The organism is Streptomyces amakusaensis (assembly GCF_039532665.1).
Taxonomy (GTDB): Bacteria; Actinomycetota; Actinomycetes; order Streptomycetales; family Streptomycetaceae; genus Streptomyces; species Streptomyces amakusaensis.
Genome location: NZ_BAAASB010000011.1, coordinates 224,758 through 278,614, shown reverse-complemented (window position 1 = coordinate 278,614; position 53,857 = coordinate 224,758). Strand labels below are relative to the sequence as shown.

The window sequence follows — 53,857 nt, the reverse complement described above, 5'->3', positions numbered from 1 at the left end:
GCCACTCCCTCAGGCCCTACACCGGAGCAACCCTCGTACCCCACCATCTTTCCTGGGGCATTCCACGCACTCGCGACCGGCCCCACGGGCCGTCCGGATTTCCTTTGACGTGTGCCTATCACTAGCATCTGCGCATCCGGTCAACTCAAGGACGCCTCAAGGGAGATCGTGTCCGTGTCCGTCGCACGCCGACCGCTTCTGACCGCCATCGCTGCGGGAACCCTCCTCTGCGCGCTGTGGTTCGTACCCTCAGCGAACGCCTCGGCCGAGCCGGGTGTTGTGGAGAGACAGCAGACCAGCACGGAGACCGTGCCGCAAGATCTGAGGCTGGCCGATACCGGCAGCTTCGACACCGTCCCGTATCTCGTCGGCGGCACCGCTTTCCTCGGTGTCGGCATCGGGTTCGTCACCTACGCGGTGCGTCAGCGAGGCACTCTGCCGATGTGACGCCCCGCTCCCACCGCACGCGCCGAGGGGCCGGGCCCGGCGAAACGGGCCCGGCCCCTCGGCCGCGTACGGGCGGTGTACGGGCAGGTGCTCAGCCCAGGGGGCCGGTGACCCGCTCCACCGCGTCGATCAGCCGTCCTTCGCGGACGAACACGGCTGCGGCCTCCAGGTCGGGGGCGAGGAAATGGTCCGGCCCGGGGCCCTGGACACCGGCCGCGCGCAGCGCGTCGACGGCGGCGCGGGAGGCGGGCGCGGGGGTCAGCCCGCGGCGCAGTTCGACGGCCCGGGTGGCGGCGTACAGCTCGACGGCGATGATCCGGCCGAGCGCGTCGACGGCGGTGCGCAGTTTGCGGGCGGCCGACCAGCCCATCGACACATGGTCCTCCTGCATCGCGGAGGAGGGGATGGAGTCGACGGAGGCCGGGACGGCGAGCCGCTTCATCTCGCTGACCAGGGCGGCCTGGGTGTACTGAGCGATCATCAGGCCCGAGTCGACGCCGGGGTCGTCGGCGAGGAAGGGCGGCAGCCCGTGGCTGCGGTTCTTGTCGAGGAGCCGGTCGGTGCGGCGCTCGGCGATGGAGCCGAGGTCGGCGGCGACGATGGCGAGGAAGTCGAGGGCGTACGCGACGGGCGCGCCGTGGAAGTTGCCGTTGGACTCGACCCGGCCCTCGGCGGGGAGTACGACGGGGTTGTCGACGGCGGCGGCCAGTTCGCGCTCCGCGACCAGCCGGGCGTGGGCGAGGGTGTCCCGGCCCGCTCCGGCGACCTGGGGGGCGCAGCGCACCGAGTAGGCGTCCTGGACGCGGGGGGCCTCGTCCTGCTGGAAGTGGCCGACGAGCCCGGAGCCCTTGAGCACCGCGGCCATGTTGGCGGCGGAGACGCTCTGGCCGGGGTGGGGGCGGATGGCGTGCAGTTCGGGGGCGAGGACCTTGTCGGTGCCGAGGAGGGCTTCGAGGGAGAGCGCGGCGGTGATGTCGGCGCTGACGTAGAGCCGCTGGAGGTCGTCGAGGGCCAGCAGCAGCATGCCGAGCATGCCGTCGGTGCCGTTGAGGAGGGCCAGACCCTCCTTCTCGCGCAGTTCGACCGGTGCGATGCCGTGCTCCGCGAGCAGTTCGCCCGCGGGGCGCACCTGCCCGTCGGGGCCCTCGGCGTCGCCCTCGCCCATGAGGGTCAGGGCGCAGTGGGAGAGCGGTGCGAGATCGCCGGAACAGCCGAGGGAGCCGTACTCGTGGACGACGGGGGTGATCCCGGCGTTGAGCACGTCGGCCATGGTCCGGGCGACCTCGGGGCGTACGCCGGTGTGTCCGGAGCAGACGGTCTTGAGCCGGAGGAACATCAGCGCGCGGACGACTTCGCGTTCGACGCGCGGTCCCATGCCGGCCGCGTGGGAGCGCACGATATTGCGCTGGAGCCTGCCGCGCAGCTCGTGGCCGATGTGCCGGCTGGCGAGCGCCCCGAAGCCGGTGGAGACGCCGTAGACGGGCTCGGGCCTGGCGGCGAGCGCGTCCACGATGGAGCGGGCGGCGGCGAGGGCGGTGCGGGCGTCGTCGGAGAGTTCGACGCGGGCGTGCTCGCGGGCCACGGCGATGACATCGGCTGCGGTGACGCCGGAGGTCCCCACCACGACGGTATGCATATCCATATTCAGCAGCGTACGGATTGAATTGCCGCATGTCATCAGGGCGGTGGGGTGCGCTTCCCCGTGTCTCGAACCCGCCTCGAACCCGCCTCGAACCTGTCCCGGCCCAGGGCTGGGCCCCAGGCCCTAGGGCTCGCTCCAGGGCTCGGGCGGGTCCTCGTCGGGGGGTACGCCGCGGAAGGCGCGGCGCTCCTGCTGGGGGTGGCGGGGCGGGGTGTCGGCGAGACGGAGGACGGTTCCGTCGCGGCCCGCGACGACGGGGCTCGGGGAGCGGGCGGCCTTGGCCCGGTACTGGGCGGCGTCCGCGAGGCGGAAGAGGCGGCGGGCGGTGCGGACCTGGCCGATCGGGTCGCCGGTGGAGGCGACTCCGCAGGCCACGCCCTCGCCGAGCTCCAATTCCGCCGCCCGCAGACAGAGTTCGGCGGCGACCTCGACCACCTCGTCCGCACCGGGTCCGACGGAGAGCAGACAGAACTCGTCGCCGCCGAGCCGGGCGGCGAGCGCGCCGGGCAGCATCGCGCCGCAGAGCGAGAGGACCGAGCCGAAGCGTTCCAGCAGCCGGTCGCCGACGGCGTGGCCGTGGGTGTCGTTGACCTGTTTGAGGCCGTTGAGGTCGCAGACGACGAGGCTGACGACGGAGCCGTCGGCGCGGTGGCGCTCCAGGGCCTCGTCCAGCCGCATGTCGACGGCGCGGCGGTTGGCGAGGCCGGTGAGGGGGTCGGTGAAGGCGAGCCTGCGGACCTCTTCGAGGCGTTCGGTCTGGGCGATCCCGGAGGCGACCACGGAGGCGAGGACGGTGGCGAAGTCGGCGTCCCCGCGGTCGAAGACGGGCGCGCCGAGGGGGCGGGCGACATACAGCTCCCCCCAGGCCCTGCCGTGCAGCACGATCGGGGCCACCACACAGCATCCGCGCCGCCGCCGGAGGAGTCCGGCGATCCGCCCGCCGGGCGGCGCGGAGGGATGCCGGTACGCGGGCGGCCCCGCGGCCTCCCCGCCGGCGCCCGGGTCCGGCGGGTCGGGCGGGGGCGGGACGGACTCGACCCAGGCGTCGGGCTCGCCGCCGCCCGCCCACTGCTCGTGGAGGAACTCCGTGATCTCGGGGAAGCGATTGACGGGGTAGGTCTCCGACTCGGGGAACTCCTCCTCGCCCGGAGCCCGTTCGCCCGCGTTCACCAGCACCTTCAGACGCCCCAGCTCCCGTTCCCACACGGAGAGCGCGGCGAAGGACCCGGAGAGCGCGGAGCACGCCCCGAGCGCCGCGGCCCGCCAGAACTCGCGCGGGTTCTGCGCCGCCGCCATCGCCTGCGACAGTGCCACCACGGCCCGCAGCCGCCGATCCTCACCCATCCCCCCACCTTAGGGAGGTTTGGGAGGTTTTGATCAGTCGGGGTAGTGGTGGATCACTCTCCGGGCCACTGCGGCTTCCGCTTCTCGTTGAAGGCGGCCACCCCTTCCACCCGGTCCCCGGAGAAGGCGACCACGCGCCAGGCCGCGTCCTCCACCTCCAGACCGGCGCGCAGATCGAGCCCCTGCCCCAGCCGGAGGGCCTTCTTGGCGGCGCGCAGCCCCACGGGCGAGTTCCCGGCGATCCGGGCGGCGAGGGCCAGCGCCTCGGCCCGGGCACCGCCGCCGTCGGCGAGCAGGTCGACCAGTCCCAACTCCCGCGCCTCGGCCGCCGCCACCCGCCGCGCCGTGAAGACCAGCTCGGCCGCCCGCGCCGCGCCGACCCTGCGCGGCAGCAGCTGGGTGCCGCCGCCCGCGGGGATCACCCCGACCGAGACCTCGGGCAGCCCGACCACGGCGGTCTCGTCGGCGACGATCAGATCGCAGGAGAGCGCCAGCTCGTACCCGCCGCCGAGCGCGTAGCCGTGCACGGCGGCGACGGTCGGCATCGGCAGCTCCAGCACCCCCGTGTAGGCGGCGCGGGCGGTGGGCCGCTGGCGCGCCAGCTCGGCGTCGGTGAGGGAGTTGCGCTCCTTGAGGTCGGCCCCGACGCAGAAGGCACGGTCGTTCGAGGAGGTGAGCACCGTGACCCGGACCCCCGGATCGGCCGCCAGCGCGGCACAGGCCCCGGCGAGCGAGCGGGCCAGCGCGGTGGAGACGGCGTTCATCGCGCCCGGCCGGTCGAGCACCAGCTCGGCGACGCGGCCGTCGAAACGGACGAGCACATGCTCGCCGAACCGCCGCTCGGAACCGGGGGCGAACCGGTCCTCGGAGCCGTACGAGCGCTGTTCGGACTCGGACATGAGCACACCCTCCCGGTTAACGACGGTTCACCGGATCATAGGCCCGCGCGATCAGGGGCCCAAGAGGGCCAGGGGGTTCATGAGGGAGGTGCGTCAGTGCCTGCGCGAGAGCAGCCAGGGCTCCACCACGCCGAGCCCCCGCACGGGCCGCTGCCACATCGGCTGGAGCGCGAAGCGGTACGAGGGGGCGGGCTCGCCCTCCTTCTCGGCGGCGGCGGCCTCCTCGGCCGCCTCCGCCTCGGAGGTGGGGGCGTCCCCGGTGCGGATCAGCTCCTCGGCGAAGGCCCCGTCCACCAGCACGGCGTCCTTGGGGGCTATCGAGGTGAGCCGGCTGGCCAGATTGACCGTGGTGCCGAAGACATCGCCCATGCGCGTGGTGACGGTGCCGAAGGCGATGCCCACCCGCAGCGCGGGCATGGTCTCGTCCTGGGTCATCGCGTCGATCAGCCGGAGCGCGATCTCGGAGGCGGTGGCCGCGTCGTCCGCCGCGTACAGCACCTCGTCCCCGAGGGTCTTGATCAGCCGCCCGCCGTGCGCGGCCACGAGGTCGGCGGAGGTGGTCTCGAAGGCCTCGACCAGCTCGCCCAACTCCTCCTCCTCCAGCCGGCGCGTCAGCCGGGTGAAGCCGACCAGGTCGGCGAAGCCCACCGCGAGCCTGCGGTCGACCATCTCCTCGTCGTCGGCCGCCTGCACCACCCGGCCGGTGGCCGCCGCGAGCTGTCTGCGCCAGACGTAGCGCAGAAACTCCTCCAGCTCGGGCAGGAGCAGCTCGATCAGCGGGTACGTGACCTCCGTACGCGTCATCCCCGGCTCGGGCGGCTCGGTCAGCCCCTCCAGGAACGAGTCGATCTGCCACTCGGCCAGCCGGGCGGTGGTCTGGCCGGTGGAGCGGGCCACCTGGATCGCCATGGGCTCGCTCAGCAGCCCCGCCTCCACCAGACCGGCGAGCCGCCGCAGGGCGAGGACGTCGGCCTCGGTGAGCGCCTTGGCCTGGCCGATGTCGGCGAAGCCCATCGCCCGCCAGAAGCGGGAGGCCAGCTCCATGGAGACACCGGCGGTACGGGCGGCCTGGAAGGGGGTGTAGCGGCGGTCGGCCCCGAGGATCAGCGCCTCCAGCCGGATGGCGAGGGGGTCGTCGGTCGGCTCGGCGGTGTGGTCGACGGCGTGGTGCGGCGTCGGATGCACCGAGCCCGACTGCGCCGGGCCGGACTGCGCCGGACCCGGTGGGCCGGACGGCCCCGGGGAGGCGGCGGCCCGCCGGGGCCCGGCCGCCGGGCCGGACGCGCCGGAAGTGGTGTCGTCGCCGGTCACCAGCCGCCTCCTGCCCGTTCCGTGCGCACTGTCCTGCCGTTCTGGATCTATCTCTCGACCGCCTCAACGATACGACAGGTGTGCCCTGGCTCACGTCCCCGTGACGGTCCGGGTTCATCCGCCGGCCGGCATCCCGGCGGGCGGCTCAGCCGGCGGGCCGCAGATGAACGATGTCCCCTGCACCGACCGACTCCCGTCCCCCGTCCGCCAGGGCCAGCACCAGCCGCCCGTCGCCGTCCAGCGCGACCGCCTCGCCGGTCACCGAGCGCCCGCCGGGCAGCTCCGCCCGCACCCGGCGGCCCAGCGTCGCGCAGCCCGCCGCGTAGGCGGGCTGGATCTGGGAGAGCACCGGGTCGCCGGCCGCCTCCCGCCACTGTCCGTACCACTGCTCCAGGGAGCGCAGCACCGCCCTCAGCAGCGGGTCGCGGTCGGTGGAGACCGCACCGGCCAGGGCGATCGAGCCCGCCGCGGGCACCGGCAGCTCATCGGCGCGGAGGGTGACATTGACGCCGATGCCCACCACCACCGAGCCGTCGTCCGCCCGCTCGGCGAGGATGCCGCCCGCCTTGCGCTCCTCGCCGTCAACCTTCACCAGCAGGTCGTTGGGCCATTTGAGGGATGTGTCGACGCCCGCGGAGCGGCTCAGCCCGGTGGCGGCGGCGACCCCGGCGAGCAGCGGCAGCCAGCCCCAGCGCTCGACGGGCACCTCGGGGCCGGGCCGCAGCACCACGGAGAGGAAGATCCCCGAGCGCGGCGGGGCGGTCCAGCTCCGGTCGAGCCGGCCCCGGCCGGCGGTCTGCTCCTCGGCGACGAGGACCGTGCCCTCGGCGAGCGGGCTCCGGCGCACCAGGTCGGAGTTGGTGGACCCGGTCGCGGTCACCACGTCGAAGGAGGTCCACAGACCCCCGGGGCGGATCAGGGCCCGGCGGAGCATCGCGGTGTTCAGGGGCGGCCGGTCCAGGTCGGACCAGCGGCCGGGGGGCGCATTCTCTGGCGTCATGCAAGCCAGGTTAGGTGTGGCCAACGCCGCACTGCCGAACCGTATCCACGCCGATACGCTACGAGTCGGTAGCCCACCGGCCGGCTCCCGCCGGGCGGACGGGAAGCCCCGCTCCGGCGAGCCGTGCCCGGCACACGCCGTGTCACGCCACGCCATGCCATGTCACGCCACACCACGCCACCGAGCCGGCCGCGCAGCCGCTCAGCCGTCTCGGGCGGACGACCAGCCAGGGGAGCCGCATCCCGATGACCGAGCCGGAACAGACCGACCTCCACACCACCGCCGGAAAGATCGCGGATCTCCGGCGGCGCACCCATGAGGCCACCCACGCCGGCTCCGCCCGCGCGGTGGAGAAGCAGCATGCCAAGGGCAAGCTGACGGCCCGTGAGCGGGTGGATCTGCTGCTGGACGAGGGCTCGTTCGTCGAGTTCGACGAGCTGGCCCGGCACCGCTCCACCGATTTCGGCCTGGAGCGGACCCGTCCGTACGGGGACGGCGTCGTCACCGGCTACGGCACGGTCGACGGGCGGCCGGTCGCCGTCTTCTCGCAGGACTTCACCGTCTTCGGCGGCGCGCTCGGCGAGGTCTACGGCCAGAAGATCATCAAGGTGATGGACTTCGCGCTGAAGACCGGCTGTCCGATGATCGGCATCAACGACTCCGGCGGCGCGCGCATCCAGGAGGGGGTGAGCGCGCTGGGCATGTACGGCGAGATCTTCCGCCGCAACACCCACGCCTCCGGGGTCATCCCGCAGATCTCGCTGGTCGTGGGCCCCTGCGCGGGCGGCGCGGTCTACTCCCCGGCGATCACCGACTTCACGGTGATGGTGGACCGGACCTCGCACATGTTCATCACCGGGCCGGACGTCATCAAGACCGTCACCGGCGAGGACGTCGGCTTTGAAGCGCTGGGCGGGGCCCGCACCCACAACACGACGTCGGGGGTGGCGCACCATCTGGCGGCCGAGGAGAAGGACGCCGTCGAGTATGTGAAGTCCCTGCTCTCCTATCTGCCGTCGAACAACCTCTCCGAGCCGCCCGCCTTCCCCGAGGAGGCCGACCTCGGCCCCACCGCCGGGGATCTGGAGCTGGACGCCCTCATCCCGGACAGCGCGAACCAGCCGTACGACATCCGCACGGTCGTCGAGCACGTCCTGGACGACGGCGAGTTCCTGGAGACCCAGTCGCTGTTCGCGCCGAACATCGTCACCGGCTTCGGGCGGGTGGAGGGTTTCCCGGTCGGCGTCGTGGCGAATCAGCCGATGCAGTTCGCGGGCTGTCTCGACATCAACGCCTCGGAGAAGGCCGCGCGGTTCGTTCGCACCTGCGACGCCTTCAATGTCCCGGTGCTCACCTTCGTGGACGTCCCGGGCTTCCTCCCGGGGGTGGACCAGGAGTACGGCGGGATCATCCGCCGGGGCGCGAAGCTGATCTACGCCTACGCGGAGGCGACGGTTCCGATGATCACGGTGATCACCCGGAAGGCCTTCGGCGGCGCGTACGACGTGATGGGCTCCAAGCACCTGGGCGCGGATCTCAATCTCGCCTGGCCGACCGCGCAGATCGCGGTCATGGGCGCGCAGGGCGCGGTGAACATCCTGCACCGCCGGACGATCGCGGACGCCGAGGACCCCGAGGCGGCACGGGCCGAGCTGATCCAGGCGTACGAGGACACCCTGCTCAATCCGTACACGGCGGCCGAGCGCGGCTATGTCGACGCGGTGATCCTGCCCTCGGACACCCGGGCGCAGATCGTGCGGGGGCTGCGGCAGCTGCGGACGAAGCGGGAGAGCCTGCCGCCGAAGAAGCACGGCAACATCCCCCTGTGACCCCGGGAGTGGAAATGATCAAGGTGGTACGGGGCAATCCCACCCCGGAGGAGCTGGCCGCCGCCCTGGCGGTGGTCCGGGCGCGCGCCACGGCCGCCGCGGGGTCCGCGGCGGCCACGGGCGCGGCGGTCCCGCCCGGACAGTGGTCGGACCCGGCGCGGATCGCCCGCGCCCGCCGCCCGCTGCCGGGCCCGGGGGCCTGGGCGCGCACCTACTGGCCCGGCTGAACCTGGCCGGTACAGCGGTTCCCGTCCGGAATCGAGCGGTGCGATCGCGGCCATCACGCGATCGCACCGCCCGGGCGCGCGCCGGGAGCGGCTGTCCCATGTGAGTACCCGTACTCAGGCGCGGCCCCGCCCCCGGCCCTCACCATGGAAGACATGCTGTGGTCCGACCCGGAGAACGAGCCGCCCGAGGAATTGCGGGAGACGCAGGCGATGATGCGCCGCGCGGGCCTGCTGCTGGCGCTCGCCATGGTGCTGGGGATGTTCGTGGTCGGTCTGCGCTGAGCGCCGCCTACGATGGCGGCATGACCGCCCGAACCCCCCGCCTGGTACTCGCCTCCGCCTCCCCCGCCCGTCTGCGCCTGCTGCGCGAGGCCGGATTCGCGCCCGAGGTGATCGTCAGCGGTGTCGACGAGGACGCCCTGAGCGCCCCGACACCGGCCGAGCTGGCCCTGGTCCTCGCCGAGGCGAAGGCCGCGGTGGTGGCCGCCCGCCCGGAGGCCGCGGGCTCCCTGGTCATCGGCTGCGACTCGGTGCTCGAACTGGACGGCGAGGCGCTCGGCAAGCCCGCCGACGCCGAGGAGGCCACCGCCCGCTGGAAGGCGATGCGCGGCCGGGCCGGGGTCCTCCAGACCGGTCACTGCGTCACCGACACCGCCACCGGCCGGATCGCCTCCGCGACCGCGTCCACGACGGTCCGCTTCGGCGAGCCCACCGACGCGGAGATCGCCGCCTATGTCGCGAGCGGCGAACCGCTGCACGTGGCGGGCGCGTTCACCCTGGACGGCCGCTCGGCCCCCTTCATCGACGGGATCGACGGCGACCACGGCAATGTCATCGGGCTGTCGCTGCCGCTGCTGCGCGCGCTGCTGGCCGAGCTGGGGTACTCGGTCACCGATCTGTGGGCCTGAAGCCCGCCCCTCCCCCTCTTACCGCGGGTACGCGACGACGACCCGCGCGCTACTCACTGGTAAACCCGGCCACAGGGGTCACGGCCCCGCCGTCCCCCGCCCGCGCCACGGCGGGCCACACCGCAAAGAATCATCCACGCGTTCGTAGGGACCCCACAAAGAAACACGTCCGGCCGGGGGGCTCTCGAACAGAGACCTGCGCGGCGCAACACGGCTAGTCTGCGAGGTAGAAGCCCGTCGTACGTGGTACGACAAGGGATTTCGCGACTTGCGCGAGCCTCGAATCACGCTCCGTGTGGGCAAGCTCACCAATGGGGACGGGTCGTAAGGCCGTGTCGGTAGTCCCTAAACTCAGCTTGTTCCAAGGAGGGAGCCATCGTGCGCAAGGTGCTCATCGCCAACCGTGGCGAAATCGCTGTCCGCGTTGCCCGTGCCTGCAGGGATGCCGGGATCGCGAGCGTAGCCGTCTACGCCGATCCCGACCGGGACGCGCTGCATGTCCGCGCGGCGGACGAGGCGTTCGCCCTGGGCGGTGACACTCCGGCCGCCAGCTATCTCGACATGGCCAAGGTCCTCCAGGCCGCCAAGGACTCCGGCGCGGACGCCATCCACCCCGGTTACGGCTTCCTCTCCGAGAACGCGGAGTTCGCCCAGGCCGTCATCGACGCCGGGCTGACCTGGATCGGCCCGCCGCCGTCCGCGATCCGCGATCTCGGTGACAAGGTCGCCGCCCGTCATATCGCCCAGCGCGCCGGCGCTCCGCTGGTCGCGGGCACCCCCGACCCGGTCTCCGGGGCGGACGAGGTCGTCGCCTTCGCCAAGGAGCACGGGCTGCCGATCGCGATCAAGGCCGCCTTCGGCGGTGGCGGGCGCGGTCTCAAGGTCGCCCGCACCCTGGAGGAGGTCCCGGAGCTGTACGACTCCGCCGTCCGCGAGGCCGTCGCCGCCTTCGGCCGGGGCGAGTGCTTCGTCGAGCGCTATCTCGACAAGCCCCGCCATGTGGAGACGCAGTGCCTGGCCGACCAGCACGGCAATGTCGTGGTCGTCTCCACCCGTGACTGCTCGCTCCAGCGCCGCCACCAGAAGCTCGTGGAGGAGGCCCCCGCGCCGTTCCTCTCCGACGCGCAGAACGCCGAGCTGTACGCGGCCTCCAAGGCCATCCTCAAGGAGGCCGGTTACGCCGGCGCGGGCACCGTCGAGTTCCTCGTCGGCACCGACGGCACCATCTCCTTCCTGGAGGTCAACACCCGTCTCCAGGTGGAGCACCCGGTCACCGAAGAGGTCACCGGCATCGACCTGGTCCGCGAGATGTTCCGTATCGCCGACGGCGAGGAGCTGGGCTACGACGACCCGCCGGTGCGCGGACACTCCTTCGAGTTCCGCATCAACGGCGAGGACCCGGGCCGGGGCTTCCTGCCCGCCCCGGGCACGGTGACCCTGTTCAACCCGCCCACCGGCCCCGGCGTCCGGCTCGACGCGGGCGTCGAGTCCGGCAGTGTGATCGGCCCGGCGTGGGACTCCCTGCTCGCCAAGCTGATCGTCACCGGTGCCACCCGTGAGCAGGCCCTTCAGCGCGCCGCCCGCGCGCTGGACGAGTTCACGGTCGAGGGCATGGCCACGGCTGTCCCCTTCCACCGCGCCGTCGTCGTCGACCCGGCGTTCACCGCCGACCCGTTCACGATCCACACCCGCTGGATCGAGACCGAGTTCGTCAACGAGATCCCCGCCTTCGCCACGCCGGCCGACACCGACTCCGACGAGGAGCCGGGCCGTGAGACGGTCGTCGTCGAGGTCGGCGGCAAGCGCCTGGAGGTCTCGCTGCCCTCCTCGCTCGGCATGACGCTGGCCCGCACCGGGCTGGCGGCGGGTGCCAGGCCCAAGCGCCGGGCCGCGAAGAAGTCCGCCTCCGCCGCCTCCGGCGACACGCTCGCCTCCCCCATGCAGGGGACGATCGTGAAGATCGCCGTGGAGGAGGGCCAGGAGGTCCAGGAGGGCGATCTCATCGTCGTCCTGGAGGCCATGAAGATGGAGCAGCCCCTCAACGCGCACCGCGCGGGCACCGTCAAGGGCCTGAGCGCCGAGGTGGGTTCGTCCATCTCGTCCGGCGCGACGATCTGCGAGATCAAGGACTGAGCCCCGCGCTCACCCCTCGTACGGACCGCGTACGGAAGGGGCCCGTGGAACCGGTACGCCGGCTCCGCGGGCCCCTTCCGCCGTTCTCTGGGCTCATCGGGCCCGCGATGGCATTCTGTTCACCCCGGCCGGGACCGGACGGCCGCAGGGGCATGGGGAGGATGGGGACGATGACGACCAGTGCGGCGGCGGGGACGACCCGCGCCATGCGGGCCGATGCCCGCCGTAATTACGAACGGCTGCTGGCCGAGGCCCGTACCGTCTTCGCCGAGGAGGGCACCGATGCCTCGCTGGAGGAGATCGCCCGCCGCTCGGGTCTCGGCATCGGCACGCTCTACCGCCACTTCCCCAACCGCCAGGCGATGGTTAACGCGGTCTTCCGCGAGGCCGTGGACGCCCTGCTGGACCAGGCGCGGGAACTGTCCCGCTCCCCCAGGCCGCACGAGGCCCTCATCGAGTGGCTCGGCGCGCTCATCGCCCACGCGGGCGCGTACCGGGGGCTGCCGGGGGCGCTGATGACCGCCTCGCTGGACGGGAGTTCGGCGCTCTCACCGTGTTCGGTGCCGCTGTACGAGGCCGGGGAGCGGCTGCTGGAGCGCGCCAGGGCGGCGGGCGCGGTCCGCGAGGACGTCCCGGTGGGCGATCTGATGCGGCTCACCAGCGCGATCGCCTTCGCCGCCGAACAGACCCCGAACGACCCGGCCCTGGCGGGCCGACTGCTCACTCTCGCCCTGCGGGGGCTGGGGCGTGTCTGATGGATCTTGCTGGGCTCGCGGGCCCTGGCACCGCACTCCCCCTGGGCCTTCGGCCCGGGTGGTACCCCCACGCCGCGTTGTCGTCCATCACCAATGGCCCCCTGTGCCCTGCGGGCACGGGGGTGCCCCCACCGCAGTGGCTCAATCCTCCGCCTGGGGGCACCGCCCGCGCCGGAGGCTGCGGGGGAGATGCACGGCACCAGACCCCGCTCACTGATCCAGCCTGATCCATCAGACACGCCCTGGCCCGGACCAGCCGAACTGACCCGGGCTTTCGCTCAGCGGCGGCGCAGGTCGGCCATCCGGGTGCTGCGTTCCACCGCGCCCGCTCCGGCTCCCGCGCCCGGTTCGAGGCCGCCCGCCGGGTTGAGCCGCTGGGGGCCGGGCCCGGCTCCGCCGCGGGTGCGGCGCTGCCCCGGGAGGGGGACGTCGCGGCGGGCGGGCCGGCCGGGGGAGGTGTCGGTGTCGCCGGGCGGCGCGGGGGGCGGCGGCGGGGAGCCGGCCGAGGACGCTCCCGTACTCGCGACCGCGATCTGCACCCCCTGGTCCGCCAGGGCCTGAAGCTCGGTGATCGCCCGGTCGTCGTGGACGGGCGGCTCGTCCGTCACCAGACGGGTGATGACATCGGTGGGCACGGTCTGGAACATCGTGTCGGCACCGAGCTTGGTGTGGTCCGCGAGCACCACCACCTCCGCCGCCGCCTGCACCAGCGCCCGGTCGACGCTGGCGGAGAGCATGTTGGAGGTGGAGAGCCCGCGCTCGGCGGTCAGCCCACTGCCGGAGAGGAAGGCCCGGGAGACCCGCAGCCCCTGGAGCGACTGCTCGGCCCCGCTGCCCACCAGCGCGTAGTTGGAGCCGCGCAGCGTCCCCCCGGTCATGACGACCTCGACCCGGTTGGCGTGGGCCAGGGCCTGGGCGACGAGCAGCGAGTTGGTGACGACGGTCAGCCCCGGCACCCGGGCGAGCCTGCGGGCCAGCTCCTGAGTGGTGGTGCCCGCGCCGACGACGATCGCCTCGCCCTCTTCGACGAGGCTCGCGGCGAGATCGGCGATCGCCGTCTTCTCCGCGGTGGCGGACAGGGACTTCTGCGGAAAGCCGGACTCCCGGGTGAATCCGCCCGGCAGTACCGCACCGCCGTGGCGGCGGTCGAGGAGTCCTTCGGCCTCCAGCGCCCGCACGTCCCGCCGTACGGTCACTTCGGAGGTCTGGACGACGCGGGCGAGCTCACGGAGCGACACGGCCCCGTTGGCACGCACCATTTCAAGGATCAATTGGCGACGTTCTGCAGCGAACACGAAACTGACAGTAACCTGAGCGGCGGATAGTTTTCAGCAGTATGCGCCGAATAACAAGTAATGCGCTCACCCCGACCCGTCAAGTGGTATGAGCATGTGTCCGGGCCGCCGGTCGAATGATCTTCGGATGACGCGCCGGGCCCGGTGCCCGGCGGGCTCTCCCCGCCCGCCACCGGGCCCTCGCGATCCGTCTTCCGATCAGCCTTCGCCGGTCGCCTTCCGGGTGTGCAACTGCCGCGCCACCTCGGCGATCGATCCCGAGAGGGAGGGGTAGACGGTGAAGGCGTTGGCGATCTGCTCCACCGTCAGATTGTTGTCGACGGCGATCGAGATCGGGTGGATCAGCTCGCTCGCCCGGGGGGCGACGACACAGCCACCGACCACGATCCCGGTGCCCGGCCGGCAGAAGATCTTCACGAAACCGTCCCGAATGCCCTGCATCTTCGCACGGGGGTTGCGCAGCAGCGGCAGCTTGACGACCCGTGCATCGATCGTGCCCGCGTCGACGTCCGCCTGGGTGTAGCCGACGGTCGCGATCTCCGGGTCGGTGAAGACATTGGACGAGACGGTCTTCAGGTTCAGCGGGGTGACCGCGTCGCCCAGGAAGTGGTACATCGCGATCCGGCCCTGCATGGCGGCGACCGAGGCGAGCGCGAAGACGCCGGTGACGTCGCCGGCCGCGTACACGCCGGGGGCGCTGGTGCGGGAGACCCGGTCGGTCCGGATGTGGCCGGAGTCCTTGAGGCGTACGCCCGCCTCCTCCAGGCCCATGTCGGCGGTGTTCGGGATCGCGCCGACCGCCATCAGGCAGTGCGTGCCGGAGATGACCCGGCCGTCGGAGAGGGTGACCTCGACCCGGTCGCCGACGCGCTTGGCGGACTCGGCCCGGGAGCGGGCCATGACGTTCATCCCGCGACGGCGGAAGACGTCCTCCAGGACGGCGGCGGCGTCCGGGTCCTCGCCGGGCAGCACCCGGTCCCGGGAGGAGACCAGGGTGACCCGGGAGCCGAGGGCCTGGTAGGCCCCGGCGAACTCGGCGCCGGTGACGCCGGAGCCGACGACGATCAGCTCTTCGGGCAGCTCGTCCAGGTCGTAGACCTGGGTCCAGTTCAGGATCCGCTCGCCGTCGGGCAGCGCGTCGGGGATCTCGCGCGGGTGGCCGCCGGTCGCGATCAGCACCGCGTCCGCGACGAGGGTCTCCTCGCTGCCGTCCGCCGCGCGGACGATCACCTTGCGGGAGCCGTCGGTAGCCTGCCGGCCGTCGAGCCGGCCCCGGCCGCGCACCACCCGGGCGCCGGCCCGGGTGACGGAGGCGGTGATGTCGTGCGACTGCGCCAGCGCGAGCCGCTTCACCCGGCGGTTCACCTTGCCGAGGTCCACGCCCACCACCCGGGCGGTGTGCTCCATCGGCGGGGTGTCGTCGGCGACGATGATGCCGAGCTCTTCGTAGGACGAGTCGAAGGTGGTCATCACCTCGGCCGTGGCGATGAGGGTCTTGGAGGGCACGCAGTCGGTCAGCACGGACGCGCCGCCGAGGCCGTCGCAGTCGACGACGGTCACCTCCGCGCCGAGTTGGGCGCCCACCAGGGCCGCCTCGTATCCGCCGGGTCCGCCGCCGATGATCACGATCCGGGTCACAGGGGTTACGCCTCGCGCTCTCGTTGCTGCCGGGTGGGCCGGGCGGGGTGTCTCCCCCGATGGGCGCTCCCGCTGGGGGCCGTCCCACTGGGGGCTGGAGTACGTACCCCATTGTCCCGCACGCTTCAACTTGCTCGCTCCCGGGGCCTCCATTCGGGGTTGGGACACCTCCGGGGCCGCCCCGGAGGACCACGCCGCGCAAGGCGACCACCCGGGCCCCTCCCGTACCCTCAATCCCATGTCGCTCTACGCCGCGTACGCCGGCAACCTCGACGCGCGGCTGATGACCCGCCGCGCACCGCACTCCCCGCTGCGCGGCACGGGCTGGCTCAACGGCTGGCGGCTGACCTTCGGCGGCGAGCAGATGGGCTGGGAGGGGGCGCTGGCCACGATCGTGGAGGCCCCGCGCTCCCAGGTCTTCGTCGCGCTGTACGACATCGCCCCGATGGACGAGGACTCCATGGACCGCTGGGAGGGCGTCGGGCTCGACATCTACCGGCGGATGCGGGTACGGGTGCACACCCTGGACGGCGAGGAGCCCGCCTGGGTGTACGTACTGAACGGGTACGAGGGCGGGCTGCCCTCCGCGCGCTACCTCGGCGAGATCGCCGACGCGGCCGACTCGGCGGGCGCGCCGCACGACTACTCGATGGAGCTGCGCAAGCGCCCCTGCTGAGGGGCGTCCGGGCCCGTTCGTCGGAAACGACAAGACAACGATCCGAGGACCGTACGCCGCTGCATCTACGCGCGTAGGGAATCAGCGGTTACCCTCATTCGCGTGAACGCACATGTGAATCCGGACCTCGACGGCGCTACCGCCGACCCCCACCAGACGGCCGGTGCCGCCGCCGCGCGACTGCGCGAGCTGACCGGTGCCGAGACCCATGACGTAGCCCTGGTGATGGGCTCCGGCTGGGCGCCCGCAGCGGACGCGCTCGGCGCGCCCGAAGCCGAGTTCCCGGTCACGGAACTGCCCGGCTTCCCGCCGCCCGCCGTCCAGGGCCACGGCGGCACGGTCCGCTCGTACCGCATCGGCGACAAGCGCGCCCTGCTCTTCCTGGGCCGTACCCACTTCTACGAGGGCCGCGGCGTCGCCGCCGTCTCCCACGGAGTGCGCACCGCCGTCGCCGCGGGCTGCAAGACCATCGTCCTGACCAACGGCTGCGGCGGTCTGCGCGAGGGCATGCGCCCCGGCCAGCCGGTGCTGATCAGCGACCACATCAACCTCACCGCGACCTCGCCGATCGTGGGCGCGAACTTCGTCGACCTCACCGACCTGTACTCGCCGCGGCTGCGCGCGCTGTGCAAGGAGGTCGACCCCTCCCTCGAAGAGGGCGTGTACGTCCAGTTCCCCGGCCCGCACTACGAGACCCCTGCCGAGATCAACATGGTGCGGGTCCTCGGCGGCGACCTCGTCGGCATGTCCACCGTGCTGGAGGCCATCGCGGCACGCGAGGCGGGCGCGGAGGTGCTCGGCATCTCCCTCGTCACCAATCTGGCCGCCGGCATGTCGGGCGAGCCGCTCAACCACGAGGAAGTCCTCCAGGCCGGCCGCGACTCGGCCTCCCGGATGGGCGAGCTGCTGACCAGGGTCCTGGCGCGGCTCTGAGCCACCGAGACCGCGCCGGGCGGACCGCACAGGCCCGCCCGGCGCGGTCTTCCCCCCTGCCCGGACGACCTCGGGGCATCTTGGAACACATGGACACGAGAGGCGGAGCGATCGTGCAGCAGGACCTCATCACGCGGGCCCGGGCGTGGCTGGCGGAGGACCCCGACCCGGAGACGCGGGACGAACTCGGCGAGCTGATCGAGGCCGGGGACCACGCCGAGCTGACCGCCCGGTTCAGCGGAACGCTCCAGTTCGGCACCGCCGGGCTCCGGGGCGAGCTGGGCGCGGGCCCCATGCGGATGAACCGCGCCGTGGTGATCCGCGCCGCCGCCGGTCTCGCCGCGTACCTCAAGGCCCAGGGGCAGGGCGACGGCCTCGTCGTCGTGGGCTACGACGCCCGCCACAAGTCGGCCGACTTCGCCCTCGACACCGCCGCGGTCATGGTCGGCGCGGGGCTGCGCGCCGCCGTCCTGCCGCGCCCGCTGCCCACCCCCGTCCTGGCCTTCGCCATAAGGCGGCTCGGGGCCGTGGCCGGGGTCGAGGTCACCGCCAGCCACAATCCGCCGCGCGACAACGGCTACAAGGTCTACCTCGGCGACGGCTCGCAGATCGTGCCGCCCGCCGACGCGGAGATCGCCGCCGAGATCGCCGCGATCGCCGCGCTGGCCGACGTACCCCGCGCCGGCTCCGGCTGGGAGACCCTCGACGAGACCGTCCTGGACGCCTACCTCGCCCGTACGGACGCCGTGCTGACCCCCGGCTCCCCGCGCACGGCCGAGGTCGTCTACACCGCCATGCACGGCGTCGGCAAGGACGTCCTCCTGGCCACCTTCGCCCGCGCCGGCTTCCCCGCCCCCACCCTGGTGGCCGAGCAGGCCGAGCCCGACCCCGAATTCCCCACGGTCGCCTTCCCCAACCCGGAGGAGCCGGGCGCGATGGACCTCGCGTTCGCCACCGCCCGCCGCGCCCGCCCCGACATCGTCATCGCCAACGACCCCGACGCGGACCGCTGCGCCGTCGCCGTCCCGGACGGAGACGGCGGCGACTGGCGCATGCTCCGCGGCGACGAGGTCGGCGCGCTGCTCGCCGCCCATCTGGTCCGCACCGGCGCGCGCGGCACCTTCGCCGAGTCGATCGTCTCCTCCTCCCTCCTCGGCCGGATCGCCGAGTCGGCGGGCCTGCGGTACGAGGAGACCCTCACCGGCTTCAAGTGGATCGCCCGCGTCGAGGGCCTGCGGTACGGCTACGAGGAGGCGCTCGGCTACTGCGTCGACCCCGAGGGCGTCCGCGACAAGGACGGCATCACGGCGGCGCTCCTCGTCGCCGAGCTGGCGTCCGTCCTCAAGGAGGAGGGCCGCACCCTCACCGACCTCCTCGACGATCTCGCCGTCGAGCACGGTCTGCACGCCACCGACCAGCTCTCGGTCCGCGTCGAGGACCTCGGCGTGATCGCCGACGCGATGAGGGCGCTGCGCACCCGCCCGCCCGAGTCCCTCGCCGGGCTCACCGTCACCGGCTCGGAGGACCTCAGCCTCGGCAGCGAGGCGCTCCCGCCCACCGACGGGCTGCGCTACCACCTGGACGGCTCCTACCAGGCCCGGGTGATCGTCCGCCCGAGCGGCACCGAGCCCAAGCTCAAGTGCTACCTGGAGGTCGTCGTCCCGGTCTCCGACGCGAGCGGGCTCCCCGCCGCCCGCGAGCGCGCGGCCGAGACCCTGGCGGCGCTCAAGCGCGATCTGGCGGCGGCCGCCGGCATCTGACCCGCCCGGGGTTCCCCGTACGACGGGAAATCGCTCACCGGCCCCCGTACGGGTGAATCTCGTACGGGGGCCGGTCTGCGCGCTCCGCCGCCCGGCACGGCCGGGCAAAGGTGGCCGGGTAGTCCCTGCCGACCACCAGGAGCACCAGCCGTTGTCCCCCGCCGCGACCGCCCACGCCTTCGTCCCCGCCTCCCGCCGCCCCCCGGCCCCGGGAGGCGGCGGCGCTCCCGGGCCCCCCGGCCTCCTCCTGGCCGCCCTGCGACGCGCCTGGCCCGCCCTGACGGCCTATCTCGCCGTACGGCTCTGCGGGCTGCTGGCCGTCGCCGCGCTGGCCCGCGCCAAGGGCCACGGCGTGTGGCCGACCCTCGCGGCCTCCTGGGATTCGAACTGGTACCTGGGCATCGCCGCCGACGGCTACACCGACTCCCTCGGCACCCGCGTCAACGACAACAACCTCGCCTTCTTCCCCCTCTACCCCCTGCTCGTACGCGCCCTCTCCCCCCTCGCCCCCGGCTCCCCCGCCTCTGCGGGCCTGCTGCTCGCCATCTGCTGCTCGTTCGTCGCCGCCTGGGGCGTCTTCGCGGTCGGCGACCGGCTCCACGGCCGCCGGGTCGGCACCCTGCTCGCCGTGGTGTGGGGCGCGCTGCCCGTCGCCGTCGTGCAGTGGATGGGCTACACCGAGTCCCTCTTCACCGCGCTCTGCGCCTGGTCGCTGTACGCGGTCCTCACCGGCCACTGGTTGTGGGCCGGGGCCCTGGCCTCCCTGGCCGGACTCACCCGCCCCACCGGCATCGCGATCGCGGCGGCTGTGACCTGCGCCGCCCTCCTCGCCTGCCGTCGCCTGCCGCGCGGACCCCTCCGGGCGGCGGCCGTGACGAGTGCGGTGATCGCCCCGCTGGGGTGGCTGGGGTTCGTCGCGTGGGTGGGGCTGCGGCTCGGCCGGATCGACGGCTACTTCGCCGTCCAGCGCCTCTGGAAGAACGAGTGGGACGGCGGCCTCGCCACCCTCCTTGAACTGCGCCAGCAGTTCCTCTACACCAGCCGCCCGCCGCTCTTCGTCCTGCTCGTCTCAGCGGTACTCATCGTCTCGGCCGTGCTCTTCCTGCTCTGCCTGGCCGACCGCCAGCCGCTGCCCCTGCTCATCTTCACCGGGGTGCTGCTGCTCGTCGTCCTGGGCAGCGCGGGCGTCTACTTCCCCCGCGCCCGCTTCCTGCTCCCCGGCTTCCCCCTGCTGCTGCCCATCGCCCGGGGCCTGGCCCGGGCCCGCCGCCCTGCGACGGTCGCGGTGCTGCTGGGCGCGGGTGTCCTGCTGTCCGCCTGGGCGGGGGCCCACATGCTGCTGGTGTGGGACGGGCCGCCGTAGCCGTCCGCTATCCGATGGCGAGCAGCACCACAAGCAGCACCAGCCCGACGGCCGCGGGCGCGGCCAGCTCGTACGCCCAGCGCGTCCGCACCTCCCCCTGCGCCCCAGGACTGTCGGCATTCACCTCTGCGAGCAGCCGCATATCCCGAATCGCCTGATCCGCCTGCGGCGTCTTCACCTGAATGTCCGACCCGTCCCCCCGCCTCGGCCGTTCCTTCCTCGCCTGCTGCCGCGCCGCCCGCTTGCGCTGCCTCAGCGACACCGGCACGGCCCACAGCTGATACTTCTCGCCGTCCTTCGTGAAGATCTCACTGGAGTACCCGGCCCGGACGTCCTCCACCACCGCCCACGGCAGCACAACCGTCCTCAGCGGATTCCGCACCCGCACCCGGTCGTCGTTCACGAACACCGCCGGCCTCAGCGTGAACGCGACAATCAACGGCACCGCCAGCAGCAGCACCGCCACCGCGAACCACGGCGTCCGTCCGTCCCCCCGTACAGCGGCGTCGATCCCCAGCCACACCGTCAGGCCGAGCAGCAGTACGCCACCCGCCATCCCAGCGGGCGAACGGAACACCCGATCGGCGTACACGGGCTTCGCGGGCGGCTTCGAGCTGGTCATACCCCCGATTCTGCCCCACCCGGCAAACCCCCCGCTCCCCGGGCACGGCACTCCCGCCGCATGGGCGCGTCCCGGCCCGGGAAGACAGAGACCAGCGTGATCTGTCCGTCCCCACTCCTAGACTGGCCGGGCCGCCACGAGAGGAAAAGACCACCCATGCGCCCGCAGAGATTCCAGGCATTCGTCATCGACCTGGCCAAGAACAACCCCACCGCGACCAAGGTGCAGACGCTCGCCGAGGCGGGGGACACCAAGACTCCCGGTGGCGTCGCCATCACCACTGCGGCAGGTGTCTCGCGATGGGGCATCGTGGGCCAGCTTCCCGACGGCGCGAAGCACGACGGTTTCGAGGACGCTCCTGTCAACGGGGATCCAGTCGCTCCCGGGGATGCACCCCAGGCGACGGATGCCCCGGAGGCATGGCTGGCGGCACTCCTCGCCCAGTCCCAGTCGCCCGAGATCGCGAGCATCGAGCGCTGGTCGACCCGAGAGGAAGCCCGACCGGACTACTTCGGGCTGACCGTCCGGTTCCACAACACCGCGAGAGTCTTCGTCCGGCTCCTCTGACCCACCCCACCCTGGCGGAAGCAGTCGCACCACCCAGTTGGCATCACCTCACGAAGGAGAGTCCTGGAATGGAATGCACCTGCACGAATCCCGGCAGCCGATTCGACCCGGGCCTGTGCCCCGGGTCCTGTCCTGCCTGCGGTGCCATCGTCGGCTCCCCGCCAGGCTCGCCCACGACGATCCACCAGGGCCCGGACGGCTCGACCTGCTCCGGCTCGAACCAGCCCGCGACCTGATCAGAAGCCATCCGCCCTGTCCGGACGGGGCTCAGCTGTAGCAGACCGAGCCCCGCCGACCCGGGAAACGGGGCCGGCGGGGCTCGGGGCGTGAGCTTCCAGGGTCAGTCCAGCGCTGCCAGGGCGTCGAACAGCGCTCGGCCCTCGGAGGCCCTGCGGCGCATCAGCATCCCCGCCACTCTGTGCAGCTCTTCCCACGCGTGAGGGCGGCCGATCTCGGAGGCATCGGTGATCACACCCAGGGAAGTGGACAGCGCGGCCTCCGCCTCCCCGGCACCTGCGTACGCGTGGGCCAGGCACGCCCCGTACCAGGCCCGGTCCCTGCGGAAGGAAGGAGCGAAGCCCGCCAGCCCTGTCACCAGGTTTTCGGCCGCGCTCGACCATTCCTTCAAGTGCAGGTCGGCCATACCGCGCTGCGCGGCGAACCACGACTCACCGTAGAAGTAGAGCCACGGTGGCACGTCCGACGCCGCTGCGATGATCTGCTGTGCCTCGTCCAACCTGCGGTACGCGTCACCGGCATCGCCTTCGAGAGCATGCCCACGTCCGGCCATCTGGACAGCCATGGCCCTCGTGGCCTCGCTCGCTCCCGTCGTTGACGCCGCGGCCTCACCCAGCCGAACGCACCGCCGCCCCTGGCCCCGCGACCACGCCAGATGCGCCTTCATGCTCATGGTGGTGGCCGCCATGTCGCCATACCCGGATTCCAGCGCCCAGTCGTAGGACCGGTCGAACCATCCCAGCGCCACAGGGGCGTTGTCCTGGTCCTGCGCCATCCAAGCGAGGAACTGTGCGTACTCGGCGAGTAGCTTGACCACGCGGTCCGCCAGAGGACCCCGGGCCTGGTCGTAGAGGGTGGCGACTTCCTCGAACTGAGCGGTTACGAGCGGCGCGATCGTGCGTGAGCCCATGGTGTCCTCCGCCCGGCGATGCGCGGCCAGTAAGGCGTCCATCGCGTCCAAGGAGGCGATGTCCAGGCGCAGACCGCCCTTCTTCACGGCAATCAGCCTCTCCGCGTCCGTCTCCGACACCACACCGGGCAGCACGAGCGAGGGCAGGGGAAGTTCCTCGTGCCGGATGCCCAGCAATTCGAGGGGGATGCCAAGGCCGTGAACGATCCGCTGGCGCACCTCGATCGACGTCACCTTACGCCGCCGGTTCTCGATCGCGGAGATGTCCGGCTGCGCCAGGCCCACGAGGGAACCAAGCTTGCTCTGGCTGCTACGAGTCAGCCTGCGCCACGTCTTCAACAGCGCCGACCAGTCCTCCGTCGCCACAGCGGCGCGCAGTTCAGGGTGTGCCCACACGTTCGGCTCCGGCTCCATCCTCGAAATATAGGACGGCCCTATAGGACGCCGCAGTGGCCTCAGAATTCCGGGGCCGCCAAGGTGGTCACCGCACCACTTCGGAGCAAAAACGACTTCGGTCAGTGGCTCCCGCTCGCAGCGGGCCGTAGGCCCGTCCCCCGGCACACCTGCGCCCTGCCGCGCCCTCAGTCGGAGAGGAGCACGATGCATACTCAGCTCGCCCGCACCCCCGGTTCAGTGATCATGCAGCCGACCACGCAGTGCCTGCCTATGGACTGCACGTACTGCTACCTGCCGTTCCGCAAGATGAAGCACCTCATGCCGGTGGCGGTCGCCAAAGCCGTTGCCGACCCCGTCAACGAGTGGGCCATGGCGAACCCGGGTTTCGAGGTCGTGTGGCACGGCGGGGAACCGCTCGCAGCCGGGCGAGAGCATCTAGCCACCCTCATGGCGCCTTTTGGGGACGTAAAGCACTCCATACAGACCAACGCGGCCCTGATTGATGACGCGTGGTGCGAGTTCCTGCTGAAGCGCCAAGTCCGCGTGGGTGTCAGCATCGACGGGCCCGAGGACATGAACACCCACCGCCTCACCCTCGCCGGCCGTCCGGGGTTCCGCGTCATCATGCGCGGTGTAGAGCGCTTACGACGCCACGGGATACCGTTCTCCGCCATCGCGGTCGTCTCCGACTCGGACCTGACCCCGGACAGGGCAGGTCGCTTCTACGACTTCTTCGCCAACCTGGGTGTGACCACCCTCGGCGTCAATGTCGAAGAGGAGGAAGGGGTCAACCTGGGTGTCAAGCACGCCGACCCCGCACGGGCAGCGGAATTCTGGACCACCCTCGTGGATGCTTGGCGGGCGAATCCAGTCATCCGGCTGCGCGAGGTGGACCGCGTACTCAACTTCGCCGGCGCTGTCCTGGGCAGCCACATCACAGCCCCGACGCCGGCCTCGGCTCCCTGGGACCCCATGCCCACCGTTGCCCACGACGGCGGTGTGGTCATGCTGTCCCCGGAGTTGGCCGGGTTTACCGACAGCCGCTTCGGCGACTTCACCACCGGCAATGTGCTCCACACCGGCCTGGATGTCCTTGTGGCCGAGGCTGAGGACCGCACTCCCTGGATCACCGAGTTCTGGAACGGCGTGGAAGCCTGCCGCTCCTCCTGCCCCACCTTCGCGTTCTGTGGAGGCGCGCATGCGGCCAATCGGTACTTCGAGCACGACGGCCGGTTCGACGGCACCCGGACCCGGTACTGCACAACCGCCAAGATCGCCCTATTCGAAGGAGTTACGCGACATGTCCGTGAACATCGCCCCTGACGCCGTCGCACTCGTGATGGAGTCGGCTCCGGGATTCGCGTCCCTTCTGGAGGCCGCACCGGCCCAGCACATTGCTGGCACGTTCGACAACCAGCCGACATGGGACAACCCCACGCCCGTGTTCGACAACCGTCCCACCTGGGACAACTGGAAGAAGAAGTAGCCCGGACGGGGTGGCCCGGCAGCGACAGCGGGCCACCCCGGCACCATGTTGAAGGAGCACCATGGCCAGCCGTACCTTCGGCCGCGTCACCGTGACCACCCCTGCCCTTGATGAGCCCGGCCTGTACCTGTCGGTGGTCGATTCGCTGGACAGCCCTCGCGGCGTCGTCCAGGACTTCACGTACGGAGACGTGGACCTACGCTCGCTCAGCCTCACCGGCATCCAGCTCATTACCGGCAGAGTCAGCGACGTCCGTGCCAAGCAAGTCGAGTTCGACACGTTGAATCTTCACGGCGTCGAGATCACCAGCAGTGATCTGGGTTCGGTCCGCTGGAGCCGGAGCAAGCTCACCCGGGTCCACTTCCGCGACTGCAAGCTCATGGGCACCGCGCTGGACGACGTGGTCCTGGACGACGTGCTGTTCGAGAAGTGTCGTTTCGACTACGGCAGTTTCGAGAAGGTACGTGCCACCGGCTCCGTCGTCTTTGTCGGCTGCGTCTTCACCGAGGCCGCGTTCACCGACTGCGACCTGTCCGACGCTGTGTTCTCGGACTGCGGGCTCAGGCTGACCGATTTCGGCGGCGGCCGCTATCGGGACACCGATCTCCGAGGCAACGATCTCTCGCAGATCCGGGGCGTCGCCAACCTGGTCAAGGTCCGCATCGACCCCAGTCAGCAGACGGACCTTGCCCAGGCTCTTGTGGACGAGCTGAGCATCTCCATCGGAGACGCCTGACAAGGAGGACCACGTGCCCCTGCACCTCGCGTTCAACGACCTTGACGCCCTGCGTGAGCGGTGCGAGACGGCCACGGTCCGCACAGCAAAGCAGGACCCTGCATACGAGGAGGGGTCCGTAGTCCCGTCCGGTCTGTGGCAGCCACTCACTGAAGCGGACGGCCTCTCGCTGGCTGTCCGGTCCGGGACATCGGCCGCCATGCTTGTGGAGATCGTTCGTCCACCCGCTCCGAGCAAGGGGGACCTGGAGCATCTGGCAAGGCCACTGGGCGACGACGAGGCGCAGTACCTCGGGCAGGCCCTCTCCAAGCCTCACAGCGTCACGACGACGGAGAACTACCAGGACGGCCGCCTGATCGGCCTGCACCTCGACAACTGGGACAAGCTGATCTACAAGCAGAAGCCCCGAGGCCGACGCCGTCTTGCCCTGAACCTGGGACCGGGTACCCGATACATGCTCGTCGGCACACTCGACGCACAGGCCGTGTGCCGAGCCGTACACCCCGAGGACTACACGCACCGATACCCCTCCACCGACGACTACCGAAAGCACGTAGCCGCCGGACAGCCGGTCCGCGTCCATCGCATCCGCCTCGCGCCCGGAGAGGGGTACATCGCCCCCACCGAGTACCTCCTGCACGACGGCTCCACCGAAGGACAGGACCACCCCTCAGCCGCCGCATTCTGGCTCGGCCGCTGGGCGGCAGGGACCTTGCCGTCCTTGGTCTAGGCCCGGTGGGGTGCACTCCCACTCCTCGCGGATGATGCCGTGGACGACCGAGCCCCGCCGACCCGGGAAACGGGGCCGGCGGGGCTCGGGGCTGTGTGGTCCTACAGCTCGGCGGACCGGGCGAGGGCGATCAGCCCGGTCCAGGCGGAAGGGCTGACCATCAGGGACGGGCCGGTCGGACGCTTGCTGTCCCGGACCGGGACGACACCGGAAGCGGACGCGTGCTCGGGGGCCCACTCGACGCACGCCCCGCCGTTGTTGCTGTATGAAGACTTGATCCAGTTGAGGGGTTCGATCGTGGTCATCACGGGGTGCCCTTTCGTACCTCATTGATCATGGCCACAGAATCCGCCTGCGGAAGCGCATGCTTCTGGAGCTGATAGTAGGCCGAAAGTATGGGCCCCACGAAGCGGTTGTCCCGCTCAAGGTGCCCCCGGTGGGCGCTCTCTGCGTAGGAAACAATCGAGCGGTCCGGCAGCGTCAGAACGTAGAGCGGCAGGTCGAACGGACGGCGCTCTCCCATGCTGAACGGAGCGATCTGCAACATCGCGTTCGGCTGTTCCGCGAACTCAAGCAACCGGTCCAACTGTGCGCCCATCACCGCAGGTCCCCCGACGGACCGACGGATACAGCCTTCGTCCAGCACCACAAAGATCAGCGGCGTCGGAGTCCGAGCAAGCGCCGCTTGCCGCTTCGCGGTCACATCGGTTCGTTCCTTCGCCTGGCCCTCCGTGATCGCTCCTCGCCCGACATACGCGTCTGCCAGCACTGCCGCGTACTCCGGCGTCTGAAGAAGCCCCGGTATGACACCGACCTCGTACAACCGGATCTCCACGGCCCGGCTCTCGTACCCAACGAACCCCGGAAACCCTTCCAGCAGCGCGCCGTACTTCATCCCCAACCACTCGCGCTCGAAAGACTCTTCGGTTCCCGCGAGCCCTAAAACCACATCAACGGCGCGACAAAACGGCAAAGTCGCAACCTTCAGAGCAGTTTCCACGTGTGAAACCTGCGTCGGCGAATACCCCATCCGCTCACCCAGCTCACGCTGCTTCCAGTCGCGCTGTTCCCGCTCACGACGGAGACGTGCCCCTAACGCCGCCTGCAGACTGGCGTCGGGGTTCAATTCCTTCCGGTTTGCCATGGGCGTTTCCCCCAACTTTGTTTGCCAATTTGCCGAGTTGAACCACTCTCGACTCTAAGCCACGCTAATGGCCCTCGGCAGGGGATTCGCTACGGAAAGGATTCACCGGTGTCTGGCACGAATGTTCCCCCGAACAAACAGACAGCTCCGGACCTCAAGGCCGCGCACGGGGGCCGCCTCACCGTCGGAGACATCGCGTACGACACCGAGCGCAGGACCCTCGGCGTCCTCATGGCCGAGTACGGAACCCTCTACTTCCCCCGCCCCCTCACCGGCGGCCGGGAATGGGACGTCGCCAAGGAGAAAGTCCACCCCGCCACCACCACCGACCAGCCCTCCCCGGCCGCCGCCGAGACCAACGCCAACAGCCTCCGCCCCTGATCCCCTCAAGCCTCTCTGGCCGCACACCAGGGAAGGGGAGGGTGCCCCCGCACCCTCCGGCCCCGGCCGTCCATTCCCCCGCCACGGCCGGGGCCATCCACCCCAGAAACAGGAGCCCCAGTGCCAAGCCGTACTCCAGCGGAGAAAGCGGCGGCGCGGAATCGCGTCATCGCCGAGCGGAACACTGTCATTGCCCGCTACACCCGGGGCGACTCTCTGAAAGTCATCGCCCGTGCCTACGACGTCCACACCCCTTGGCTCGCGGCCCGCCTGACCCGCTGGGGTGTCCAGGTCCGTACGCACGCGCACGCGACCTCCCACACCCACGTACACAGGGACGGCAGCACCGGAGCCGTAACGGCGATCCGCTGCCCGGACGCCCGCTGCGGACGAATCGCCGGTCCCACTTCACTGTGAGGCGGTAGTGGGAGGGGGGTCGTTCTTCCGCAAGTGGGCGTCCGGGGCCCGCACCCAGCTACCCCCGCACACGCGGGGCCGATCCACGATGACCGTCCCGCGCAATGCCGAAGAGCGGGCTACCCCCGCACACGCGGGGCCGATGTCCGCGTACCCGGAGATCGCGTGGGCGAGCGCGGGCTACCCCCGCACACGCGGGGCCGATAAGGTCTTGGCGATGTCGAGGCGCTCGCCCGGCGGGCTACCCCCGCACACGCGGGGCCGATACTTCCCGACCTGCGGCGTTGCCGCGCGATCATGCCGCTTTTCTTCACCTGCCCCAGAGGGCGACCGCAGGCACCCCCCACCGCCACAGGGCACCCCTGGAGCACCGTACCCGTCGGCACGGGTGGATACGCCGCCGAGTAGAGACCTACAACATAGGGGCGAAAGGTGCGTAAGAGGAGATGAACGGAGAGAGCAGCACCATCCGGATGATCTCGCTCCGAACCCATCGCCGGAGTGCGTGAAGCCTCACAGAAGCGACAGAGCAGAAAGCCCCATTCCATCCCATTTATCGCGACCAAAGTGGTCAACTATCGCAATCCTGATGATGCATGATTTGTCGTAGGCAGACACGACACCTCCGTGCGAGCAGCGTCCGGAGCGGGTGAGGGGAACCTCCTGCCGACCATGACCATCGGCCCGGAAATGACCGTTCCGGGCCGTATTTCTCAAGAGATTGACTCAGCATCATGCGCACTTTGCTCGTCGCCGTCACGGCGTCGTCCGCGATAGCCCTGTCCGCCTCCACCTCCACGGCGGCCCCCGTGGAGAACACGGAGCGGATCACGGCCGCCTCGGCGGCCGACCCGGCTGTCCCGGGCACGACCGACCCGACCGACCCGGCAGTCCCTGAGGGGGAGACTGACGAGGTCGAGGGCGGCGTCGAAGGGGGCCCGGTCGCGGGCGGGGCCGGTGAGGAGCCCGACGATCCCACGGATGGGCCGGCGGCACGGAACAAGAAGAAGAACCCCTCGGCCGGCCTGTTCTACAGCAACGGGGATTACGTCCACATCTCCAAGACCACTCCGCGCGCCGCGTCGGGGCACGGCTGGTGGTTCAAGGTGAACGGACCGGGCGAGAAGGCCAAGGTCACCGTCCAGCTTCAGGCGTACGACACCACGGCCAAGAAGTGGAAGACGGTCGCGACCGGCCATGAGACGGTCAAGCCGAGCAAGAATATGCGGAGCGCCCCCAGCTCGCACCGAGCCAGCGCCCGCAAGGCGTGCAAGGGCATGAAGAAGGTGCAGTGGCGCAGCGTGGTCGACGTGGACATCATCAGTGTCAACGACAGCCCGGAGAAGGCCACCACCCCGGCGCGCACCCTGGAGTGCGGGGCCTTCTGAGCGGCGCTCCGGCGGCCGGTTGAGTCCGTTCCGGCCGCCGGACCCCTGTCCGCCCACTGAGTCGCCGCACCGCCCCGAAGGAGACCGTCACGATGGAAGCCTCACTGGCCACCCCCATGATCATGGGGATCCACGGGGTGCTCACCCTGCACCCCTGGATCCGCCGGCAGTACGCGGAGGGCACCCTCGACGAGGATGTGTTCAGCCTGGTCGCCACCCGGGCCACCGCCTACGGCTGGCTCGGCTCCACTGAACCGGTCCCCGTCGGCGTCCGCTGGGGCCACAACGACGCGGACGGCGACTGGGAGCAGGACGGGCGGATCCGCGAACTGGGCTGGATGCAGATCGACGTCGGCGACACCCCCTCCGGCCAGCGGCTGCCCGTGCTCCCCGCCGCCACCGTCCTCGGCGAGGGCCTGGCCCGGGTGGGACGGCTCGACTTCACCGGGCTGCACACCGTGGCCCCGCTGCGGCTCGCGGGCGACAGCCGCCTCGACCTCCTGGAAGCGGCAGGCTGGTTCGGCCTCGGCGACCCCGAGGCCGAGTCCGCCTTCACCATGACCGTGGCCGGGACCGAGCCTGCGGGGATCCCGGGCCTGGCGTCCGCGCTCCTCGACGGCGTACGGGAACGGGCCCGGGACCTGCTCACCATCGAGCCCCTGGAGCCGCCGGCCCCGGACGCCCCGGCCCTGACCCCTGCCACCCAGCCCGGCCTGGCCCACCCGCCCTCCGGGGGCCCCGACGCCGGACTGGCACAGATGACCTCGGGCCGGACCTTCCGCTGCACCGCCCGGGAATGGTCCCTGGACCTGGCCTCCTGGGTGACCGAGATGGCCATCGACGCCCTGCGGGAGACCGGCCTCACCCAGCCCGTCGCCATCGCGGTGTCACGTACTGGCCCGGCCGGGCCCCGCTAGACCGGGAGCTGCCAGTTCGGCCCCTCGGGCGAGCCGATCCATACGGTCTGCTCGAAGGGGGTGGCCGTCATTCCGAACCCTGTCAGGTCGGGTGCTCCCTCGTTCCTCCAGAGGCGGAGAGCGTCTTCGACCTGATCCCACAGACGGAGCGGTCCGTGCTGGTGCACGGTCCACTCTCTGCCGTCGGGCTCGGTCCACGCCTGTGAACCGGTCGCCACGTCACGGAGAACGATGCCCGAGCCGGTGGCCATCAGTTCGGCGGAGGGCGCGGCGAGCTGGGCGACGAACCGCCCTGCCCACTCCTCCAGAAGCGCGGGGTCCAGGTGTGTGTGGCGGGTGGTGCCCTGCTGCGGGAAGAAGACCGGGGACGGGGGCCGCTCGTGCGGACGGGCGAGCATGTAGGTGACGGCATCGCCGGTGAACCGGCCGTTGGCCACCCCCTCGTCGTCCAGGGCGAGGCGGCACTCGCCGCGAGGCCGGAGTCGTACTCGACGCTGACGACGTTCGCGGCCCCGAGCCTGTGGCACAGGATCGCGGTGGAGTAGCCGGTGCCGGTGCCCACTTCGAGGACCCTCTGCCCGGGACGGAGTTCCGCCACCTGCGCGGTGCGCACCACCAGAGAGGGGAGCGTGGCCGACGAGGTGGGGCTGCCGGAAACCGGGCTCGTGACGTCGGCGGCGTTCCGCCCCTCCACCTGGGTGACCCACGTCGTGTCGGCGTAGACCATCCGCAGCCACTCTTCCTCTCCGGCCGCACCTACGACGTACACGCACCGTGGCTCGCCGCCCGCCTCACCCGCTGGGGCATCCCCGTCCGCACCCACGCGCACACCACCTCCCACACCCACGTACACAGGGACAGCAGGACCGGAGCCGTAACGTCCATCCGCTGCCCGGACTCCCGCTGCGGGCGAGCCGCTGTCACAGGCACCCGAATCCTCGGGTGATCCGGTTCCGGCGCGGCGGCGGAGTGGCCGGATCGGATGACCGGATCGGCGTTCTGTACACCGCGATCGCGGGATCCCTACGGTGAAGGCGGATCGGACCGTGCTGGACATCCTGAGACTGGTGAAGGGGAGAGCGGTATGCCGAGGATCCGCGACCGTGAAGCGACGTTCGACATCCCGGACGGGGATGTGTTCATCCACCTGGCCGGACAGCCCAACCTGGTGTGGGATCTGGCCGGTGCCTCCCAGCAGGCGGGTGGGAGGGCGCTGTTGTGGCCGCGCCACGGTGGTGCCAACCAGCGGTGGCGGGTGACCGTTTTCGATGACGAGAACCAGTTCTACACCTGGTTCCGGATCACCAATGTGCACAGCGGCATGGCCCTGGTCCACCAGGAGGCGAGCAATACCTTCGTCCAGCAGCCCCTGGCCCAGGACGGCTGGTCACAAATCTGGGCCGCGGGCTACCCCGGCTTCACCGGTTCGAGTTTCGACCCCGCCAGGCCCGCCCAGCCCCATCCCACCGGCTCCGACGGCATCCGCCTGCGCTACAAGGGAAGCTCCAGCCTCGGTGGCGTCATCACCGTCGCCGCCCCCGAGGCATCGGGCACCAACCTGTCCTCCACCGACCGCTGGGACAACTTCGAAACCGGCTGGAAGTTCGTCGCCGCCTCCTGACCCTGTGCGCACCCTGGGGTGCGGGCCTTCCGGGCAGCGCCCGGGCCACCCTCGTGCACCCCAACGCCGCCGGCCATGGGCGCATGGCCGTTGTCCGGCGGCGAGCTGGCCAGGCACCGACTGTGCCGCAGACGTGGGGTTTTGAAGCGGCTGGCATACTCAGGCCGTGATGGACGTCGAGCAGTTCTGGGCCCTGATGGACGAGGCATGCGCCGAGGTTGACGCGCTGGAACTGGACTTCGACGACCGGCGCGACGCGATCGAGCGCGCGTGCGAGGAGCGGCTTGTGAGCCGCACGCCTGCCGAGATCGTCCAGTACTCCCTGCGTCAGTGGCAGCTGCGCGACCATGCTTACCGGTACGACCTGTGGGCAGCGGCGTTCCTCATCGAAGGCTGGTGGTCCGACGACGGGTTCATGGACTTCCGTGAGGGTCTCATCTCGCTCGGCCGGCACTGGTACGAGCGCGCGCTCGCCGATCCGGACTCTCTCGCCGACCATCCGGCTGTGCGGGACGGCGGGGACGTGCTCATCGGGAACGAGGACTTCAACCAGGTGGCCCACCGGGCCTACCAACGTCTCACCGGTGAGGCGGACGGGCTCAACGAGGCGCTGGAGGCTTCCCCGGAAGCCGGCCCCCTCAGCGCCATTACCGAGCCGTCCGGAGTTCGGTGGGACGTCGCCGACGGCGATGAGATGCGTCGCCGCCTGCCACGCCTCGCCGGAATCTTTCTGGACTGAATACTCCGGCGAGGCCGGTGCGGACAAGGGTGCGGCGACGCAGGCGCGCCGTCCCGTATCAGGAGGACATGTGCGACGTGGCGAAGTCTGGTGGGCGGATTTCAACGAGCAGCGGGCGGTCGTACTGCTGTCGGGAGAAGAGGCGTCCGGCTTCTTGGCGATGCAGGTCGTCGCTCCCGCGGGCACCGATCTCAGCGGGGTGGCCGTCGAGGTGGCGATAGGTGCCCCCGAAGGGCTGCCTCTCGAAGGCGTCCTGAGGGTCGCGCTTCCACGTCCCGACCTCATCCCTTGCACGTGGCTGGTCACCCTGGCCAGGGAAGACCTGATCGGGCGGGTGGGCGTCCTGCCGTCCGCGAAGCTCGGCGAGATCGAGGACGCCCTTCGTCTCGGTGGACTCGACTAGGGCCTGTCGTGCGAGGACGGCGCACGTACCGCCGTCGCGACGAGCCCTCGCGCGGCATCGGGCCATCCCCCGAATCCCGGCGGGCGGGAAGCCGTCGCCCTCGCACCGCCGGAACGAGCCGACCGTACGGCCACGGCCACGGCCGCCGTGTTCACCCTGCACCCCTGGATCCGCCGGGAGTACGCGGAGGGCACCCACGAAGAGGATGTGTTCGGCGACTGGCCCGGATGACCTCGGGCCGGACCTTCCGCCGCACCGCCCGGGAGTGGTCGCTGGACCTGGCGTCCTGGGTGACCGAGATGGTCATCGACACGCTGTGGGAGACAGGGCTGAAGCAGCCCGTCGCCATCGCGGTGTCACGGCCTCCACAGGGCTGACCCGCCGTGGGCGGGATCCCGGCTCTGCGCGACGGCCGGTCAGTCGAGCGCGCGGCGCAGCGCCTGGATGACGTTCACCTCCGGGTGGACGCGGGGGATCTCCCGGACGGCCTGCTCGATGAGGAGTTCCAGGATTCCGGGTGCCGCGCCGTGCATGACCTGCCGCAGATAGGTGTCGAGGTCGGCCGGGGAGACGGGCAGCTCCAGCTCGGCCGTGAAAGGGATGCCGTCGGACTTGTACCGGGCCGGGGGGAGTCCGACCTTCTCGGGGTGTACGCACACGGGCACGCCGTCGGCCGTGTAGCGGTGGCCGTCGGCCGGGTCGAACGGGCAGTCGGCGGAGGGCCGCTCGAACACGTCGAACTCGCCGAGGGGGAGGCGGCGCGAGGGGCGGCTGCCGCACGATCGGTGGTTGCCGCCGGTGACGAGAGCGTCAGCCATGGGTGGCACGGCAGTGGCCGCTCGCAGGTGCGGTGACCGCGTCGACCGGGGGTTCGGACCGGCCCCGAACAGGGTGGAGAGCGTGCCCGGGGCCCGGTGGCCGCAGGCCGGCCGGTCCCCGGAGCACGCGTCCCCGCCGCCCCGGTCCGCTCATCCGTTGTGGGCCTTGCGGCCCGCCTCCCACTCCTCGTGGAGGATTCCGTAGACGATGGAGTCGCGCCATTCGCCGCGTACCTGGACATGGCCCCGGATGCGGCCCTCCTCGGTCATCCCGGCCGCGAGGAGGATGCGTTCCGAGTCGGTGTTCAGGGGGGCGCGGGCGGCCCATACGCGGTGGAGGCCGAGGTCGTCGAAGGCGAGGGAAAGCATCAGGCGGACGGTTTCCCGGCCGTATCCGACGCCCCAGGAACCCGGGTTGACGGCGAAGCCGATGGTCGCGGCGAGGGGTTGGTGGGGGTCGAGGGCGAGGCGGGCGAAGCCGATCAGTTCGGTGCTGGTGCGTTCGACGACGGCGAGGGCGTATTCGTCGCGTGGGGTGTGGGTGGCCGAGACGATGGAGCGGGAGACGATGCCTTCGACCTCTTCCCGGGAGCGGGGGGTGAAGCTGAGATGGCGGGTGGCCTCGGCGCTGCCGTAGATGGCGAGGACGGCGTCTATGTCGTCGGCGGCCAGTTCACGGAGGCTGAGGCGTGCGTCGTCACGCGTGACCGGATACATGTTCGGGACCCTATCCCCGGCCCTAACTCGGCATGGCGAGAGTCGGACGACTGCTGAACGCGGCGATCTCCTCCCGGAGTTCCCGTGCGGTGAGCGCCTCGCGCACCGAGCCCTGGGAGAGCGAGGCCCGCACCCGCTGGACCGAGCCGATGATGCCGGCGTTGCGCTGCCCGGGGGGCAGGTCCAGGACGGGCTGTACGGCTTCCACCGCGCCGTCGAGGTCGCCGGTGTAGAGGCGGGCGAGCGCGAGGTCGGACTGTACGCCGGCCTGGTCGCCGAAGGCCCAGTGCGGGTGGTCGGGGTCACTGAAGCCGAGGGCCGCCTCCTCGGCGCGGCGCACCAGGCCGGCGTCGCCGTGGCCCAGCAGGACGGAGGCCTCGACGCTGTAGTAGGCCTGCCTGATCTGGGGGAAGAGGAAGTTTCCGCCCAGGGCGTCGAGATCGTCGGGGCGGCAGCGTTCCCTGAGGACCTCCGCGCGCCGGTTCGCGGAGAGGACGGTCTCGGCGTCGCCGAGGAGGGCCGCGGCCCGGGCCTCCAGGCCCGCGAGCCAGACGGTGACGCTGCCCCGGAGCCCGGCGGCGGCGGACACGCCCTTGCGGGCGTAGTGGACCGCGTCCTCGGGGCGGTCGGCCCAGTAGGAGATCAGGGACTGGAGCCCGCGGATCCAGGCGCTCATCCCCACGTGCTCGGCCTGGGCGGAGCAGACCGCGGCGGTGCGGGCCTGCATCATCGCCGACTGGGGGTCGCCGAGATCATGGCTGGCCTTGGCGAGCATTCCGGACTCAAGGGCGGCCAGAAAGTACAGATCCCGGGTCTGGGACGGCCTGGCCTGACCGCTCTCCAGCATGCGAAAGGTTTCGTCTTGAATATTTGTCAGATCATCCAAAATCGTGCCCAGCGGAACGCGGATATAAATTCCGGCGATACGACGAACCTCGTCCTGAAGGTGCTCCAGGGTCTCCTGCCCCACCTCGTTCCGTTCCGCCCCCATGGCGAATCGGATCGCGCGTCGTGCGGCCATAGCTGTATGCCTTCCCATCCAGTCCAAATCCGCGCCAGGATCGGCGAGGGGTTCGCTGACCGGCGCAACCGCCCCCGGCTCCCGGATCGGCAGTACAGATGCCCCCGGCATCTGCGCCTGCGCCTCGGCCAGAAGCTGAGTGATCGGCCGCCCGAACAGCTGCGCAAGAACTCGCCGGGCGTCGTTCTGCGGGGTGACCTTTCCGAAGTACCAGCGCTCGAAAGTGCTTTCCGAGAGGGTGAGCGTCGCCAGCGAGGAATCCCCGGTTTCCCTGGCCAGCCCCTGGGCGGCGACCCGGTACTGATGAGCGAAGGTCTTGTATTCGTTCCAGCCCTGCTGGTCGATCAGAACACGCAGAAGTGTGACCATCATTCTCCCCTCTGCGGTGCGTCCGGCGCGTCGGCAAGACACTACGACCGCGTCCGCTCAATTTTGCTTGCGCAGAGATGAATCATTCGATCTGACCCAACTCTGACGACACTCTGACCAGATCGCATCCCCCCAACCATCCGCATATGAGCGGCATCTGACGGTGGATCTGGACCTGACTTGTTTGCGACGATCCCTGAGCACGCGACTCGACACCGGCCGGGCCGCCACACGTGCACACGATGACTCAACTGCACCCCTTTATAAGACAGTTGAGCGAGCGGAGGACCCATGTCGCCCGTCTCAGAAACCCACTTGGCACACAGGTTGAATCTACGCCTGAACGTGGAGCCCTCGGAGATCGGCGGTATTCGTCACACCGTCATACAGCACATCGGAAGCTGGGAATGCGCGGCCATTGCCGACGATGTCATCCTGGTCGTGAGTGAGTTGCTGGCCAATGTCCACGAACACGCCGAGGGCGTCTGCGAACTGGAAATCGAGCACCAGGACGAAGGGTTGGTCGTCAAAGTCAGCGACACCTTCATGACCCCGCCCACCCTCGGACACCGCCACGGCTCCGCCGAGACCGGCCGGGGCCTCCTCCTGGTCGACGCGCTCACCGACCACTGGGAGACCACCATCACCGGCACCGGGAAGGTGATCACCTGCACCTTCGGCACCCCCGGCCGCGGGATCTCCCCATGACCAACAACGGCCACGCCTGGACCCCGGGCATGTGCTGGCTCTACTGCCGCCGCACCGGCATCCCCGTGATCTGGCTCGGCCCCGCCACCACCGAGGGCATCCACGCCCCCATGTACGGCTGCGCCCACTGCGTCGCCGAACTGGAGCACATGATCCGCCAGCACTTCGCCGCCCGCGGTGGCCCCCGGGCCTCGCCGGGCCGGCCGGAGTAGACACCCGCGAGCGGGCGGGGTCCGGTCGCCCAGGGTGAGGGTCCGCACACACGGAACCGGGGAATCCCGGGCCCCGGCGGGGGCCGGGGTGCCGAGCCCCACCCACCCCCTGTACAGGTCGCTACGCGCGTAGATATGCTCCAGTGGTGAGCATGCCCATCGCACCCGCATCCGCCCTCTCGGAGGTCACCGCCTCCGACCAGGCTCTCCGTCGCTTTCTGCACGGGCTCCCCGGGGTCGACCCCGTCGGGCTCGAAGCCCGGGCCGCGTCGCTCGGGACGCGGTCGATCAAGGCCGAGGCGAAGGCTTACGCCATCGATCTCGCGATCTCGATGATCGACCTCACCACGCTCGAAGGCGCGGACACCCCGGGCAAGGTCCGGGCGCTCGCCGCCAAGGCCGTGCGCCCCGACCCGACCGACCGGACCTCTCCCGCCACCGCCGCCGTCTGTGTCTATCCGGACATGGTCGAGACGGCGAAGGCGGCCCTGAACGGAGCCGACGTCAAGGTCGCCTCCGTCGCCACGGCCTTCCCGGCCGGCCGGGCCTCGCTGGAGGTGAAGCTCGCCGACACCCGGGACGCCGTCGCCGCCGGGGCCGACGAGATCGACATGGTGATCGACCGGGGCGCGTTCCTGGCCGGCCGGTATCTGAAGGTGTACGAGGAGATCCTCGCCGTGAAGGAGGCCTCCGGCGCGGCCCGTCTGAAGGTCATCTTCGAGACCGGCGAGCTGTCCACGTACGACAACATCCGCCGTGCCTCCTGGCTCGGCATGCTCGCGGGCGCGGACTTCATCAAGACCTCGACGGGCAAGGTCGCGGTCAACGCCACCCCGGCGAACACACTCCTGATGCTGGAGGCCGTCCGCGACTTCCGGGCGCAGACCGGGACGCAGATCGGCGTGAAGCCCGCCGGCGGCATCCGCACCAGCAAGGACGCCATCAAGTTCCTCGTCCTCGTCAATGAGACGGCGGGCGCGGACTGGCTGGATAACCACTGGTTCCGCTTCGGCGCGTCCAGCCTGCTCAACGATCTGCTGATGCAGCGCCAGAAGCTGGCCACCGGCCGCTACTCCGGCCCCGACTATGTGACTGTGGACTGAGCGGACATGACAACAGAGACCACACCGGCCGGCCCGTTCGCCTACGCCCCGGCTCCGGAATCCCGCGCGGTCGTCGACATCGCGCCCTCGTACGGCCTCTTCATCGACGGAGAGTTCACCGAGTCGAGCGGCCAGGACCGCGCCAAGACCCTCTCCCCCGCCACCGAGGAAGTCCTCGCCGAGTACACCCAGGCCAACGCCGAGGATGTGGACCGGGCCGTGCGGGCCGCCCGCAAGGCGTTCGAGAAGTGGTCGGCGCTGCCCGGCGCGGAGCGGGCGAAGTACCTGTTCCGGATCGCCCGGATCATCCAGGAGCGCAGCCGTGAGCTGGCGGTCCTGGAGACCCTCGACAACGGCAAGCCGATCAGGGAGACCCGCGACGCGGACCTCCCGCTGGTCGCGGCGCACTTCTTCTACTACGCGGGCTGGGCCGACAAGCTCGACCACGCGGGGTACGGCCCCAACCCTCGCCCGCTGGGCGTCGCGGGCCAGGTCATCCCGTGGAACTTCCCGCTGCTGATGCTCGCGTGGAAGATCGCCCCGGCGCTCGCCACCGGCAACACGGTCGTGCTGAAGCCCGCCGAGACCACCCCGCTCTCCGCGCTCTTCTTCGCGGACATCTGCCGTCAGGCGGGGCTCCCCAAGGGCGTCGTCAACATCGTGACCGGCGACGGCCGCACCGGCGAGGCCCTGGTCTCGCACCCGGGCGTCGACAAGGTCGCGTTCACCGGCTCCACAGCGGTCGGCAAGGCCATCGCCCGCCAGATCGCGGGCACCGACAAGCGGGTCACCCTGGAGCTGGGCGGCAAGGGCGCGAACATCGTCTTCGACGACGCCCCCGTCGACCAGGCCGTCGAGGGCATCGTCAACGGCATCTTCTTCAACCAGGGCCAGGTCTGCTGCGCGGGCTCCCGGCTGCTGGTCCAGGAGTCGATCCAGGACGAGCTGCTGGACTCCCTCAAGCGCAGGCTGGCCACGCTGCGCCTGGGCGACCCGCTGGACAAGAACACGGACATCGGCGCGATCAACTCCGCCGAGCAGCTCGCGCGGATCACCGCGCTCGCCGACACCGGCGAGGCGGAGGGCGCGGAGCGCTGGTCCGCGCCGTGCGAGCTGCCGTCCGCCGGCTACTGGTTCGCCCCGACGCTCTTCACGAATGTCACCCAGGCCCACACCGTGGCCCGTGACGAGATCTTCGGCCCGGTCCTCTCGGTGCTCTCCTTCCGCACCCCGGACGAGGCCGTCGCCAAGGCGAACAACAGCCAGTACGGGCTGTCCGCCGGCATCTGGACGGAGAAGGGCTCCCGCATGCTCGCCGTCGCGAGCAAGCTGCGGGCCGGCGTCGTCTGGGCCAACACCTTCAATAAATTCGACCCGACCTCGCCGTTCGGCGGCTACAAGGAATCGGGCTTCGGCCGTGAGGGCGGCCGCCACGGCCTGGAGGCCTACCTCGCCCCGGCGACCCCGAAGGGCGAGCGCTGATCATGAGCACTGTCGAACAGAACCGTCTGAGCGTCTTCAAGACCTACAAGCTGTACGTGGGCGGGAAGTTCCCGCGTTCCGAGAGCGGCCGGGTGTACGAGGTGACCGACTCCAAGGGCAAGTGGCTGGCGAACGCGCCGCTCTCGTCCCGCAAGGACGCCCGGGACGCGGTGGTCGCGGCCCGCAAGGCGTTCGGCGGCTGGTCGGGCGCGACCGCGTACAACCGGGGGCAGATCCTCTACCGCGTCGCCGAGATGCTTCAGGGCCGCCGGGAGCAGTTCGTCCGGGAGGTCGCCGAGGCGGAGGGCCTCTCCAAGTCCAAGGCCTCGGCCCAGGTGGACGCGGCGATCGACCGCTGGGTCTGGTACGCGGGCTGGACCGACAAGATCGCCCAGGTGATGGGCGGGGCGAACCCGGTCGCGGGTCCGTTCTTCAATCTCTCGACGCCCGAGCCGACCGGTGTCGTCGCCGTGCTCGCGCCGCAGGAGTCCTCCTTCCTCGGTCTGGTCTCGGTGATCGCCCCGGTGATCGCCACCGGCAACACCGCCGTGGTGATCGCCGGCGAGAAGAACCCGCTGCCCGCACTGTCGCTGGGCGAGGTGCTGGCCACCTCCGACCTGCCCGGCGGCGTGGTCAACATCCTCTCGGGCCGTACGGGCGAGATCGCCGCCCCGCTCGCCGCGCACCAGGACGTCAACGGCATCGACCTCACGGGCGCCGGCGAGGAGCTGGCGAAGGAGCTGGAGATCGCGGCGGCGGACAACCTGAAGCGGGTGCTGCGACCGGGGACCACCGAGTACACGGCCGACCCGGGCACCCACCGGATGACCGCCTTCCTGGAGACCAAGACCGTCTGGCACCCCACGGGCGCGCTGGGCGCGTCCGGCTCCTCCTACTAGGGAAGGCCCGCAGAACAGAACAAGGAGCCCCCTGCCGTCCCCGTCCGGCGGCAGGGGGCTCGGTCGTACCCCCTAGCCCTTCGGCACCAGCGGCAGCTGCTGCACCAGCGGGCCCACCAGCGGGAGGTCCTTGATCGCCCCGCCCTGGGAGAGCGGGCCGGTGACCAGCTCGGTGGAGATCGGCTTGAAGTCGGCGACCTGGGTGCCGACCGCGTTGGCCAGCGGGTCCACACCGGTGTTGGCCAGCGGGTTCAGCTGGAGGCTGGTGAGGTGACCGACGCCCGAGACCGAGTTGGTGACCGCCGTGAGAGCGCCCCCGCCCGGGCCGTTGAGCGCCGTGCCGACAGCGTCGAGACCGCCGACCGGCGGGGGCTCCGCCGCGTGCGCGGCACCGCCCGCGCCGAGGGCGGCGGCCATCGCCGCGAGGGTCAGTCCCGCGCGCAGGGCGGTGCGCCGGGGTTGGTGAGCTGCGTGACGTGCCATGGGATTTCCCGCCTGGGTCAGTAATCGGACGAGCACCCAGCGTAGTTGAGCGGTGATTCTCATTCCACCGTCATCCCCGATGGCTCCCCTTACGGGTCAATGCCTCACACTGGTGTCCCGTGACCTCTTCCGCCATACCGACGCGCGTCGTACTGCTCGCGGGCCCCTCCGGCTCCGGCAAGTCGTCCCTGGCCGCCCGCACGGGACTGCCCGTGCTGCGCCTGGACGACTTCTACAAGGACGGCGACGACCCGACGCTTCCGCTGGTCGCGGGAAGCACGGACATCGACTGGGACTCCCCGCTGTCCTGGGACGCCGAGGCCGCGGTCGCGGCGATCAACGAGCTGTGCGACACCGGGCGCACCAGCGTCCCGGTGTACGACATCGCCACCAGCGCACGGGTGGGCCGGGAGGCGTTCGCCATCGACCGCACGCCCCTGTTCGTGGCGGAGGGGATCTTCGCGGCGGACATCGTGGCGCGCTGCGAGGAGCTGGGCGTCCTCGCGGACGCGCTCTGTCTGCGGGGCCGTCCGACGACGACCTTCCGCCGACGGCTGGCGCGGGATCTGCGCGAGGGCCGGAAGTCGGTGGGCGTTCTGCTGCGGCGCGGCTGGCGGCTGATGCGGGCCGAGCGGGCGATCGTGGCACGTCAGGCGAGTCTGGGCGCGCACCCGTGCGACAAGGACGAGGCACTCGGCCGGGTGGCGGCGGCAGCGGCGGGACGGCATCGCGGCTGCCCCGCGGGCGTCGCGCCCCCGGTCGGCTCTCCCTGAGCCGGCCGGCCCCTGGGACGACATGAGTCGCGGGACCGGACACGACCCCCCGGCCCGTCCGGTCCCGCTGTTTTCCCCCGTTGACCCCGCAGGTCCCCCGACCTTTGTGGCCCCCGTGATCCCGCCGTCTCCCCGGTGACGGCGGCCCCCCGTGATTCCCCCGTGCTTTCCCCCGTGTCCCCCCGTTGCCTCAGGCCACCAGCTCGCCGAAGGACTCTTCCTCGTCACGGCCGAAGCTGAGGACCTGGTCCTCGCGCAGCCGGCGGAGCGACCGCCAGATGCTCGACTTCACCGTGCCGACGCTGATGTTCAGGATGTCGGCGATCTCCGGGTCGGTGCGGCCCTCGTAGTAACGGAGGACCAGCATCGTGCGCTGGAGTTCCGGCAGCCTGGCCAGCGCCTGCCAGAGCACGGCGCGCAGCTCGGTCCCCCGCATCGCGTCGGTGTCGCCCGCCGTCTCCGGCAGCTCCTCCGTGGGGTACTCGTTGAGCTTGCGCCGTCGCCAGGCGCTGATGTGCAGATTGGTCATGGTGCGGCGGAGATATCCCCCGACCGCCGCCTTGTCGCTGATCCGGTCCCACGCCCGGTAGGTCGAGAACAGCGCGCTCTGGAGCAGGTCCTCGGCCTCGTAGCGGTCGCCGGTGAGGTGGTAGGCGGTCGCGTACAGGGAGGAACGGCGCTCTTGTACGTAGGCGGTGAACTCCGCCTCGGACAGCCCCCCGGCCTCCGGCGCGGGAATCCCGAGCCGTGCGCCGTTCTCCCTGTTCTCCCTGACCGGAGCGGCCTTGGCGGCCGGCCCCGGGGTGACGTCAACGACCGTCATGTACGACGGCTTGTGCTGACGCCCGGTGCCGCGAACGCACCCCCGCCCGTTCACGGCACCGGACTTCTCGGACGCCCGGCCGACGTCGTGGAGACGCGTGACAACTGCGTTTGAGGTGGTGCTGTGCAGTGCGTTCATCTCACGCCCCCCGTCGATCGGTGTCTGTTTCCGTCCAGGTGCCTAGAAGCTTGCCGAGGCGATTTCATGGCGGTGTCCGTCGACTGTCACAGGCCTGTCACAGGGGTACGGGAGGGCCGTGTCGCGGGAGGGGCGCGGGAGCGGCACGGGAGGAGCCGGAGCGGGCCGGGGAGACGGGCCCCGGGGCCTGCGGTCGAACTCCGGCACGGCCATGGGCCAGAATGACGCTCGTGCCTTTCCTGTTGCTGATCGAGGACGACGACGCCATCCGCACGGCCCTCGAACTCTCCCTGTCCCGCCAGGGCCACCGTGTGGCCACCGCGGCGACGGGGGAGGACGGTCTGAAACTGCTGCGCGAGCAGCGGCCCGACCTGGTCGTGCTGGACGTCATGCTGCCCGGGATCGACGGCTTCGAGGTGTGCCGTCGCATCAGACGCACCGACCAGCTGCCGATCATTCTGCTGACCGCCCGCAGCGACGACATCGACGTGGTCGTGGGCCTGGAGTCCGGGGCCGACGACTATGTGGTCAAACCCGTCCAGGGGCGGGTGCTGGACGCCCGGATCCGGGCGGTGCTGCGGCGGGGCGAGCGGGAGTCCACCGACTCCGCCACCTTCGGCTCGCTGATGATCGACCGTTCCGCGATGACCGTCACCAAGAACGGCGAGGATCTCCAGCTCACGCCGACCGAGCTGCGGCTTCTGCTGGAACTGAGCCGGCGTCCCGGGCAGGCGCTCTCCCGTCAGCAGCTGCTGCGGCTGGTGTGGGAGCACGACTATCTCGGCGACTCCCGGCTGGTGGACGCCTGTGTCCAGCGGCTGCGGGCGAAGGTCGAGGACGTGCCGTCCTCGCCGACCCTGATCCGTACCGTCCGCGGTGTGGGCTACCGGCTGGACGCTCCCCAGTGACGGACCGCGCCGCCCCCGCGAAGGGCGACGAGCGGTGACCGGTGCCGCCAAGCGCGCGATGGTCGCCGGGCTGCGCTGGACGAGTCTGCGGCTGCGGCTGGTCGTGGTCTTCGCGGCCGTCGCGCTGACCGCCGCCGTCTCCGCCTCGGGGATCGCCTACTGGCTCAACCGCGAGGCCGTGCTCACCCGTACCCAGGACTCGGCGCTGGACTCCTTCCGCAAGGAGATGCAGAGCCACGCGGCCTCGCTGCCCGCGCTGCCGACGCAGAGCGAGCTCCAGGACACCGCGAATCTGATGGCCAACGGCAAGACCGGCTACAGCGTGCTGCTGCTGGGCGAGCGGGAGAAGGGCAAGCCGGTCGCCGCCACCTCCGACAGCGACGACTTCACCCTCGGGGATGTGCCGCGCACGCTCCAGGAGGCGGTGAACGACCGTCAGGAGCTGAGCGCGGGCAACTCGGCTCCGTACCATCTGTACTGGCAGCGGGTGGAGCGCGACGGGAAGCCGTATCTGGTCGGCGGTTCGCGGATCGTGAACGGCGGGCCGACCGGCTATGTACTGAAATCCCTCGACAAGGAGCGCGAGGATCTCAACACCCTCGCGTGGTCGCTGGGGATCGCCACCGCGCTGGCCCTCGTCGGCTCGGCGCTGCTGGCGCAGGCCGCGGCGACGACCGTGCTCAAGCCGGTGCGCCGGCTCGGGGACGCGGCGCGGCGGCTCGGCGAGGGGAAGCTCGACACCCGGCTGCGGGTGTCGGGCACGGACGAGCTGGCCGAGCTGGCGCGGACCTTCAACAAGACGGCGGAGTCGCTGGAGAAGAAGGTCGCCGACATGAGCGCGCGGGAGGAGTCCAGCCGCCGTTTCGTCGCCGACATGTCGCACGAGCTGCGCACTCCGCTGACCGCGCTCACGGCCGTCGCCGAGGTGCTGGAGGACGAGGTCGACAGCCTCGACCCGATGATCGCGCCCGCGGTGAATCTGGTGGTCAGCGAGACCCGGCGGCTGGGCATCCTGGTGGAGAACCTGATGGAGGTGACCCGTTTTGACGCGGGCACCGCCAAGGTCGTGCTGGACACGGTCGACGTGGCCGACCAGGTCACCGCCTGCATCGACGCCCGCGCCTGGCTGGACGCGGTGGATCTGGACGCCGAGCGCGGGATCATGGCGCGGCTCGACCCCCGGCGGCTCGATGTGATCCTGGCGAATCTGATCGGCAACGCGCTCAAGCACGGCGGTTCGCCGGTACGGGTGTCGGTGCGGCCGAACGAGAGCGACGCCGCGCTGCTGATCGAGGTGCGCGACCACGGGCCCGGCATCCCGGTGGAGGTGCTGCCGCATGTCTTCGACCGGTTCTACAAGGCCAGCGCCTCCCGGCCGAAGTCGGACGGCAGCGGGCTCGGTCTGTCCATCGCGATGGAGAACGCGATCGCCCATGGCGGCACCATCACCGCCGCGAACTCGCCGGACGGCGACGGCGCGGTGTTCGTGCTGCGGCTGCCGATGGACGCGTCGGCCCCGGCCGGCGGCGCGTCGGCGACCGGGGCGGGCGGCGGGGGCACGGACCCGGACGCGGACGGTCCGCAGGACGGCGGGGAGAGCGGCGAACGGCGAGAGGGGAGCGCGGAGTGAGGCGTAAGGCCCTGGCTCTGACGGCACTGGCGGGCGGGACGCTGATACTCGCCGGGTGCGGGATCCGGACCACACAGGTGCCGGTGGACGCGGGTCCCGCCCCGTCCCGGATGCTGTGCGAGGTGCGCGGCGAGAGCCGTGCCTCGGCCTCGCCCCGGGGCTTTCCCGTACGCGTGCAGCTGGTCTGCGCGTCCCAGCTGAAGTCCGTCGACCGCACCACCGAGCTGCCCTCGGAGACCTCCCCGGACAACCGGGTCGAGATCGCCCGAGCACTCCTGGCCGAGCTGGAGCGGGAGCCGTCCGCCGATGAGCGGGACGCGGGCTTCGGCACCGATGTGCAGGGGCCGGTGGGGGTCGGCGGGCCGCGCCCGGGCGACCCGGCCGGGACCCTGCGGCTGAGCCGTCAGCCCGAGGACCTGCCGGAGGCGGCGCTCGCGCAGATCGTCTGCACCTTCGCGGAGAGCCGGGCGGCGGCCCCGGGCGGCGCGGTGGTCCTCGGCGGGCCCGGGGAGTATCCGCCCCGCGGGTACACCTGCTCCGACCGGGCCAAGGAGCGCCCGTCCGAGCCGCTGCCGACGGTCGCGGCGCTGCCCGACGCACCGCTCGCCTCCCCGTCGGCCCCGTCGTCGGCGGCCCCGTAGAAGCGGAACGGAACCATTTCCGCCGTGGGGCGCGTCTTGTCGTGCGTGCAGCGTCAAGGTACGGGCGGCAGTGCCGTCATCCGTGTACGCGTGGCGGGGGTTCTCCTCCTCCTCGTGCACTTGCTGCTAGTCGGGTGGCTGACGCTGCGCCCGCTGGATGTGCCCTGGGTGACGGCCGCGAATCTCGAACCGCTCGCCACCGTGAAGGCGAATCTGGTGCTCGGGCCCGCGGAGGCCGTGCGCCGGATCGGCGGCGGACTGCTGCTGCTGGCCCCGCTGGGCGTTCTGCTGCCGCTGGCGAGCGGCCGTCTCGCCGTCTCCCCGCTCGGCTCGCTGGCCCGGACCACGGCCGCCGGGGCGCTGATCTCGCTCGCCATCGAGCTGGCGCAGACCGGGGTGCCGGGCCGGGTGCTCAATGTGGACTCGCTGCTGCTGAACACGGCCGGGGTGGCGCTCACGCATCTGCTGGTGGTGCCCGTGGGCCGGGCCCGGCTGCGCAGGACCCGCGCCCGGGGCCGGGCGCGTGCGCCGCGCCGCCCGGATCGCTCCCGCCCGCCCGCTCCCCCGGTGCCCGCCGCGAATCGCCGTTCGGACTCCCGCGCGCCGCGCGCCTCCGACCGGGGGACGAGGCCCGGCGGTGGCGGTGCCGTTCTGAGGGAGGACGCCACCCAGGGGGCGACCCCGACGATTCCCAGGGTCGGCATCGCCCCGTAGAGCGACGCTTCGCCCGTCTTCGCTCGGCACCATGGGGATATCGGGAAAGTCCACGACCCAGTGGAAATCCACAGCCGGTCTCGCGAAGGAGCCCACCATGGCCGCACTTGTCCGCCCCCGCGCCGGACGCATGATCGGTGGAGTGTGCGCAGCGCTGGCGAGGCGCTTCGGCACTTCCGCCCTCACCATGCGGGTGATCTTCCTGGTCTCGTGTCTGCTGCCCGGTCCGCAGATACTGCTGTATCTGGCGATGTGGCTGCTGCTGCCCGCCGAGCGGAGTTCGGCGGGGTCGGCTAAGGCCGCCTGGTAGCGCGTACGGCTCCGGACACACCCCTGGGGCGTACGCCGTGATCTCGGCGTACGCCCCAGGTCTCCGCCGGGTCGGCGGACCGGCTCGGCCGTCCGTACGGGGAAGCGACGGCGGGCGCGGTGGCGTCGGGTCAGACGGCTCCGCCGAGGAGGCCGCCGACCAGGGGCAGACCGGCGGTGGGCAGAGCACCGGTGGGCAGAGCGCCCGTGGGCAGGCCGCCGGTGGGCAGGGTCTGGGTCAGCTGCTGGACCGGCAGACCGCCGAGCAGACCGGTGACGGCCTCGGTGGGCGCGCCGGGGGCCAGCGCGCGCTGGCCGGCGCCCTGGAGGGTGCCGGGCAGGGTGGCCGTGCTCGTGGTGAGGGCGCTCTGCGCGCCGGCCAGCGACTCGGGGCCCGCCGGGACGCTGGAGAGGAGCTCGGGGGCCGGCAGCGTGCTGGACACGGTGTCGAGCGAGCTGGCGGAGTCGGGGAAGGGGGCGGGAGCGGCGGTGGCCGCGCCCGCTCCGGCGGCTACGAAGGCGGCGCCGAGAGCGGCGACACCGAGAGTCCTGGCAGCAGACTGCTTCATCAGAGGTGTGTCCTTGGGACGGGGGAATATGAGCGGCTCCGCAAGCTAGCCACACCCCCGTCCCGGAGGCAAACATCCCGAAGTGGGCGGGTGTTGACTATTCCGGCCACCTCGGAATTCGTGCTACCAGCTCTCCTCGGGGGAGGTTTCGCTGGTGGCGGCGGTCTGCCGGAACAGCCATTCGGATTTCAACTCGGCGTATCCGGGCTTGATGACGTCGTTGATCATCGCGAGGCGTTCATCGAAAGGGATGAAGGCGCTTTTCATTCCATTGACGGTGAACCACTGCATGTCGTCGAGTGTGTATCCGAAGGCGTCGATCAGATGCTCGAACTCCACGCTCATGCTGGTCCCCGACATCAGCCGGTTGTCCGTGTTCACGGTGGCGCGGAAGTGGAGTCTGCGGAGCAGTCCGATGGGGTGCTCCGGATAGGAGTCGGCGGCCCCGGTCTGGAGGTTGGAGGTCGGACAGAGTTCCAGCGGGATGCGCTTGTCGCGGACGTAGGAGGCGAGCCTGCCGAGCCGGATCTCGCCGTCCTCGGTCACCGTGATGTCGTCGATGATGCGCACTCCGTGCCCGAGCCGGTCGGCCCCGCACCACTGGAGCGCCTGCCAGATCGAGGGCAGCCCGAAGGCCTCGCCGGCGTGGATGGTGAAGTGGTTGTTCTCGCGCTTGAGGTACTCGAAGGCGTCGAGATGGCGGGTGGGAGGGAAGCCCGCCTCGGCCCCGGCGATGTCGAAGCCGACCACGCCCGTGTCGCGGTAGCGGTTGGCGAGTTCGGCGATCTCCAGGGCGCGGGCCGCGTGCCGCATCGCGGTGAGGAGCGCGCCGACCCTGATCCGGCGGCCGTTGGCCCTGGCGATCCGCTCGCCCTCGCGGAAGCCCTCGTTGACGGCCTCCACCACCTCTTCGAGGGTGAGTCCGGCCTCCAGGTGCTGTTCGGGGGCGTACCGCACCTCCGCGTAGACGACCCCGTCCTCGGCGAGATCCTCGGCGCACTCGGCGGCGACGCGGAAGAGCGCCTCACGGGTCTGCATCACCGCGCAGGTGTGCGCGAAGGTCTCCAGATACCGCTCCAGCGAGCCGGAGTCGGCGGCCTCCCGGAACCAGAGCCCGAGCTTGTCGGGCTCGGTCTCGGGGAGCGAGGCCTCGTACCCCGTCGCTCGGGCGAGATCGATGATCGTGCCGGGACGCAGCCCGCCGTCGAGGTGATCGTGGAGGAGCACCTTCGGAGCGCGGCGGATCTGTTCCGCGGTGGGCGTGTTGAGGGTCTGGCTCGTCATTCGCGCACTCTAGTCCCTACGCGCGTAGAGCGGACCGGGTCGATACGTAACAGTGACCGCGCGTACGGGTGGCGTACGGGCGTACTTCTGAGACTGTTCTGCCATGGCACACCGCGCACTGCCCCCTTGGCGGGGACGGACCGAAGAGCGTGAGACGACCCCCGCGGAGGGCGAGGTGCGGCTCGGCCGGGCCCACGGCGGCCGGGCCGCCGCCCGGAGCGGCGCGGACCCGGCGGTGAGCGGGGTGGTGCTGCTGCTCCCCGACGGGGAGCGCGAGTCGGTACGGGGGACCTCGGCGCGCTCGCTGCTGCGGCTCCTCCCGCTGGGCCGGGCGCTGGCGCGGGCGGGGCGCGCGGACGGACTGGTGGTGCACTCGGTGCACTACCGCCGCCGGGGGTGGAACGGAGCGGACGCGCAGCTCGCGGCGGACGCGCTGCGGGCGGCCGACGAGGTGGTCCGGCGGTACGGCGATGTGCCGATCTGTCTGGCGGGCCACGGCTTCGGCGGCCGGGCGGCGCTGCACGCGGCGGACCATCCGGGGGTCGGCGCGGTGCTGGCGATGGCCCCCTGGCTGCCCGACGACGGGGTGGGCGGCGGGGCGCGCGGCGGCGGCGCGGGCGCTCCGGAGCCGGTGAAGCAGCTGGCGGGGCGGCAGGTGCTGATCGTGCACGGCACCAATGACGCGCGTACCGAACCGGATCTCTCCTATCGGCTGGCGGAGCGCGCGAAGAAGGTGAACCGGAACATATGCCGGTTCGAGGTGCACACGGACGGGAACTCGCTGCGGCAGCACCACGCGGAGGTAATGGCGCTGGCGACGGATTTCGTGCTGGGCTCGCTCTTCCCCCATCCGTACTCGCGTCCGGTGGCGGACGCGCTGGCCGCGCCGCCGCCGCTGGGGCTGCGGATGCCGCTGGCGGCGGGCTTCGGGAAGTCGCTCAGGCCGTAGCGCTCGGGCGGCGGGCGGCGCTCAGGCCGTGGGCGGCAGTGGGGGCTCGGTCGGGAGCAGATGGCCCCGGCGGGAGAGCAGGAACTTCTTGAAGGCGGCGACCGGGGCGGTGTCCGGGTGGCCGTCGAGCCAGGCGACGCCGATCTCGCGGACCGCGCGGGGGGCGGTGACCGTCAGCTCGACGACGCCGGGGCGGGCGACGGCCGGCGGCGGCAGCAGGGCCACGCCGAGGCCCGCCGCGACGAGTCCGCGCAGGGTCTCGGCCTCCTCGCCCTCGAAGGCGACCTTGGGGGTGAAGCCGGCCCGGGAGCAGAGGTCGTCGGTGATCCGGCGCAGCCCGTAGCCGGGTTCCAGGGTGACGAAGACGTCGTCGGCGGCCTCGGCGAGCTTGATGCGCTTGCGGCCGGCGAGCCGGTGGTCGTCGGGGACGACCAGCCGCAGCCGCTGTTCGTCCAGCCGGCGGGCGACCAGGTCGGGCGCGTCCGGCACGGGCGAGGTGAGGCAGAGGTCGAGGTCGCCCGCGCGCAGTCCGCCGAGCATCGCCTCGCCGTGGTTCTGGACGAGGGTGAAACGGACCTTGGGGTGGTCCGCCCGGAAGGCCCGCAGCAGGGCGGGGACGGTCTCGGAGCCCATGGTGTGCAGAAAGCCGAAGGCGACCTTTCCGCCGGTGGGGTCGGCGTCCGCGCGTACCGACTCGGCCGCGCGCTCGACCTCGGCGAGGGCGCGTTCCACGGAGGTGAGGAGGGTGCGGCCGGCCGGGGTGAGGGAGACGGTGCGGCCCCGGCGGGCGAAGAGGGTGACCCCGAGGTCCCGCTCCAGCCGGACGACGGCCCGCGAGAGGGTCGACTGCGGGACGCCCATCTCCTGCGCGGCGCGGGTCACGTGCTCGTGGCGGGCGACTCCGGCGAAGTACGCGAGGCGTGGGGCGAGCAGCAAGGACATGTCTTCTTCGTAACTGCTCTGTGACAGCCGAGGCTGTGAGCTGTGCTCATGCATCATGGGAACGATTATCTGCATTTCATGCATTGGACGCATGACGTTGCTGACCGTACGTTCGACACATGCCTCCTGCCAGTACCAAGGCGTCCACTCCGGTGGGCGCCGCCTCCGCCGTCGCTTCCCCCGAACCGTCCGAGCCGCCCGCCTCCGGGCCGCTGGCTCCCGGCCGTCCCGGCTACCGCCGGATGAGCCTCGCGCTCTTCGCCGCGGGCATGGCCGCCTTCGCCCTCCTCTACTCCACCCAGGCACTGCTGCCCGCGATCTCCGCCGACTTCGGCGTGAGCGCCTCGGCGGCCAGCTGGACGGTCTCCGCCGCGACGGGCGCGCTGGCACTGTTCGTCCTTCCGCTGAGCGCGCTCTCCGAGCGGTTCGGCCGGCGCACCCTGATGACGGCCTCGCTGGCGATCGCCGTCGTCCTCGGGCTGCTGGTGCCCTTCGCGCCGAACCTGGAGTGGCTGGTGGCGCTGCGCGCTCTCCAGGGCGCGGCGCTGGCCGGGCTGCCGGCCTCGGCGATGGCGTATCTCGCCGAGGAGGTGCGGCCCAAGGCGCTGATCGCCGCGATCGGACTCTTCGTCGCGGGCAACAGCGTCGGCGGGATGAGCGGCCGGATCGTCACCGGCTGGGCGGCGCAGCTGTGGGGCTGGCGCGCGGGTCTGCTGGCGGTGGGTCTGCTGGCGCTGGCGGGCGCGGTCGTCTTCCGGCTGCTGCTGCCGAGGGCGCGGCGCTTCACCCCCGGGACGCTCAGCCCCCGGGCGCTGGCGCGGACCGTGCGCGGGCATCTGGCCGATCCGCTGCTGCTGCGGCTGTACGCGATCGGCGCGCTGTTCATGACGGTGTTCGGCGCGGTGTACACGGTGATCGGCTACCGCCTGGTGGCGGAGCCCTTCAGCCTCCCGCAGGGTGTGGTCGGCTCGGTCTTCCTGGTCTATCTCGTCGGCACCGCGTCCTCGGCCGCCGCCGGCTCCCTGGTGGGCCGTCTCGGCCGGCGCGGGGCGCTGTATCTGGCGGTCACCACGACCGCCGCGGGGCTGCTGCTCTCCCTGTCGGACTCGCTCGCCGCCGTGCTGGCCGGGCTGGTGCTGATCACCGCCGGATTCTTCGCCGGGCACGCGGTCGCCTCCTCCTCGGTGAGCCGTACGGCGACCACGGGCCGCGCCCAGGCTTCGGCGCTCTACCAGTCGGTCTACTACCTGGGCAGCAGCGTCGGCGGCACGCTCGGCGCGATCGCCTTCCACGCCGGCGGCTGGGCGGGCACGGTGGCCCTGGGCCTGCTGGCGGTGCTGGGCGTCGTGTCGATCACCCTGTACGGGACCCGGGTGGCCCGCGCCGAGCGGCGCGGTCTGGTCCCGGTCCGCGCCTGAGCGCCATCTTCCGCTGAATGTAGCCGGATTGAGACTATTTCCCCACAACGGCTCCCCCCTCATGTGCGTCAAATGGTGCAAGCCGCTGCGGAGCGCGACGGCGCACGGAGGGAGTGGGAACGGTGGGAAACGCGATACGGACGGAGCGGGTACGCCGGGTGCGCCGGGCGGCGGGCGGTCTCGGCCGGGGGGCGGGCGTCACGCTCGCGCTGACGGGGCTGGTGGTCCCGCTGACGATGGCGCTGGGGAGCGCGCCCGCTTCGGCGGCCACGGCCGCGGCCTGTTCGGCGAAGACGGGGCCGCATCAGAAGCAGGTGGAGAGGTTCCTCGGCCGGAAGGTCGACGGACGGCAGTCGACGGCCGACTGCAAGGCGATCCGCGCCTTCCAGAAGCAGCACGGCATCACCCCGGCGATCGGTTACGCGGGACCGCTGACCTGGCAGACGATGAACACGATGCTCCAGCAGCGGGCGGCGGGGAAGAACCCGAACAAGGCCAAGAAGTGCCCGGTCGACAAGGGCCGGATCGCCTGTGTGGACCTCACCCGGCAGCTGAGCTGGGTCCAGGACGGCAAGAAGCTGGTGTACGGCCCGGTGCCGGTGCGGACGGGCAAGGACGGGACCGAGACACGGGTCGGCTCGAAGAAGATCTACTGGCGGAACATCGACCACTTCTCGTCGATCTACAAGGTCAAGATGCCGTACGCGCAGTTCTTCGACGGCGGCCAGGCCTTCCACTCGGTGACCAAGTCGATGTGGAACCCGCCGGGTTCGGGCGGCTGTGTGAACATGCGGCCCGCCGACGCCAAGGCGTACTGGAAGCTGCTGAAGAACGGCGACGACGTCCACGTGTACGGCAGCAAGCCGGGCACCTGAGCGCTCGTTGTCAGTCCTCCCCTGTAGGTTCGAAACGCTTGGACCGATGGGTGACGGGGGTGGACCCGATGAGTGATCAGGCGACGGAGCCGGGCGCGGAGCTGGAGAAGTACCGGCGGGAGCTGACCGGGTACTGCTACCGCATGCTCGGCTCGCCCTTCGAGGCGGAGGACGCCGTACAGGACACGATGGTCCGCGCCTGGCGGAGCATCGGGAGGTTCGAGGGGCGCTCCTCGCTGCGCTCCTGGCTGTACCGCATCGCGACGAACGTCTGCCACGACATGCTGAGCGCGGGCGGCCGTCGGGCGCGCCCGATGGATCTGTCGGGTCCGAGCCCGGTGGCCGAGGCGCGGCTGAACACCCGTCCGGAGGCCACCTGGCTGGAGCCGGTGCCCGACGGGCGGGTGCTGGCGCCGGTCGCGGATCCGGCGGACACGGCGGTGGAGCGGGAGTCGATCCGGCTGGCCTTCGTCGCCGCGCTCCAGCGTCTGCCGCCGAAGCAGCGCGCGGTGCTGATCCTCCGTGAGGTGCTGGCCTGGCGGGCCTCGGAGGTCGCGGAGCTGCTGGACACCTCGGTCGCCTCCGTCAACAGCGCCCTCCAGCGGGCCCGGGCGACGCTCGCGCAGTCGCCGCCGCCGCCGAGCGAGCGGGCGAACCCGCTGGACGCGGAGCAGAGCGAGCTGCTGGAGCGCTATGTGGCGGCCTTCGAGGGCTATGACATGGAGGCGCTGAAGGAGCTGCTCCACAGCGACGCCACCCTGTCCATGCCCCCGTACGACCTCTGGCTCCAGGGCCATGAGGACATCGTCGGCTGGTTCCTGGGCGTGGGCTCGGTGTGCCGGGGCTCTCGGCTCGTGCCGACCACGGCGAACGGCATGCCGGCCTTCGCCCACTACCACCGGGCGGCGGACGGGAACGGCCACACTCCCTGGGCGCTGATGGTCATGGACATCCGGGACGGCGGGATCGCCGGGATCAATTCCTTCCTCGACACGGACCGCTGGTTCCCGCTCTTCGGGCTGCCGGACCGGCTGCCCGCGCGGAGCGGTTAGCCGGGGTCGATGAGGTCCCTCAGGCCGATGAGGTCGAGGAGGGCGAGCAGTTCGGGGGTGGGCTCGTGGAGGCGTATTCGGCAGCCGTGGCGTCCCGCGGTGAGACGGAGGCGGGCGAGGGCCTCCACGGCGGTGAGGTCGGCGGGGGCCAGGGCCTCGACCTCGC

General features: G+C 71.3%; 58 protein-coding genes and 1 pseudogene (1 of these 59 cut by a window edge). 38 read left to right on the top strand and 21 right to left on the bottom strand.

Annotation, left to right across the window (positions count from 1 at the left end; genetic code table 11):
- The first annotated feature begins 174 nt into the window (after positions 1-174).
- Positions 175-447, top strand: coding sequence for a hypothetical protein (locus ABD371_RS21240; protein WP_344479151.1), 273 nt, complete (start codon positions 175-177; stop codon positions 445-447).
- Between the two features lie 91 nt (positions 448-538).
- Here ABD371_RS21240 and hutH read toward each other — a convergent pair whose 3' ends face one another.
- The 5 genes from hutH to ABD371_RS21215 all read right to left on the bottom strand — a co-directional run bounded on the left by hutH (position 539) and on the right by ABD371_RS21215 (position 6,643).
- On the bottom strand, positions 539-2,083 hold the full coding sequence (gene hutH, locus ABD371_RS21235; RefSeq protein WP_344479242.1) for a histidine ammonia-lyase: 1,545 nt from the start codon (positions 2,081-2,083) through the stop codon (positions 539-541).
- 129 nt (positions 2,084-2,212) lie between these two features.
- Positions 2,213-3,433, bottom strand: coding sequence for a GGDEF domain-containing protein (locus tag ABD371_RS21230; protein WP_344479149.1), 1,221 nt, complete (start codon positions 3,431-3,433; stop codon positions 2,213-2,215).
- Between the two features lie 53 nt (positions 3,434-3,486).
- Complete coding sequence (locus tag ABD371_RS21225; protein ID WP_344479148.1) at positions 3,487-4,332, bottom strand: enoyl-CoA hydratase/isomerase family protein; 846 nt, start codon at positions 4,330-4,332, stop codon at positions 3,487-3,489.
- A gap of 93 nt (positions 4,333-4,425) precedes the next feature.
- Entirely contained in the window at positions 4,426-5,517 is a 1,092-nt protein-coding gene (locus tag ABD371_RS21220; protein ID WP_344479239.1) for an adenylate/guanylate cyclase domain-containing protein, read from the bottom strand.
- Between the two features lie 271 nt (positions 5,518-5,788).
- Positions 5,789-6,643 carry a biotin--[acetyl-CoA-carboxylase] ligase gene (locus ABD371_RS21215; protein ID WP_344479146.1) on the bottom strand — a complete coding sequence of 285 codons (855 nt, stop codon included), beginning with the start codon at positions 6,641-6,643 and terminating at the stop codon, positions 5,789-5,791.
- Positions 6,644-6,888: 245 nt separating this feature from the next.
- On the opposite strand from ABD371_RS21215, the gene ABD371_RS21210 reads away from it, so the two are divergent.
- The 6 genes from ABD371_RS21210 to ABD371_RS21185 all read left to right on the top strand — a co-directional run bounded on the left by ABD371_RS21210 (position 6,889) and on the right by ABD371_RS21185 (position 12,495).
- Positions 6,889-8,472 carry an acyl-CoA carboxylase subunit beta gene (locus tag ABD371_RS21210; protein ID WP_344479143.1) on the top strand — a complete coding sequence of 528 codons (1,584 nt, stop codon included), beginning with the start codon at positions 6,889-6,891 and terminating at the stop codon, positions 8,470-8,472.
- A gap of 14 nt (positions 8,473-8,486) precedes the next feature.
- Positions 8,487-8,699 (top strand): acyl-CoA carboxylase epsilon subunit, encoded by a 213-nt coding sequence (locus ABD371_RS21205; protein WP_344479142.1) that lies wholly within the window; start codon positions 8,487-8,489, stop codon positions 8,697-8,699.
- 153 nt (positions 8,700-8,852) lie between these two features.
- Positions 8,853-8,981, top strand: a complete 129-nt coding sequence (gene mmpB, locus ABD371_RS21200; RefSeq protein WP_344479140.1) for a morphogenic membrane protein MmpB — start codon at positions 8,853-8,855, stop codon at positions 8,979-8,981.
- A gap of 20 nt (positions 8,982-9,001) precedes the next feature.
- The gene (locus tag ABD371_RS21195; protein WP_190121540.1) at positions 9,002-9,607 is read left to right on the top strand and encodes a Maf family protein; all 606 of its coding nucleotides are present in this window, start codon (positions 9,002-9,004) and stop codon (positions 9,605-9,607) included.
- A 378-nt stretch (positions 9,608-9,985) separates the two neighbouring features.
- Entirely contained in the window at positions 9,986-11,740 is a 1,755-nt protein-coding gene (locus ABD371_RS21190; protein WP_344479136.1) for an acetyl/propionyl/methylcrotonyl-CoA carboxylase subunit alpha, read from the top strand.
- Between the two features lie 170 nt (positions 11,741-11,910).
- Positions 11,911-12,495, top strand: coding sequence for a TetR/AcrR family transcriptional regulator (locus ABD371_RS21185; protein WP_344479134.1), 585 nt, complete (start codon positions 11,911-11,913; stop codon positions 12,493-12,495).
- Between the two features lie 278 nt (positions 12,496-12,773).
- On the opposite strand, the gene ABD371_RS21180 is transcribed toward ABD371_RS21185, so the two are convergent.
- Together ABD371_RS21180 and ABD371_RS21175 are read right to left on the bottom strand one after the other, a co-directional pair.
- The gene (locus tag ABD371_RS21180) at positions 12,774-13,754 is read right to left on the bottom strand and encodes a DeoR/GlpR family DNA-binding transcription regulator (protein WP_381734079.1); all 981 of its coding nucleotides are present in this window, start codon (positions 13,752-13,754) and stop codon (positions 12,774-12,776) included.
- Positions 13,755-13,988: 234 nt separating this feature from the next.
- The gene (locus tag ABD371_RS21175; protein WP_344479131.1) at positions 13,989-15,428 is read right to left on the bottom strand and encodes an NAD(P)H-quinone dehydrogenase; all 1,440 of its coding nucleotides are present in this window, start codon (positions 15,426-15,428) and stop codon (positions 13,989-13,991) included.
- A 238-nt stretch (positions 15,429-15,666) separates the two neighbouring features.
- On the opposite strand from ABD371_RS21175, the gene ABD371_RS21170 reads away from it, so the two are divergent.
- The 4 genes from ABD371_RS21170 (at position 15,667) to ABD371_RS21155 (ending at position 20,160) form a co-directional block, all read left to right on the top strand.
- Complete coding sequence (locus ABD371_RS21170; RefSeq protein WP_344479130.1) at positions 15,667-16,104, top strand: gamma-glutamylcyclotransferase family protein; 438 nt, start codon at positions 15,667-15,669, stop codon at positions 16,102-16,104.
- A gap of 114 nt (positions 16,105-16,218) precedes the next feature.
- Complete coding sequence (locus tag ABD371_RS21165; RefSeq protein WP_344479238.1) at positions 16,219-17,037, top strand: purine-nucleoside phosphorylase; 819 nt, start codon at positions 16,219-16,221, stop codon at positions 17,035-17,037.
- Positions 17,038-17,126: 89 nt separating this feature from the next.
- Positions 17,127-18,797 (top strand): phospho-sugar mutase, encoded by a 1,671-nt coding sequence (locus ABD371_RS21160; protein WP_344479128.1) that lies wholly within the window; start codon positions 17,127-17,129, stop codon positions 18,795-18,797.
- Between the two features lie 151 nt (positions 18,798-18,948).
- Positions 18,949-20,160, top strand: a complete 1,212-nt coding sequence (locus tag ABD371_RS21155; RefSeq protein WP_344479127.1) for a hypothetical protein — start codon at positions 18,949-18,951, stop codon at positions 20,158-20,160.
- Positions 20,161-20,167: 7 nt separating this feature from the next.
- On the opposite strand, the gene ABD371_RS21150 is transcribed toward ABD371_RS21155, so the two are convergent.
- Positions 20,168-20,782 carry a PH domain-containing protein gene (locus ABD371_RS21150; protein ID WP_344479125.1) on the bottom strand — a complete coding sequence of 205 codons (615 nt, stop codon included), beginning with the start codon at positions 20,780-20,782 and terminating at the stop codon, positions 20,168-20,170.
- 156 nt (positions 20,783-20,938) lie between these two features.
- Here ABD371_RS21150 and ABD371_RS21145 point away from each other — a divergent pair, with 156 nt between their 5' ends.
- Positions 20,939-21,349, top strand: coding sequence for a hypothetical protein (locus ABD371_RS21145; protein WP_344479123.1), 411 nt, complete (start codon positions 20,939-20,941; stop codon positions 21,347-21,349).
- Between the two features lie 340 nt (positions 21,350-21,689).
- Here the strand turns inward: ABD371_RS21145 and ABD371_RS21140 are convergent, their stop codons facing one another.
- Positions 21,690-22,910, bottom strand: coding sequence for a helix-turn-helix domain-containing protein (locus ABD371_RS21140; protein ID WP_344479121.1), 1,221 nt, complete (start codon positions 22,908-22,910; stop codon positions 21,690-21,692).
- Between the two features lie 186 nt (positions 22,911-23,096).
- On the opposite strand from ABD371_RS21140, the gene amcB reads away from it, so the two are divergent.
- The 4 genes from amcB to ABD371_RS21120 all read left to right on the top strand — a co-directional run bounded on the left by amcB (position 23,097) and on the right by ABD371_RS21120 (position 25,844).
- On the top strand, positions 23,097-24,215 hold the full coding sequence (gene amcB / locus ABD371_RS21135) for a cyclophane-forming radical SAM peptide maturase AmcB (protein ID WP_344479120.1): 1,119 nt from the start codon (positions 23,097-23,099) through the stop codon (positions 24,213-24,215).
- Positions 24,193-24,378: a multiple cyclophane-containing RiPP AmcA gene (amcA, locus tag ABD371_RS21130; protein ID WP_344479118.1), complete on the top strand. Its 186-nt coding sequence runs from the start codon at positions 24,193-24,195 to the stop codon at positions 24,376-24,378. The genes amcB and amcA overlap by 23 nt, the downstream gene beginning before the upstream one ends.
- A gap of 61 nt (positions 24,379-24,439) precedes the next feature.
- Positions 24,440-25,114, top strand: coding sequence for a pentapeptide repeat-containing protein (locus ABD371_RS21125; RefSeq protein ID WP_344479117.1), 675 nt, complete (start codon positions 24,440-24,442; stop codon positions 25,112-25,114).
- Positions 25,115-25,127: 13 nt separating this feature from the next.
- Complete coding sequence (locus ABD371_RS21120) at positions 25,128-25,844, top strand: hypothetical protein (RefSeq protein ID WP_344479115.1); 717 nt, start codon at positions 25,128-25,130, stop codon at positions 25,842-25,844.
- A 101-nt stretch (positions 25,845-25,945) separates the two neighbouring features.
- On the opposite strand, the gene ABD371_RS21115 is transcribed toward ABD371_RS21120, so the two are convergent.
- Both ABD371_RS21115 and ABD371_RS21110 read right to left on the bottom strand, forming a co-directional pair.
- Positions 25,946-26,149 (bottom strand): DUF397 domain-containing protein, encoded by a 204-nt coding sequence (locus ABD371_RS21115; protein WP_344479114.1) that lies wholly within the window; start codon positions 26,147-26,149, stop codon positions 25,946-25,948.
- Complete coding sequence (locus ABD371_RS21110) at positions 26,149-26,988, bottom strand: helix-turn-helix domain-containing protein (protein WP_344479112.1); 840 nt, start codon at positions 26,986-26,988, stop codon at positions 26,149-26,151. The genes ABD371_RS21115 and ABD371_RS21110 overlap by 1 nt, the downstream gene beginning before the upstream one ends.
- A 108-nt stretch (positions 26,989-27,096) precedes the next feature.
- Between ABD371_RS21110 and ABD371_RS21105 the strand changes: the two genes are divergently transcribed.
- The 3 genes from ABD371_RS21105 (at position 27,097) to ABD371_RS21095 (ending at position 30,091) form a co-directional block, all read left to right on the top strand.
- Positions 27,097-27,369 carry a hypothetical protein gene (locus ABD371_RS21105; RefSeq protein WP_344479111.1) on the top strand — a complete coding sequence of 91 codons (273 nt, stop codon included), beginning with the start codon at positions 27,097-27,099 and terminating at the stop codon, positions 27,367-27,369.
- 1,151 nt (positions 27,370-28,520) lie between these two features.
- Positions 28,521-29,174 carry a hypothetical protein gene (locus tag ABD371_RS21100; protein WP_344479109.1) on the top strand — a complete coding sequence of 218 codons (654 nt, stop codon included), beginning with the start codon at positions 28,521-28,523 and terminating at the stop codon, positions 29,172-29,174.
- A gap of 92 nt (positions 29,175-29,266) precedes the next feature.
- Positions 29,267-30,091 (top strand): hypothetical protein, encoded by an 825-nt coding sequence (locus tag ABD371_RS21095; RefSeq protein ID WP_344479108.1) that lies wholly within the window; start codon positions 29,267-29,269, stop codon positions 30,089-30,091.
- On the opposite strand, the pseudogene ABD371_RS21090 reads toward ABD371_RS21095, so the two are convergent.
- Positions 30,088-30,944 (bottom strand): annotated as a pseudogene (locus ABD371_RS21090) (rRNA adenine N-6-methyltransferase family protein). The gene ABD371_RS21095 and the pseudogene ABD371_RS21090 overlap by 4 nt on opposite strands.
- A 231-nt stretch (positions 30,945-31,175) precedes the next feature.
- On the opposite strand from ABD371_RS21090, the gene ABD371_RS21085 reads away from it, so the two are divergent.
- The 4 genes from ABD371_RS21085 (at position 31,176) to ABD371_RS21070 (ending at position 33,231) form a co-directional block, all read left to right on the top strand.
- Positions 31,176-31,712 (top strand): RICIN domain-containing protein, encoded by a 537-nt coding sequence (locus ABD371_RS21085; RefSeq protein WP_344479107.1) that lies wholly within the window; start codon positions 31,176-31,178, stop codon positions 31,710-31,712.
- A gap of 169 nt (positions 31,713-31,881) precedes the next feature.
- Complete coding sequence (locus ABD371_RS21080) at positions 31,882-32,451, top strand: DUF4240 domain-containing protein (protein WP_344479106.1); 570 nt, start codon at positions 31,882-31,884, stop codon at positions 32,449-32,451.
- Positions 32,452-32,521: 70 nt separating this feature from the next.
- On the top strand, positions 32,522-32,854 hold the full coding sequence (locus ABD371_RS21075) for a type II toxin-antitoxin system PemK/MazF family toxin (RefSeq protein ID WP_344479105.1): 333 nt from the start codon (positions 32,522-32,524) through the stop codon (positions 32,852-32,854).
- Positions 32,855-33,081: 227 nt separating this feature from the next.
- Positions 33,082-33,231 carry a hypothetical protein gene (locus ABD371_RS21070; protein ID WP_344479103.1) on the top strand — a complete coding sequence of 50 codons (150 nt, stop codon included), beginning with the start codon at positions 33,082-33,084 and terminating at the stop codon, positions 33,229-33,231.
- Positions 33,232-33,270: 39 nt separating this feature from the next.
- Here ABD371_RS21070 and ABD371_RS21065 read toward each other — a convergent pair whose 3' ends face one another.
- The 3 genes from ABD371_RS21065 to ABD371_RS21055 form a co-directional block, all read right to left on the bottom strand.
- Entirely contained in the window at positions 33,271-33,672 is a 402-nt protein-coding gene (locus ABD371_RS21065) for a hypothetical protein (protein ID WP_344479102.1), read from the bottom strand.
- Positions 33,673-33,822: 150 nt separating this feature from the next.
- Positions 33,823-34,389 carry a GNAT family N-acetyltransferase gene (locus ABD371_RS21060; RefSeq protein ID WP_344479100.1) on the bottom strand — a complete coding sequence of 189 codons (567 nt, stop codon included), beginning with the start codon at positions 34,387-34,389 and terminating at the stop codon, positions 33,823-33,825.
- A 22-nt stretch (positions 34,390-34,411) separates the two neighbouring features.
- Complete coding sequence (locus ABD371_RS21055) at positions 34,412-35,779, bottom strand: NsdA family TPR-like regulatory protein (protein ID WP_344479099.1); 1,368 nt, start codon at positions 35,777-35,779, stop codon at positions 34,412-34,414.
- 291 nt (positions 35,780-36,070) lie between these two features.
- On the opposite strand from ABD371_RS21055, the gene ABD371_RS21050 reads away from it, so the two are divergent.
- The 5 genes from ABD371_RS21050 to ABD371_RS21030 all read left to right on the top strand — a co-directional run bounded on the left by ABD371_RS21050 (position 36,071) and on the right by ABD371_RS21030 (position 40,183).
- Positions 36,071-36,487: an ATP-binding protein gene (locus tag ABD371_RS21050; protein ID WP_344479097.1), complete on the top strand. Its 417-nt coding sequence runs from the start codon at positions 36,071-36,073 to the stop codon at positions 36,485-36,487.
- The gene (locus ABD371_RS21045) at positions 36,484-36,699 is read left to right on the top strand and encodes a hypothetical protein (RefSeq protein ID WP_344479096.1); all 216 of its coding nucleotides are present in this window, start codon (positions 36,484-36,486) and stop codon (positions 36,697-36,699) included. The genes ABD371_RS21050 and ABD371_RS21045 overlap by 4 nt, the downstream gene beginning before the upstream one ends.
- A gap of 152 nt (positions 36,700-36,851) precedes the next feature.
- On the top strand, positions 36,852-37,802 hold the full coding sequence (gene deoC / locus ABD371_RS21040) for a deoxyribose-phosphate aldolase (protein ID WP_190121564.1): 951 nt from the start codon (positions 36,852-36,854) through the stop codon (positions 37,800-37,802).
- Positions 37,803-37,808: 6 nt separating this feature from the next.
- Complete coding sequence (locus ABD371_RS21035) at positions 37,809-39,284, top strand: aldehyde dehydrogenase family protein (RefSeq protein ID WP_344479094.1); 1,476 nt, start codon at positions 37,809-37,811, stop codon at positions 39,282-39,284.
- Between the two features lie 2 nt (positions 39,285-39,286).
- Positions 39,287-40,183, top strand: a complete 897-nt coding sequence (locus ABD371_RS21030) for an aldehyde dehydrogenase family protein (protein ID WP_344479092.1) — start codon at positions 39,287-39,289, stop codon at positions 40,181-40,183.
- A 72-nt stretch (positions 40,184-40,255) separates the two neighbouring features.
- Here ABD371_RS21030 and ABD371_RS21025 read toward each other — a convergent pair whose 3' ends face one another.
- Positions 40,256-40,666 carry a hypothetical protein gene (locus ABD371_RS21025; RefSeq protein ID WP_344479090.1) on the bottom strand — a complete coding sequence of 137 codons (411 nt, stop codon included), beginning with the start codon at positions 40,664-40,666 and terminating at the stop codon, positions 40,256-40,258.
- 119 nt (positions 40,667-40,785) lie between these two features.
- On the opposite strand from ABD371_RS21025, the gene ABD371_RS21020 reads away from it, so the two are divergent.
- Positions 40,786-41,439 (top strand): uridine kinase family protein, encoded by a 654-nt coding sequence (locus ABD371_RS21020; RefSeq protein WP_344479089.1) that lies wholly within the window; start codon positions 40,786-40,788, stop codon positions 41,437-41,439.
- Between the two features lie 190 nt (positions 41,440-41,629).
- Here ABD371_RS21020 and ABD371_RS21015 read toward each other — a convergent pair whose 3' ends face one another.
- Positions 41,630-42,400: a SigE family RNA polymerase sigma factor gene (locus tag ABD371_RS21015; protein ID WP_344479087.1), complete on the bottom strand. Its 771-nt coding sequence runs from the start codon at positions 42,398-42,400 to the stop codon at positions 41,630-41,632.
- Positions 42,401-42,630: 230 nt separating this feature from the next.
- Between ABD371_RS21015 and afsQ1 the strand changes: the two genes are divergently transcribed.
- From afsQ1 to ABD371_RS20990, 5 genes are all read left to right on the top strand, one after another.
- Positions 42,631-43,308 carry a two-component system response regulator AfsQ1 gene (afsQ1, locus tag ABD371_RS21010; RefSeq protein WP_190121570.1) on the top strand — a complete coding sequence of 226 codons (678 nt, stop codon included), beginning with the start codon at positions 42,631-42,633 and terminating at the stop codon, positions 43,306-43,308.
- A 34-nt stretch (positions 43,309-43,342) separates the two neighbouring features.
- Positions 43,343-44,938, top strand: coding sequence for an ATP-binding protein (locus ABD371_RS21005; protein ID WP_344479086.1), 1,596 nt, complete (start codon positions 43,343-43,345; stop codon positions 44,936-44,938).
- A complete protein-coding gene (locus tag ABD371_RS21000) occupies positions 44,935-45,579 on the top strand; it encodes a hypothetical protein (RefSeq protein ID WP_344479084.1) in 645 nt (214 codons plus the stop codon). Before ABD371_RS21005 ends, ABD371_RS21000 begins: the two co-directional genes overlap by 4 nt.
- A 45-nt stretch (positions 45,580-45,624) precedes the next feature.
- Positions 45,625-46,293, top strand: coding sequence for a VanZ family protein (locus tag ABD371_RS20995; RefSeq protein WP_344479083.1), 669 nt, complete (start codon positions 45,625-45,627; stop codon positions 46,291-46,293).
- 97 nt (positions 46,294-46,390) lie between these two features.
- Entirely contained in the window at positions 46,391-46,603 is a 213-nt protein-coding gene (locus tag ABD371_RS20990) for a PspC domain-containing protein (RefSeq protein ID WP_344479081.1), read from the top strand.
- A 130-nt stretch (positions 46,604-46,733) separates the two neighbouring features.
- Here the strand turns inward: ABD371_RS20990 and ABD371_RS20985 are convergent, their stop codons facing one another.
- Together ABD371_RS20985 and ABD371_RS20980 are read right to left on the bottom strand one after the other, a co-directional pair.
- The gene (locus tag ABD371_RS20985) at positions 46,734-47,171 is read right to left on the bottom strand and encodes an ATP-binding protein (RefSeq protein WP_344479079.1); all 438 of its coding nucleotides are present in this window, start codon (positions 47,169-47,171) and stop codon (positions 46,734-46,736) included.
- Between the two features lie 123 nt (positions 47,172-47,294).
- The gene (locus ABD371_RS20980; protein WP_344479078.1) at positions 47,295-48,455 is read right to left on the bottom strand and encodes an adenosine deaminase; all 1,161 of its coding nucleotides are present in this window, start codon (positions 48,453-48,455) and stop codon (positions 47,295-47,297) included.
- Positions 48,456-48,558: 103 nt separating this feature from the next.
- On the opposite strand from ABD371_RS20980, the gene ABD371_RS20975 reads away from it, so the two are divergent.
- Positions 48,559-49,404, top strand: a complete 846-nt coding sequence (locus ABD371_RS20975; protein ID WP_344479076.1) for an alpha/beta fold hydrolase — start codon at positions 48,559-48,561, stop codon at positions 49,402-49,404.
- Positions 49,405-49,425: 21 nt separating this feature from the next.
- Here the strand turns inward: ABD371_RS20975 and ABD371_RS20970 are convergent, their stop codons facing one another.
- Positions 49,426-50,403: a LysR family transcriptional regulator gene (locus ABD371_RS20970; RefSeq protein ID WP_344479075.1), complete on the bottom strand. Its 978-nt coding sequence runs from the start codon at positions 50,401-50,403 to the stop codon at positions 49,426-49,428.
- A gap of 62 nt (positions 50,404-50,465) precedes the next feature.
- Here ABD371_RS20970 and ABD371_RS20965 point away from each other — a divergent pair, with 62 nt between their 5' ends.
- The 3 genes from ABD371_RS20965 to ABD371_RS20955 all read left to right on the top strand — a co-directional run bounded on the left by ABD371_RS20965 (position 50,466) and on the right by ABD371_RS20955 (position 53,691).
- Complete coding sequence (locus ABD371_RS20965) at positions 50,466-51,764, top strand: MFS transporter (RefSeq protein ID WP_344479073.1); 1,299 nt, start codon at positions 50,466-50,468, stop codon at positions 51,762-51,764.
- A gap of 236 nt (positions 51,765-52,000) precedes the next feature.
- Complete coding sequence (locus tag ABD371_RS20960; RefSeq protein WP_344479236.1) at positions 52,001-52,639, top strand: L,D-transpeptidase family protein; 639 nt, start codon at positions 52,001-52,003, stop codon at positions 52,637-52,639.
- 68 nt (positions 52,640-52,707) lie between these two features.
- Complete coding sequence (locus ABD371_RS20955; RefSeq protein ID WP_344479072.1) at positions 52,708-53,691, top strand: sigma-70 family RNA polymerase sigma factor; 984 nt, start codon at positions 52,708-52,710, stop codon at positions 53,689-53,691.
- On the opposite strand, the gene ABD371_RS20950 is transcribed toward ABD371_RS20955, so the two are convergent.
- Positions 53,688-53,857: the 3' portion of an STAS domain-containing protein gene (locus tag ABD371_RS20950; RefSeq protein ID WP_344479070.1), read on the bottom strand. 121 nt of this gene lie beyond the right edge of the window; only the last 170 of its 291 coding nucleotides appear in the window; its start codon lies beyond the right edge, outside the window — the gene reads right to left on this strand; it ends in the stop codon at positions 53,688-53,690. The genes ABD371_RS20955 and ABD371_RS20950 overlap by 4 nt on opposite strands.

What these genes read in the sequence shown, in the direction of transcription:
- mmpB (WP_344479140.1), top strand. Translation starts at nt 8,853, where the DNA reads ATGCTGTGGTCCGACCCGGAGAACGAGCCGCCCGAGGAATTGCGGGAG.
- ABD371_RS20985 (WP_344479079.1), bottom strand. Translation starts at nt 47,171, where the DNA reads ATGAAGCAGTCTGCTGCCAGGACTCTCGGTGTCGCCGCTCTCGGCGCC.
- deoC (WP_190121564.1), top strand. Translation starts at nt 36,852, where the DNA reads ATGCCCATCGCACCCGCATCCGCCCTCTCGGAGGTCACCGCCTCCGAC.
- ABD371_RS20975 (WP_344479076.1), top strand. Translation starts at nt 48,559, where the DNA reads ATGGCACACCGCGCACTGCCCCCTTGGCGGGGACGGACCGAAGAGCGT.
- ABD371_RS21160 (WP_344479128.1), top strand. Translation starts at nt 17,127, where the DNA reads ATGGACACGAGAGGCGGAGCGATCGTGCAGCAGGACCTCATCACGCGG.
- ABD371_RS20970 (WP_344479075.1), bottom strand. Translation starts at nt 50,403, where the DNA reads ATGATGCATGAGCACAGCTCACAGCCTCGGCTGTCACAGAGCAGTTAC.
- ABD371_RS21060 (WP_344479100.1), bottom strand. Translation starts at nt 34,389, where the DNA reads ATGTATCCGGTCACGCGTGACGACGCACGCCTCAGCCTCCGTGAACTG.
- ABD371_RS21225 (WP_344479148.1), bottom strand. Translation starts at nt 4,332, where the DNA reads ATGTCCGAGTCCGAACAGCGCTCGTACGGCTCCGAGGACCGGTTCGCC.
- ABD371_RS21180 (WP_381734079.1), bottom strand. Translation starts at nt 13,754, where the DNA reads ATGGTGCGTGCCAACGGGGCCGTGTCGCTCCGTGAGCTCGCCCGCGTC.
- ABD371_RS21215 (WP_344479146.1), bottom strand. Translation starts at nt 6,643, where the DNA reads ATGACGCCAGAGAATGCGCCCCCCGGCCGCTGGTCCGACCTGGACCGG.
- ABD371_RS21125 (WP_344479117.1), top strand. Translation starts at nt 24,440, where the DNA reads ATGGCCAGCCGTACCTTCGGCCGCGTCACCGTGACCACCCCTGCCCTT.
- ABD371_RS21115 (WP_344479114.1), bottom strand. Translation starts at nt 26,149, where the DNA reads ATGACCACGATCGAACCCCTCAACTGGATCAAGTCTTCATACAGCAAC.
- amcB (WP_344479120.1), top strand. Translation starts at nt 23,097, where the DNA reads ATGCATACTCAGCTCGCCCGCACCCCCGGTTCAGTGATCATGCAGCCG.
- ABD371_RS20980 (WP_344479078.1), bottom strand. Translation starts at nt 48,455, where the DNA reads ATGACGAGCCAGACCCTCAACACGCCCACCGCGGAACAGATCCGCCGC.
- ABD371_RS21140 (WP_344479121.1), bottom strand. Translation starts at nt 22,910, where the DNA reads ATGGAGCCGGAGCCGAACGTGTGGGCACACCCTGAACTGCGCGCCGCT.
- ABD371_RS20955 (WP_344479072.1), top strand. Translation starts at nt 52,708, where the DNA reads ATGAGTGATCAGGCGACGGAGCCGGGCGCGGAGCTGGAGAAGTACCGG.
- ABD371_RS20965 (WP_344479073.1), top strand. Translation starts at nt 50,466, where the DNA reads ATGCCTCCTGCCAGTACCAAGGCGTCCACTCCGGTGGGCGCCGCCTCC.
- ABD371_RS21095 (WP_344479108.1), top strand. Translation starts at nt 29,267, where the DNA reads ATGGAAGCCTCACTGGCCACCCCCATGATCATGGGGATCCACGGGGTG.
- ABD371_RS21065 (WP_344479102.1), bottom strand. Translation starts at nt 33,672, where the DNA reads ATGGCTGACGCTCTCGTCACCGGCGGCAACCACCGATCGTGCGGCAGC.
- ABD371_RS21035 (WP_344479094.1), top strand. Translation starts at nt 37,809, where the DNA reads ATGACAACAGAGACCACACCGGCCGGCCCGTTCGCCTACGCCCCGGCT.
- ABD371_RS21205 (WP_344479142.1), top strand. Translation starts at nt 8,487, where the DNA reads ATGATCAAGGTGGTACGGGGCAATCCCACCCCGGAGGAGCTGGCCGCC.
- ABD371_RS20990 (WP_344479081.1), top strand. Translation starts at nt 46,391, where the DNA reads ATGGCCGCACTTGTCCGCCCCCGCGCCGGACGCATGATCGGTGGAGTG.
- ABD371_RS21055 (WP_344479099.1), bottom strand. Translation starts at nt 35,779, where the DNA reads ATGGTCACACTTCTGCGTGTTCTGATCGACCAGCAGGGCTGGAACGAA.
- ABD371_RS21080 (WP_344479106.1), top strand. Translation starts at nt 31,882, where the DNA reads ATGGACGTCGAGCAGTTCTGGGCCCTGATGGACGAGGCATGCGCCGAG.
- ABD371_RS21195 (WP_190121540.1), top strand. Translation starts at nt 9,002, where the DNA reads ATGACCGCCCGAACCCCCCGCCTGGTACTCGCCTCCGCCTCCCCCGCC.
- ABD371_RS21170 (WP_344479130.1), top strand. Translation starts at nt 15,667, where the DNA reads ATGTCGCTCTACGCCGCGTACGCCGGCAACCTCGACGCGCGGCTGATG.
- amcA (WP_344479118.1), top strand. Translation starts at nt 24,193, where the DNA reads ATGTCCGTGAACATCGCCCCTGACGCCGTCGCACTCGTGATGGAGTCG.
- ABD371_RS21070 (WP_344479103.1), top strand. Translation starts at nt 33,082, where the DNA reads ATGACCTCGGGCCGGACCTTCCGCCGCACCGCCCGGGAGTGGTCGCTG.
- ABD371_RS21015 (WP_344479087.1), bottom strand. Translation starts at nt 42,400, where the DNA reads ATGAACGCACTGCACAGCACCACCTCAAACGCAGTTGTCACGCGTCTC.
- ABD371_RS21210 (WP_344479143.1), top strand. Translation starts at nt 6,889, where the DNA reads ATGACCGAGCCGGAACAGACCGACCTCCACACCACCGCCGGAAAGATC.
- ABD371_RS21110 (WP_344479112.1), bottom strand. Translation starts at nt 26,988, where the DNA reads ATGGCAAACCGGAAGGAATTGAACCCCGACGCCAGTCTGCAGGCGGCG.
- ABD371_RS21230 (WP_344479149.1), bottom strand. Translation starts at nt 3,433, where the DNA reads ATGGGTGAGGATCGGCGGCTGCGGGCCGTGGTGGCACTGTCGCAGGCG.
- ABD371_RS21085 (WP_344479107.1), top strand. Translation starts at nt 31,176, where the DNA reads ATGCCGAGGATCCGCGACCGTGAAGCGACGTTCGACATCCCGGACGGG.
- ABD371_RS21185 (WP_344479134.1), top strand. Translation starts at nt 11,911, where the DNA reads ATGACGACCAGTGCGGCGGCGGGGACGACCCGCGCCATGCGGGCCGAT.
- ABD371_RS21050 (WP_344479097.1), top strand. Translation starts at nt 36,071, where the DNA reads ATGTCGCCCGTCTCAGAAACCCACTTGGCACACAGGTTGAATCTACGC.
- ABD371_RS21100 (WP_344479109.1), top strand. Translation starts at nt 28,521, where the DNA reads ATGCGCACTTTGCTCGTCGCCGTCACGGCGTCGTCCGCGATAGCCCTG.
- ABD371_RS21025 (WP_344479090.1), bottom strand. Translation starts at nt 40,666, where the DNA reads ATGGCACGTCACGCAGCTCACCAACCCCGGCGCACCGCCCTGCGCGCG.
- ABD371_RS20960 (WP_344479236.1), top strand. Translation starts at nt 52,001, where the DNA reads ATGGCGCTGGGGAGCGCGCCCGCTTCGGCGGCCACGGCCGCGGCCTGT.
- ABD371_RS21030 (WP_344479092.1), top strand. Translation starts at nt 39,287, where the DNA reads ATGAGCACTGTCGAACAGAACCGTCTGAGCGTCTTCAAGACCTACAAG.
- ABD371_RS21045 (WP_344479096.1), top strand. Translation starts at nt 36,484, where the DNA reads ATGACCAACAACGGCCACGCCTGGACCCCGGGCATGTGCTGGCTCTAC.
- ABD371_RS21145 (WP_344479123.1), top strand. Translation starts at nt 20,939, where the DNA reads ATGCGCCCGCAGAGATTCCAGGCATTCGTCATCGACCTGGCCAAGAAC.
- hutH (WP_344479242.1), bottom strand. Translation starts at nt 2,083, where the DNA reads ATGCATACCGTCGTGGTGGGGACCTCCGGCGTCACCGCAGCCGATGTC.
- ABD371_RS21150 (WP_344479125.1), bottom strand. Translation starts at nt 20,782, where the DNA reads ATGACCAGCTCGAAGCCGCCCGCGAAGCCCGTGTACGCCGATCGGGTG.